Source organism: Endozoicomonas sp. NE40, from assembly GCF_040549045.1.
Lineage (GTDB): Bacteria > Pseudomonadota > Gammaproteobacteria > Pseudomonadales > Endozoicomonadaceae > Endozoicomonas_A > Endozoicomonas_A lisbonensis.
This window is the reverse complement of the sequence record NZ_JBEWTB010000001.1, coordinates 173,014-230,684: the sequence shown is the minus strand read 5'-3', so window position 1 is coordinate 230,684 and position 57,671 is coordinate 173,014. Positions and strand designations below refer to the sequence as shown.

The following is a 57,671-nucleotide window of genomic DNA, read 5'->3' as shown; positions in this document are numbered from 1 at the left end:
CCTCGTCAGATAATTTGTTTTTTCTGGCCATTAAATACGACAAGCTTGGTTTGTTGAATCAGCTTTTTACAGGCATTAAAGTACAGACCCCGGAAAGGATACCAAAGCTGGCAGAGATGCGCTCAACCAACAATGACAGCCTTGCCGATGCCCTGATGAAGACATACCCCAATAAACTGGAAATCGGCGCCATGATCAATGATTACTCTCTGGTCAGGGATTTTAAAAAGCTCAAACATAAAAGCGGACTCGTCTATCAGCAACTGCTTGCATTAAAGGATTTCAATAAAACGTTACCTTTACCGATGCACTGACGGGCCAGCTCCTTTAGTTGAAAAAAGCGACTGCGACAGGGTATTTTTGCAGGCCTGACAGTCGTTTTCGTTGTCCCGGGCATCAACATTTATACCTCAAAGGCCATAGGGTTTTCCTTTATCAGATTGAAGCGAAAGGTAGAAGGCTCTCTGACAGTCTCCACATAAGCCCTCTTCGTTGATATACCGTACGTGGTCGCAAAAAGAGCACGGTAGCAGGGGTTGCCCTTCCGGAAAAAAGGGCAGATTTACTTGAACATTAGCGTTATTGCCGCGCACCCTTACCCCTAACCTTACTCTTAGTTCATCAAGCCTCTCCTGGTCCAGGCAGTCTTTTTTATCAAGATAAAAACCTTTTTCCGGTTGCCTTCTGTCGCTGTTGACCACAAGGTAATAACCCTGATGGTTTTCATAGATTGTAAACCTGAGTGATGGAATACTGCACGGTCTGGCATCGGGGGGAATGGTCAGATTGGGAAGCTCTTCCTGCTGTTTATCGATCTCATTGGTGCAGAGCGGGCAGCGACGCTGGAACTCGTACTCCAATTGTTCCAGTATCCGGTAGAAGTCATTTTCACAGTCACTGCAACAGGTATGCCCGCACAGTAAGAAATCAAGCCGATGGCGTGTTTTACATATCGGGCATCGGTTGAGCATGCTGTTGTCTGTTGGCGCAGAAGCAGCACTCTGCAGAGTATTCCCGCCGTGTAACAGACAGGAGGTGTATTGAAAGTGCTGGTAATAGTCTCCGGTGATGTCCTCTCGGCACAGCCAGCAAAAAGCGGTCTTGCAACGGCTGCAGATAACCTTGTTGCACGCCTCATCTTTGCTCACAACAAGCTGGCAGGTAGGACACCTCTTATAGTCCAGGGGATTTTCTTCAATCAGTTGGGTGAAGGCCAGAGTCTCGGGACATTCTCCGGTGTGGTAGTCCTGACGGCACTGTCGGCACAGCGAATGGTTACATTCCGGGCAAACAACCCGGGTTCCCGGAGCTTTTCTGGAATCCACCAAATGTCCGTTAGGGCAGGACATCAGGTAAGGCGATCGATTGGCGATCAGCTGGTTGGCTTTCAGGGTGATTTCCTGAAGTGCGCTGTTACCACTGAGAAGTTTAATCACGTCATCGGGAACCTGAGCAGTGCAACCCGGGCATTGCAGACCTTTTTCGGTGAGGAGATAGGCATCATCAGAGGTATACGCAATTCGAATGTGTTGTGAAAGGCATTGCAGGCAGAAAGCGCAGCCAGCCTCTTCACAGCCAGGAAGCTGATAACATTCAGCCTCGGTAAAGCAGATATTGCACTCTGCACTGACCGCTTTGTGACGGTTTAATTGGTCAATGGATACGCTTCTCTCTTTCAGGTGCTTACTGATTCTGGTCAGGATATTAAGACTATGAACCTGGGCAGGCGTTACGCCTCCCTCCTGCGCCAACTGGAGTGTGTTGATGGCGTCTGACAACGTTCGGACAAGGTTCAGTGGCTGGGTACAGACAGGACAGGAGACGGTTTCCAGAGTTGGAACGACGATGGAGTCTGAAAATAATGCCAGCATTGCACTGAGCAGACTGGCTTCACAGACCCTGCTTTCACAACAGGGGAGAAAAACAGTGGCATCAAACGTACCTTCGTGAACAGCGCACTCGGTCCTGCCTTCCGAGCACTGCCGGTGACTTGAATGTGGGATTTGCAACAGGTGACCGGGAATGGCACAGCTGTCAAGGAAAGAGTGCATCGGTCCCGAACCGACTGCTCCTGCCAGTGCGTTGCTGTTCGTTGCAAAGCTGTTTGTTGGGAAGTTGCTCGTTGCCGAGGCTTCGGCCTGTTTAGGCAGGCAATCTTCATTGGCTCGGGTGAGTTCAGGAAAGAGTGACGGGTTGATTGAGTCAGCGGTTTCCCTGATCAGGTTAATCGCCTTCTGCTGGTTGGCTTTAACGGCGGCCTGCAAGGCGGTGAGCCATGGGAAGGCACGGTACCGGCCTTCGAGTAATGATTGTTTCTGCTCATTAGTTTCCATTGTGTTGACGATTCTGAGCATGTCGTCTGTGCTGCCTGTTTGTGAGGCATAGACAAAATGATCTATCTGCACCTGAAGGGTTTCTTCATGAAACTTCGGACGCTCTCTTGTACCGATAAACTCTCTGCTGGACTGGATGTTCAACATTCGCTGCTGCCAGCCTTGCCCGAGGACTCCCGGTATGGCGTCAGATACCTCTCTCTGACGGGTCTGTTGCTGACCGGCTGATGTGGGGGGCTGCAGATGGTGGCTGTCCGGAGGCGTTTGGTTATCCGGCTTTTTTTCGATAACCTGAATTGCCTGACGACCTATCGCTTTCTTAATTTGCCTGATTATGGACCATGGCACTATGCGGTGTTCTCTCTGGAACTGTGCCGGGGCAATACCTGCTGCCTGGTTCATGGGGTTACCCGTGGTCAGGCGATGGAAAATATCGGCCTTGATACTTTCATGGTAAAGACTGTGCCATTGTTCCAGCTCTTCCTGTGAGATGACGGAGGTCTGGCCCTCGTGGTCGCGAAACCAGTACTCCGTGCTGCCATCGGCTGTTTGTTTTTGTAATACATCACCGAAAATGAGTGCTAATAATGGGAGAAGGTGCCGGAAGCTCCCTTGTTTTGTATCAAGCCATTCACGTTTCAGTGGAACCCGCAGGAGTGCCGGCTCATTCAGTCGGGTCTGATCGGCAATCCCCAGAGTCAGGTTATTGGGGTTGAGCAGGTCATTGTCATTTTCCAGTGGGGATAAAAGTGGCCACTGGATAATGTCGAATTGATTCATTTCATTCCAGTACAACCAGTAGAGCCTGTAGTCCACCGGGTTGTGAATAAGAAACAGCGGCTGTTTCTGTTCGGCTAAATAAACTTCGCGAACTGAGTAGGATGGCTTGTTAAGGTCTGCCCTGTAGGGATGGGAAAATTCCGGGTCGGGACCACGGTTCTGGACAGTGATGGGGACGAAGGGGCCTGTACCTGAAACCCAGTGGTTCATCCAGAGTGGAAAAATGCCACTGGCGGGTAAAGGGGAATGCCGTGTCACTTCGTGTGTTACAGGCTGTGGGTGTTCAGAAAAAGCATCTGAGTTTATAACGAACAGAGTGCTGCAGGCAGACTTTTCACACAAACTCACCTGACAAACAGATTCTGGTGGCGTGATAACGGCTGGCGCTCTGCTGTTGTCAGGCCAGTGCCAGGGGCTGGGAAGATGAAGGCGCAAAGCGGATGCCTTCGTTTTTCCGGCTGAAAATACAACGACCTGAGCCCGGTCTGGCAGCGTGGGTGACTGGATGGCCAGCGCTGTTGCACAGGGTTCTGCCCCTGAAACCTGTGGATCGCCGTAAGCAGCCGGTTGAAAAAAAAAGACAAGAGTCATCAACCAGATCGACAGGAGAAAGCAACTTTTTTTCATTCTGTTATTTATACTCCGGCACTTAAACAGAAACTGCTTAGTGGGTCCATTCGATCAGACAGTAAAGTTGATGACGTTCAGGCTTGCAATGTGGTTGAAGCTTTTGTGGTTGAAGCTTCAATAGGCAAAGAACGCTCCGACCCTGCGACAGATTCCCCCGAAGCAGGAATAGCCAGCACCATCAGAGCTTTCTGAGTCGCCGGTATCGTTTCTACCAGCCTGTATGCCTGCATCCGGTGCCGGTGATTCAGGAGCCGGTTCCGGATAGGGCATGATGACGGTAAACTGCACAGGAAATGGATTGGTAATATTCACCAGCCAATGGTTAACAGGGCCATCAGAATGATTCGGCACGTTACCGATGAGTGGATATCGGCGATCGGCGTCTAGAGCCGGAAAAATGAAAGTAAATGCATCCCGGACAGAAGCTTGCCTGCCAGACCCGTCTCGTGCACCACCTGACTGATAAGTGCCACTTTCTGCCAACTGTGAGTAATTAGGCATTTCCAACGAAATAATGATAAGGGCTATCAGGAAATTTCTTTTTGTCCGGTCAGTTATCCTATGGCGTGTTACTTCATTAATGGAATCCTGGGGTATACTCTGAGGTTGTGCCCCATCAAGCGACACCAATATTTTTTCATTTCCATTAATGACCACCTGATTCATGGTGACGGTATGTTGCGGACTATTCTCACCGGATTTTTGATACTGAAAAGTATCAGGCAGTGAACCAAAGGGGGTTTTTATATCCTGGGCGCACAATGGTTTAGTCCACAGAAAAAAAAGTATAAGCAGAGCGGTGGAGAATGAGATGTGTTTCATATTGACCCTGAAAGTTTGTTAAAAAGGAAGGGATTCAGTGTAGTTAAACAATCAGGAAACAAAGGGCTTCAGTTTGACTCTCAACCTACAGTTCGGAACGAGACAAAAGGTGTGCAATGGGTCACTATTTTGATGGATTGATGTCCTGGTCAATCTGCTCAATTAATTTGATGTTGAATCGCTCGCAGGTCTGCAGCAGGTCTGGAATGAGCTTGTCCAAACCCTCATTGGTTTCGGAAAGTTCCTTATGCGTTTCCTTAAGAGCCTTAATTTCAGAGGTCAGACGCTGGTTCTCGGCAGTAGTGTCTGCAAGTTCCTGTTGAAGATCATTAAACTCTTGTTTCTTCCTTTCTCTGTAGCATCGGGCGTCTTCTTTCTTAAACTCTTTTCTTTCCTCAGCTGATCGTTTCTGTCTTTTTGCACGCTTTCTCTTGGTCACAGGAACTTCGGGCTTGTTGTCATCACCCACACCAGACCCAACAGGCTCAGGTTCCTGTTGTGATCGGTTTATTGCAGGCGCTGCACCGGTTTCACGTACTAAATGTATTTCACATGAGGTTGCGTTCGGGTTTTCAATGACTTTGAGCAGTTTCTCACTGGCTTCGAGTAGTTTTTGATTGGCTGTGGAAAGCTGCTCGGCACTTTTCCGGAGCTTAGTATATTCAGCACTCAGACGCTGGTACTCGGCATTAGCTTTATCAAGATCTTGGTTAAGATTAAGCCAGTCTTGTTTGTTCCTGTCCCTTATGCGTTGGGCGCATTTTTGCTTTGATATTCTTCTTCTATTAGCTGCGTCTTCCATTTCAGCCTTTGTTTTGACAGCCTTGCCTCTGCCCCTGCCCCTCCTGACTTTGGGCTGGCTGTCATCACTCTCTGAAGAAGAGCTGACAAGGCAAGGTCGCTTCTCGACACGACGCCCCGCGCTGTCGGTACCAGCTGATGTGCCAGGCATGCTGTCAGCTGTTGGTTCTTTACTGGAGCCAAAGGCAAATGGACGATCTGGTTGTATATTCATTGCCGTTAACCCTGTCCTTTCTGGTCGTTGTTCATAGAGTTTCTAGACTCAATAAAACAAAAAACGTTCTTTATTGGTTAGCAGAACTAACGGCATTGTTCATTAAGACAAAAAAACCACTCAGTGCTCAACAGAGTGGTTTTTTCGGGTATTCGGAAGATCATGTTGATGAAGTGGATATGACGCTCTTTGTTTTATGCAACAAAATAGGATTATCGTGTTGATTATAGGTTGAAAAATAGTAGGCATAGCACAAAACAACTCCACTATACCTACTATTATTCTGCATTTTAGATTTTAGAACACATTAGCCAGCAGGAGGGTTACGGAACCAGAACCCACTGCTTCTTATTAGTATCACTGCAACCACTAAATGACACACGGTCTCCTTCAGCTACGTCGTCGTTATTGTCTCCGCTAATGGTCATGCAGTTCCCTGCTGACTTGGGCTTGATGGTGGAATAGCCATACCGGTACTGATCTTCATGCACTCTAAAGAGCTGGTTGTCACCTAAATGACAATCCCATGTTACGAGTCCACCAGTATTGAAATTCACATCCAGACACTGATCGGGAGTGTTAACGGGACGAATAGAAACGTAGTTAATGCCATCAACTACGCCTTCATCGACCGTTAACCATTCCTGGTAGTCATCGGTGTTCAGGCATTTGCCCATTTTCATACTGTCATTGTTTGCGACGTCGCCTTCTTCACGGTCAACCCGCATGCAGGTGCTCAGGTCAGCTTTGGATCGAATATGATAGGTAGACTCCGGCACAGTGACAGGCTCGTCACCTACTTTGTTACCGAATATATCAATTTCTGCCAGACTGGCCCACCGGCTACCCTCCTCAAATGGGGACTCCGCTACAAAACGGAAATAGCGTGCTTTCTCCATTTCAAAATGAATGGTTTTGGCTTTCTTATCACGTCCTACGTAATTTCCCGGGTAACTGAATGAGCCATCCTTTTCTGATGAACCAACAATCATTTTCCAGGTTTCACCGTCTTCACTGACGTAAAAACTGTACGTTCCAATAAGACCGCGAAGTCTGTCCGCGCCATTCTGTCGTGGGTGGAAGCGAGCTCCTACCACTTCATAGGTGTCACCCATATCGATATCGACGGTATGGGGGTAAGTGTCATAACCAGCGGAGTGCCTTGTCTCCCACAGAGAGTCTGTTCTGCCACTGAAGAGATTGCTGGCACCGCCATCCCCCCTCTGAATCTCTTCACTGCTGACCGCCATGACAGACCAGTTGTCTCTGGGAACAGCAGAAGCTTCACCAACTACCAGAGGCGCTCCGCCAATCGTGTCCATGCGCTCAAGAAATTCATCGAATGTGCTGTCATCTTCATGAGCGCCAAACCAGTTTCTTTCTGCAGTGACAGTCCGGGGCGTAACCATCAGTTTCTCGAGTTGCTGGTCAGGCCATTTATAGGCAGTATCAGCCCAGAGGCTGAGCTTTACGCCTGTCATGTCAGGGCTGGCTGAACCTTCCAAGGTATAAATCTTGGGAGGGTTTGGCATGGTATTAGGAAAACCGGGCGTCAGGTAAAGGTAAGGAGTACCTGTTAAAGTGGTGTTGTATCCTTTCTCAGTGTAATAGTCCAGAGCGTTTCCGATCCAGGCGTCAATACGGATGTCATTATCGGCATCGAATGAGATTGGTGATCGTTCGTACCAGTTCCACTTTTGGGTTTGTTTACCCAAACCCTTTATAACGTCGTTAGCTTCGTTAATAAACTCGACCAGTGGATCACCGATTTCTCTTAGATGGTCTGAGTCCGCAACATAGCTAGCAAGTTCAGCACAGCTTGTAAGATTGCCCCATTCCGGTACTTCATCCGTACCTATATGGAAGTACGGGCCGCTAAACCAGGGAGCAAATTCCTCGATAAGCCCGAACATAAATTCCCTGCCGGATCTTGGACTGTTTGCTGATTTACCTGTGTAATCCAAATTCCAGCGAGGGCCGTGTTCACCTTCCCAGCCTCTACCGGTGACGACGCTCATACTTGGGCATTCAAAGGCAGCATCTTTCCTGAAGTCCGACAACATCTTACCATGTCCCGGAATATCGATTTCCGGTACGATCACAAACATGGTTCAGTTTGGCGACGGCTTCCAGTTCTGCAATATCCTCTCTGGTATAAGCCCTCAGTGCTGCCAGACCTTCCAGCTCAGGGTTGTCACTGTCTAAACGAAAGGCGTTCCACTCGGTGAGATGGAGGTGCAAGCGATTCATTTTCATCCAGCCCATCTGGCGGATCACATCTTTCAGTGAGTCCACCTCCCAGTATTTTCTTCCGGCATCAACCATGATGCCCCTTTCCGTTAAACTGGGATAATCGGTGACTTCACCTCTGGCAATACGGCTTTTCTCATCATCTTGCTGCAGCAGTTGCAAAATGGTTTGGGTACCGTAGAAGAGACCAGTATTTGTATTAGCTTCAATTTCAACCGTATCGCCGACCTTAAGTTTATACCCTTCCGGTCCGAGTTCATCGTTTTCATTGCCTAATAATGTCAGGCTAATATCACCATTTCGCAGAGTATCTGACGTTTCAATAGTGAGGTTTAAACCAGTGACGGCCAGAATGGTTTCCTGAAACTTTTCGGCTGTATCTGAAATGTTGGTTGTAATACCTGCCAACGTTGATTCTGTATTGCCAGGGTTAATAACAATTCTGGAATTAGCAGTTACTTGATAGCTACCCTCGGTTGCTTCCCAGTTCCTGACCGTTGGAATGGTTTCAAATTCAAGTGTTACTGATGGAGGAGGTACGACAGTATTATCAGAACTATCGTTACTATTGCAGCCATACAATACAGGCAATGCCAATGCGCAACACACAGCCAGTTTATTAAGTTTCATTGTTTACTCTGTTTGAATGTTTACTGTTTTAATTTAATGCCCTCTCCGTAAAGCCCGGAGAGGGGAGGGAGGCAATAATATGAAGAGACGGTTTTCAGAGTGAGCTTACAGGAAGCCCAGGTACGCACCGGTAATGCCCAGCACCACAATACCGCCAATGACTTTCAAAGGTGACACGCCGCGCTTGATGAACGAGAACACGCCCAGAGTGAAGACCAGAGGCAGGAGCTTCGGCATAATCGGGTCAAAAAGATCCTGCTGCAGGGCAACGGTTGCCTGACCCACTTCAAGAACCAGTGTCGTGTTCAGGTTGACAAAGGTAGCAATCAAACCACCTACAACGGTCAGACCTACAATGGTTGCAGCGTGAGACAGCTTCTGGGTATGTTCCTTTAATGCGCTGATCGCTTTCGTACCGGCGCTGTAACCGTAATGAGCCAAACCAAAGCGCAAGCCAAAGTGAACCGCGTTAAATAGCACCAGGAAAAGCACAGGTCCTGCCAGACTGCCTTCCATTGCCAGCGATATGCCCAGTGCGGCACAGATAGGCAACAGGGTCAGCCAGAACAACGCATCACCGATCCCCCCCATTGGCCCCATGGTAGCCACTTTAATAGCCCGGATAACAGACAGGCGCTCCTTGCTTTTCTCCATGGCCAGCACGATTCCCATGATAAACGTCACCAGGAAAGGGTGCGTGTTATAGAACTCCATGTGGAGCTTCATGGAACGGCTCAGGTCTTCGTCATTTTTATGAATCTTACGCAGGGATGGAATCAGACCGTACAGCCAACCCGCCGCCTGCATACGCTCATAGTTAAAGGATGCCTGCAAAGCCAGTGAGCGCCACGCCATTCTGGTAATATCTTTACGTGTCAGTTCCGCTGCCGGAGCCTGGTCTTCATACTCATCGGCTACAACGGTACTAGTGGCCTCTGCCTTGGCCAGCATGCGCTCTGCCTTGGCGTCCATTTCAAGTGTACTTTCAAATGCCATCGTTAACGCCTCCGGCTTGCTGTGGAACCTGTGCAGCTACTCTGCTGCTCTGGAAATAATCCGCCAGTGCGATCGCGATACCTACAAGCGCAATAGCGATAACAGGCAGTTCAAGGTAAGCAGCGGCAAGGAAACCGACGATGAAATAAGGAATGTAGCTTTGCTTGAACATGATTTTCATGAGCATGGAGAAACCGATAGCTGGCATTAATCCGCCCGCTACACCCAGACCACTCATTAACCATTCAGGCGCAACTTCAACGACCGTTTGCGCTTGTTCAGCACCAAAGAAGATAGGCAGGAAGGCAAGAATGAAATAGAAGCTGAACAAAATGCTCATGCCCATATAGTTAACCCGGTCAATTCCCTTCCAGTCTGCTTTAGCTGCCATCTCGTCGCAGCGATGCATGACAGGCGAAAAGGCGGTGAACAGCAAGGTGATCAAACCCTGTACCGCAACAGCGAATGGTACAGCAATACCAATAGCAGCCTGTGGTTCAGCCTGTGTCAGAATGGCGAAAGCAACGCCAATAATGCCACCGATAACAACATTAGGTGGCTGGGCGCCAGCTAGAGGTGCCATACCCATCCAAACCAGTTCGAGCGATGCACCCGTGATAAGGCCTGTCTGCACATCTCCAAGAATAAAGCCAACAATAGGTCCTGTAATTAATGGCCGGTGCATATGGGTCAGGCCGTTGAATAAATCGACCCCCGCTATGCCCGCCAGTAATGCAATCATTAATGCTTCAAATAGCATTGTTTCACCCCGGTTGTGTTAATAGCCAAAAACCATCTGAGAACCTCTTTTATTAACCTGATGGCAAGAGGTCTTCTTTTGATTAGTAATCTCAATTCAGGAAAGCGGCAAAACTGAAATTACCACTCCCGTCATTCCAGCAAAGGCAGGAATCTGACACGGCTGTGACTCCCTGCCTTCGACGCTGTGTTTTTACCTGCGTCTTGCCTTAGAAGGCGTAAGACGCTCCGAAAACAAAGCCGAAGTTGTCATCGTTGTTTTTGCCCGCTGCATCCTTGCCACCATCTTCGTGACGGACTTCAAAGAATGGATCTATACCCGTATCAGCAATATTGAATCGGGTAACTCGCCACTCGGTATTGAATGCATCATCCTTTCTGCCTACCGAATTTCGCTTAAGCTGGTCAACATAAATGGTATTGAGTTTGAATTGATAGTCACTGGCATTAAAACCGACAGCGGTATCGTAACGGTTCTGTACATGACCAACGTCGCTGTTGGTTGAGTAATGCGCTCTTGCCCGGTGACTGACAAATAAGCCATTGTCAAAGTTATAACCGACTTTAATCAGGGGGCGGTTCTGACCACCAGTTCCTTTTCTGTCACCAGAGCTGCCATCTAAAGATAAGCTGTGATAGCCAACGGCCAGCCAGAGGTTATCGTTATTGTAAAGCATCTGCTCAATACCCAGGGTCGTATCAGTAACACTGCGTACGCCACCTGTCTGATCACCTGCAACTTCTACCAAAACAGTAGTACCAGTCTCAAAAGTATGTCCCAGCTCGAACGTGTACTCTGTACTCCTTTCTGTATTATGCCGAAGGTTGCCTGTGATATAAGAGCTTGCAGAAGCTGACGATACGACAGCCATCCCCAGAATTGCTGTTGCCAGAAGTTTTTTTTGCATCATGTACTTACCCCTTTTAATGTTATTTTTTTGATCAAAAGATCAAACGTTATTGCCACACACTACTGACTTAATCTCAGGTGGACTCAAAACCGATGGGATGCAACCATTTCTTACCACCTTTCTTTTTGTGACAAATATTAACTTCTTCTTTCGAATAGTAAATAGAAAGCTTTCATTTTCTTTTCATTTTTTGACATAAATCAAATATTCACAATCACAAGTAGTCCTGCAGCCGTTTCCGGATCGCCTCCATACAATCAGAGAAAGAGCCACAAGGCTTACCCGCTCAACTTATCGGACTTATTTAACGGGAAGAGGGCAATATCTATCCCTGATTGCAGGAAGCGGCGTTATTGTCTTTACAGCTTTGTAGAGTCCCTTCAAAATACCCGATATAAAATCTTTCGCCTTTCGATAAGAAAGATACAAAAAGGTATTGAAAGGTATTCGAAAGGCGTATATCGTAAAAACGCAACTGTGCAGAGGCACAGTTGCAAGAGAGGTTTGAATGAGCACTGTTGAGCGGCGTGAAGCCATTGTTCGTCTGGTGTCTGATAAAGGGCAGGCTCGTGTTGAGGATCTGGCGGATCATTTTAAGGTGTCCACTGTCACCATACGTAATGACCTGAATTATCTCGATAACAAGGGCGTTTTGCTTCGCTCCCATGGGGGAGCCATGTCAACGGGCGGTTTAACAAAGGAAGTATCCTTTCAGGATAAGGGAGGCGTCAATGCTTCAAGGAAAGCAGCTATTGGGGAAGCCGCAGCCCGTTTGGTCAACGATGGCGAGTCCATCATTCTGGATTCCGGAACGACCACTCCGTACGTTGCCAAAAATTTACTGGACAGAAAGCATCTGGTCATCATGACCAATGGCCTTAATGTGGCAGTAGAACTGGCAAAGTCACACGATATCGAAATTATGATGACTGGCGGCACCTTGCGAAAGAAGTCTTACTCCTTCTATGGCGCACAGGCTGAAGATGCCTTACGTAACTTCCGGTTTGATAAATTATTTCTCGGAGTCGATGGGTTCGATCTTGTCGCAGGCCTGACGACTCACTTTGACCGGGAGGCGAGTCTTAATCGTGTGATGTGTGATATTTCCAGTGAAATCATATTGGTCGCGGACTCCAGTAAATTTGGTAAAAAGGGTTATCACTTGATTCGCTCTTTTGGTGCTTTCAATACACTGGTCACCGATAAGGGTATTCCGGCTGATTATCTGGCAGGGCTGCAGCGTCAGGGGGTCAGGGTCATTATTGCTGATGAGTAGTCAGTAATAATGACCCTGAAGAATACGTAGCCTCCCGGCAAAGCCTGTATTTAATCACCAAACATTTTATGTGGTTACAGAACAACCGCTTTATTTAGTGAAAAAATCGTAACAAGTTCCAGGGAGATTACTGTGGAAAGTTTGACTGAGATCATAAAAGCAAACAAGCAGGGGCAGAAATGTGGCGTCTACTCAGTATGCTCCGCTAACCGTCTTGTTCTTGAGGCAGCTATTCTTCAGGCAAAAAAAGACAACACTGCATTATTAATCGAAGCAACTTCCAATCAGGTCAATCAGTACGGTGGTTATACAGGAATGCTTCCTGAAAACTTTCGGGATTATGTTTTTGATATCGCCGCAGATTTAGATTTCCCCCGGGAGCTAATCTGGCTTGGGGGTGACCACCTGGGACCAAACTGCTGGCAAAGCGAACCCGCTGACCAGGCCATGGATAAATCACGGGCACTCATCAGAGCCTATGTTGCAGCCGGTTTTACCAAAATTCATCTTGATGCCAGCATGAGCTGCGCTGATGATCCGGTTCCCTTGTCGGATGAAATGGTGGCCCGTCGCGCCGCTGATTTATGTACAGTTGCAGAACAAACCGCTATAGAGTGCTTCGGTCAAAGTCAGCTGGTGTATGTAATAGGAACCGAGGTACCTGTTCCGGGAGGAGAGGCTGAAGATATAAAGACTATCCATGTAACTACTCCGGAAAGAGCCTCCCATACTCTGGATTGCCACAGAAATATTTTTAATGACAGCGGCCTGCAACAGGTCTGGGACCGGGTCGTTGGGCTGGTTGTTCAGCCGGGGGTTGAGTTTGATCATACCACCGTTATTGATTATGAAAGAACGAAAGCAAAACCGCTCAGCCAGTTTATAAAAGATGTTCCGGGCATCGCTTTTGAAGCCCACTCAACGGATTACCAGGCACCTGAAGCTTATGCTGATCTTGTTGAAGACCACTTTGCCATCCTGAAAGTCGGCCCTCAGCTCACTTTTGCCATGCGTGAAGCCATTTATTCTCTGGCTCATATTGAAGACTTATTGATTCCTGAATCTGAGCGTTCGCATATTTGTTCAGTGATGGAAGATGAAATGCTGACTCATCCCGAAAACTGGGAAAAATATTACAGCGGCAATGAAGACGACCTTCGTATGTTCCGCATCTTTAGTTACAGCGACCGTATCCGTTATTACTGGGGTTCTGAATCCGTTGAAGCTGCACTGAATAAACTACTGGGGAATCTGGACAATAAAGAAATCCCCATGCCGGTTATCAGTCAGTATCTTCCTGATCAATATCAGGCCATAAGGAAAGGGGAGATTCATAATAACCCAAGGTCACTGATTCATCACCGAATTATGCAGGTAACCAGCAATTACGCCAAGGCGTGCTGATTGACTCTTAACGGCTATATAAGCCTTATTCATTTTACGATTAATCTTTGCATTAACAGGCAGGACGCTTTTGTTCTGGCAAACAAAATAGTAACTGAGAAAATAATGAGTACCTATCTGACCTTTGATGAGAGTTATCTTCGGGATATTTACGGCGAACATACAGCAAAAGAAATTACACACCAGCCAGCGATGTGGCGTCAGGCTTTTAACAATATAGAAACGATCAGGGGTGAAATCGATGCTTTTTTAGCCCCGGTAATGAAGAAAGACAATGTCAGAGTGGTTCTGACGGGGGCAGGTACGTCAGCCTTTGCTGGTAAAACACTTGCACCACATCTGACTAAAGTGACCGGACGCCGTTTTGACGCTGTGAGCACGACTGACATTGTCGCTGCACCGGGTGAATATCTCGGTGAACAGGTGCCAACTCTGGTGATTTCTTTCGCACGATCCGGCAACAGCCCTGAAAGCGTGGCAACAGTGGATCTTGCCGATCAGGTCTTAAACGACTGTTATCACCTTGTACTGACCTGTAATCCAGAAGGACAGCTGGCTAAGGCGGCTCAAACTAAAAAAAATATGTTTTGCTTGCTTATGCCTGAGGGTACTAATGATAAAAGCTTTGCTATGACCAGCAGCTTTACTTCCATGATGCTCAGCGCCCTCTGTATTTTTGATCCATCCGAAGGGCTGGCCAACAGTGTGGAAAGCATTTGCACCAATACAGAGCAATTAATCGCTGAAAAAGCAGCAGAAATGAAGGCACTTGCGGCCAAAGCCTGTGAAAGGGTGGTGTTTTTGGGAAGTGGCAGCTTTCAAGGGTTGGCGCAGGAATCCGCTCTTAAACTGCTGGAGCTGACTGCCGGGAAAGTGGTCGCAATACACGACTCACCTCTGGGCTTCCGCCACGGGCCAAAGTCTGTCGTCAATGACAAGACCATTATTTTCAATTTTATGTCCAATGATCGCTATACGCGGCAGTACGACCAGGATCTGCTCGCAGAAATAAGGCAGGATAATCAGGCAATGCACATTGTTGCGCTGTCCGACGGCGCCGACGAGCAAGTCATGTCAGGAAATGTGATCTGCACAGAAACACAAGCTGGAAATGAAAATGTTTGGCTTTCATTTCCTTTCATTGCTCTAGCTCAAACTTTCTCATTCTTTAAATCCGTACAATTGAATATAACACCGGATAACCCTTGCCCTACCGGAGAAGTTAATCGTGTCGTGCAAGGCGTCACTATCCACCCTTACAACAAAAAATAACTGTTTAACAATTTGAGTCAGGAGAAAGAGATGAGTAACCCAAACATTGTACTGGTTCGTATTGATAACCGTTTATTACATGGTCAGGTTGCAGTCACCTGGAGCCATCACGCAGGCGGCAACCTGATTCTGGTGGCTAATGACGACGCGTCCAGCGATGAAGTTCGTCAGAACCTGATGGATATGGCGGCTCCGAGCACCATGGCAACCCGCTACTTTTCCATTCAAAAAACCATCGACGTGATTCACAAAGCCAGTCCTGCCCAAAAAATTGTTCTGGTGGTTGAAACCCCTCAGGATGTACTGCAGCTGGTGAAAGGCGGTGTGCCTCTGACTCAGGTTAATGTAGGCAACATGCACTTCAGCGATGGTAAAAATCAGGTTCATAAAACAGTCTCTGTTGACCAGAGTGATATTGAATCCTTCAGAAGCCTGAATGAAATGGGCGTTCAATGCACGATTCAGCGTGTTCCGACAGAAGACCCTATCGACATTATGAGTGTTATTTAACTGATCAAAGCACCTGAGAAAAGCCATTAAAACTTTGGATTTATTATGATTGGAATTGTGGTCACCGGGCATCTTAATTTTGCCACCGGCTTTCAGTCTGCTCTGTCTGCTATCTCCGGCGATGAGCGACAAATTGAGTATGTCGATTTTCTTGAGTCTTATTCAACATCAGATCTTGAACAGAAATTGCGGGAAGCGTCTGACCGAGTGGATACCGGCGACGGTGTACTGTTTTTATCAGACATTCCCGGCGGCTCTCCGTTTCAGCGTGCAGCGCAGGTAGCTGCTGATATGAGCCATGCTGATGTGATTGCAGGTACGAACCTGGTCATGGCAGCAGAAGCGTGCATGGAAAGAGATGACCTTGAATTGAATGCTCTGGTAGAACAGGTACTGGAAGTTGGCGTTATGAGCATCAAAAGCGTTCGCTCTCAACAAAAAAGCGACAAACATTCCGATTCTGCCACTGGTGACGGTATCTAATGAAAGCGATCCCGGTCTCAGGTGATTACTGCCTGAAAGCTCGCCAGGTTTTTACTGCCGACGGCATGAAAGACAACGCTTATGTCCATATCAGTAATGGTCATATTGAATCAATCGGCTTTGAGCTTGATCCCCGTTATCAACTGATTGACCTGGGTGACAGAAAGTTACTTCCCGGACTGATAGATCTGCACATTCACGGTCAGTCCGGCGCGGATGCCATGGATGCAACGCCGGAATCACTGGCAACTATTGCCAGAGACCTCCCAAAAAATGGAGTGACCGGCTTTCTGGCAACCACGGTAACGGCTCCGTGGGAAAAGATTCTGGCAGCCCTGGCCAACATACGGGAATGTATGGGACAGGATACCAATCAGAAAGGTGCTGAATTGCTTGGAAGCTATCTGGAGGGTCCGTTTTTCACTCCGAAACACAAGGGCGCGCATCCAGAGCAGCATTTTCTGTCACCTTCCGCTCAACGGATTGATGAGTTAATCGAGGTGGCAGGCGACTCATTAAAAGTCGCAGCGCTGGCTCCTGAAAGTGAAGGTGCTGTAACAGCCACTGAGCGACTGAAAGCCAATCATGTGAGAGTCGCTCTGGGGCACAGTGACGCCACGTTCGAACAGGCAACAGCCTGTATTGACGCAGGTGCCAGCATAGCAGTCCACCTCTATAACGGCATGAGTGGTTTGCATCATCGTGAACCCGGGTGCGTGGGGGCCTTCCTTGCCAGTGACTCTGTCACGACTGAAATGATTGCAGATGGTGTCCATGTTCACCCGGCAGCTTTGAAACTGAGCTGGAAATGCAAGGGAACGGACAAGTCTGTCCTGATTACTGACTGCATGTGTGCAGGTGGCCTGCCAGATGGTGAATACCAGTTGGGAGAGCTTCCGGTAACCGTGATCGACGGTGTTGCCAGAACCCGTTGTGGTTCATTGGCAGGCAGTACGCTGCCAATGAATAAAGCTATTCGCAATATGGTGGCACTGGCCGGAGTGCCGGAGGCCGATGCGATAAAAATGGCCACAGAAGTACCAGCAAAACTGCTTGGAATAGACAACAGAGTTGGTGTTATTGCCCCGGGAAGGGAAGCCAGCCTGATTGTTACAGACAACGATTACAACGTAGAGCTGACACTGATGAAAGGTCAGCCAATCTATCCTGAACAGAGAGAGTCAAAGTAATGGCATTGGTTTCTACCCGACAAATGCTTCTGGATGCACAAGCTGGCGGATACGCAGTACCGGCTTTTAATATCCACAATCTTGAAACCGTACGTGTTGTTGTTGAAACAGCAGCAGAAATGCGTTCTCCGGTTATTCTGGCAGGAACGCCAGGCACAATCAGCTATGCCGGAGCAAAGTACATCGTTGATATTGCTGAAGCTGCCAGTCAGTTGCACGATATTCCCATCGCTCTGCATCTGGATCACCACGAATCCTTTGAGTCCATTAAGGCACTCATCGACCTTGGTGTTAAGTCGGTCATGATTGACGGCTCCCATCACGACTTTGAAGAAAACATTCGCATTGTCAGTGAAGTGGTTAAATATGCCCATGCCCGCGATGTCACAGTGGAGGCAGAACTGGGGCGTTTAGGTGGTCAGGAAGACGATTTGATTGTCGATGAAAAAGATGCACTGTATACCAACCCGGCCCAGGCTGCAGAATTCATAGAGCGTACCGGCATTGACTCACTGGCTGTCGCCATTGGTACCGCTCATGGCATGTACAAGTCCGAACCTAAACTCGACTTTGAACGTCTTGCGGAAATTCGGGAACAAACGACAGCCCCCCTGGTTCTACACGGCGCATCGGGCATTGATCGTGAAGATATCCGAAAAACCATTGAGCTGGGGGTGACAAAGGTCAACGTAGCCACTGAGTTAAAAATCGCTTTTTCAGATAAAGTAAAAGAGCATTTCATTGATAACCCGGAAGCTAACGACCCAAGAAAATACATGGAACCGGGCAAAGAGGCGATGGCTAACCTAATAAGGGAAAAAATTGATATCTGCAACAGTGCTAACCGGGTTTAGCGGAAAACGTTCCTAAACCGGAATGGTTGCAGATAGACTGATAATGGCAAACAGCTCCGTTGCTCACATAGCGGAATAATGTTTTGCGATATACGGAGTTGTTGTTTGTCATTTTTAAATATGCCGGGGATCGCTGTAGTCAGGAAGGATGAGTCAGAATACGATTACCATGTTCAAGCAGAAACCACTGAGCTGATGAGTGCCTGTCCACATTGTCACAGCACTCAAATTAGACGGTTTGGCACTAAAATCAACACGGTAATCCGGATACCCGTTTTTTCATACTGTCTTTCAATCAGCCCTTTTTTCAGTGTACGGAGCCAGGCGTTATTCCAACCCTACCAGCGTTGAAGCCTGCAGCCCCGCCGCTATTGCCATCACCGTCGTCCGTGTCAGATTTCTTTCTGGTTTCACGGAAGTCCTCACAGAGGTTAACTCCATTGCGTCTCATGATCAGGGCAATCCATGCTTTCAATACCGCGTTACTGGATGAGTACTGTTCATCCCCCATCCCCAGAAAGAAGCTTGCCATGGCATTCTCCCTGAGTTCTTTGCCTCCGGGCCTCATTCCTATCAGCTTTTCCCGTTCCTGATCCTGGGTCCCGGACTTATAGGTATAGTTGGTGAGAATGGCGGCCGCATTTGGATGCTGGTTTTGTATAAGGTTGATATTCTCAATTGCGCCGTTCCTGCTTTTAGGGTTGTCCGCAGGCCCCGTCAGGGAAGATATCAGCAAAAGCTGGTCTATTCCTTCTTCATCCGGAAACACAATGGCTGCGGGCAAATTCAGGTTTCCCCTAAAGCCTTCGACATGGCTGACCCCGGGTATCTCTGTGACAGTGACAGGCTGGGGGGCTGGAGGCCCGTTTCTTCCTTCACCGTGGTTAATAGAAATAAATGCGTCGGTAATTATATTGTTCCGCGTGCGCCCCCGGTCATCAGAACGCTGAGGATGTGCCATAACATCATCAAGGCTGGTTCGAACATCACCCTGCTGTGAAGCACTGACCAGCCGGGCAGTAACACCTTGCTGAGCGTTTAAGCTGTCCAGAATCGCTTTTAGCTCATCTGCCGCCGTCCGGATTATGTTCAATACATCGGAACGGTTTTCAACGGTATTTCGCGCAAGAATATCTGCCCTGGAATTAAAGTCAGGGCTCAGCCTTCGACGCTCGTCCTGTAACCGTTCTGAGTTCAGTTTTGCAAAATCACTGCTTAAGGGGCTGTATAATTCCTTGAAAAATCTTCCGGACGCCTCAGTCAGACGACCACTTTCATCATAGAAATGACGGGCAATGTGACGGTCACCAAAAAAGCGATCATAAACGGTTTCAGGGGTTTCTCCCTGCTTCACGTCCTCCAGGAATTCAGGACTGAAATTAATGTGGCTGATCTCCTCGTAAACCTTTGTGTACTTTTCTTCAGACTCTGCCCTGGTCATAATATATTGATGCCGTTTTCGCATATCCTCCCGGGTTAACATGGAGTTAAAGGTGGGGTATCCCGAGCCTCCGACAGTGGTAACCCGATACTCACGCCCTGCCACACGGTAGGCGGTATGAGTAATAGGGTACGCGAAGTAATTGTTAAGCGTCTCACCAACCCCGGTATACGGCACCTGTTCAGTTCTTGGTGACTGAAGAAGTACCGGCTGCCCCTCATCATTGAGAGTCGGTATGAACTGGGATGATTCAATAACAGACACATCATCCGGTTGACCGGACGCTCCGGGAGATGCAATGGGGTAAAACGGTTGGGTATAACCGGGTATAGGTTGCCAGGGTTCATCCCCCGGATAAGCCTGACCTGAAAAAAAAGGCAGGAGGGTCGCCCCTATGACAGGCAGTGACACTCTGCTGACGACCACTGTCCAATCAAAAAATTTACACATGCTTATCGTTTCCTTATTTCTTGTAACCACTTAAACAGGCAACGCTGAAATGAGTTCTCAGATAAAAACTCCACTTTAATTTAGTGCATTTTTTGAGTGATAACAGGAACGCTGTTATTGCTGTAAAGGAACTACTCCCGCCCCCCATGGTCTTAAAGGAATTGAAAGGAAACCAAGGTATGGATACCAGACATGATAAACTCCACTCCACTATCGTCACAGCTATCGTCACAGCCTGCGACACCCGAAGTACGCACAGTAAACCCTGCAAAGAAGTCTGATGAACCCGTAGCGGTTGAACATACACCCTTCCTTACCTGGAAACGGGATCACCGTAGCAGGCCACTGCCTGACTACAGGGTTAAGGTGCTGGATGAGCCGGTCGCCGATCCGTTGCAGGTCAAGCCAGAGCTGCCCATTGTTCTTGAAAGCCCTCCACTGCCAGAGATGGCAGGCATTCCGGATGCTTTAAAGGCGCCCTTTACCAAAAACCTGATCTCGCTGGTTGAGCAACTCAAGCAGGAGCAGTATGAGAAAGGCATTGAACAATGCAAAAAGCTTCGGAAGTTTGCCGAGTGCAAGCAACATCTTGATACACCGGAAATCATGCAATTCCTTGATTCGCTCTACGTTCTGTTCAGCCTGAGTCTGGGAAAGAAGGAAGTCATTGACCAGCTGCACACTGCCGATCCGGACACCTTTATTCGCTGGCATCTGGATATCGCAGCCAGTGCCGCCCCCGGCTCTGACAACAAAGCTAAAGCCGCCATCAACTCTGACACTGCAGCGAAAGCCAAAGCCGACACCGATCCTGCCCCCCTGAAACCGCCGAAGGAGCTGGAGCTGTATTGTCTGCGCAGGGCGGCGGATGCTGGCAGCCAGACAGCCAGACAGCATCTGGTGCTGCAATTGCTGTTTGGTCAGGAAGACCAGAAGCCTGATGTTTATCTTCCCGAAGAAGCGCTTCGTTATATCAAAGCCATGGCGACTGAACAGGGTGAACCACCGCAGCCTCTGGTCATGGGACATCATGGTGCCGTTATTCGTAAACTGGTGAAACTGGCGACCAATCCCACGACGGAAGATCGTGAAGCCCTGACCAAAGAGCTGGCCGAAGACAGCGACCCCAACATTCAGGCTCTGGCTGTTGCCCTGTACCTGAAGCCTCTGTTTGGCGCCACAGACATTGACCGCGCACTAGCAGAAGCAAACACGTTGAACTCTGCCCCTGACAGCCACCCTCATCTTCGTTACTGGCAGGCTTTGGCCCAACTTAAAAAAGGGGAACCCGCGCTGGTGGAACAGGCGGAAGCCAGTCTGGAAAAACTGGTCAGGCAGAATTACCCGGCTGCCATAAGGGTGGCGACTGAGCATTATATGCGGGTCGGAAACATTTTTAAGGTCGACACCTTTGTGGTAGGCACCAAAGACAATGGTGTACCGGTCGAATACTGTCCCGACCTTGCCCATACACTGGCCACGGCCTGCGAGTATCTGGAAACAGAAGTAAAAACGGTGCCTTTAGGTTGGTCAACCCCGGGGGAAAAGAAAGAAATGCGGCAGAACTATAAAAACATCGCCATCAGCCACTGCTGCCCGGAAGCCCGTCTTGCCAGTCTTGCCAGTCTTACCATGGACATACCGAAGAAGAACAGACCAAAACCCTCGAGAGATGAGCCCGTTGAAAAAACCTGCTTGCCTGAGCATGCCAGAGACTTACTGCATCAGTGCCGTTTTTCTGAAGACCCGGAGACACTGGTGTTTATTTATCTGGATCAGTTACAGCAAACCGGTAAAAGCGATGAGAAGCTGCTCGATCTGGCCATGGCCATGGACCCCGTCAGAACCTGTTGCCGTATGCTGGCACTGAAGGTCTACTCTGAAAAATGGTCGTACCAGGCCCTGACGACAAAGTTATACAGCCTGATTAATGATGTGGCCGATCTGCCTGAAGACTGGCAACAGAAACCGTCTCAGAAAGCGCTCTATTACGGACTGACAGGACCCCATCACACTCTTACTCCGGACTGTGAAAAGTACTTCAGGCTTGCCTCACAGCTGGCTTATGGCTACCAGAGCCTGACACCGGATGAAACGGGTATTTATGACGACCTGAAAGAACGTTATGCCAAATTCCTTATGCATCAGGGCAAGCCTGAAGCGGCGAAAAGAATGTTTTCCAGCTATGAGAAGACTAATAAAAGCCTCGCAAGGGGTTACGATGCATCCACCAAGGTGCCTGAAGATTACTCCGTTTTTCAAAAAGACTTACCCGCCTGCTACTGGGATTTAACGACCTTTGAAACAAAGTCAGACAGCACCCCGGTAGCGTCTTTTAAATACCAGAAACTGCTTGATCTGCAGCAGACGATAGCCAGTCATCCCGACCCTGCGCTTCATCAGGCATGGTCTGAAACCTGCCGCTATTTTCTGGATAGTTCGGGCAAACATCTGACCAATGAACAAATTATGGACCTGAGTCAGCGAATGATCCGATGTCAGCAACAGGTTGATTCACTGACAGCCTCTATGCTGAATCAGTCCAGACAGATGATAGAAGCCAGGGCAGAGCAACTCGCATTGACTCAGGGCAGCTCCGAACCACTGGAAAGGATCAGGAACCAATGGGGTCAGGTGACCTTCCCTGGGGTGCCCCGTAAAAACCTGGCCGCCGCTGACTCAGGACAGTCGAGTCAACGGCGACTGCCGGAAAGGCGACCGAACAGCCAGGTAATGGAACATCACCTTGAAGCACCACTGCGGGCAGCAGAGACGGCTGAAGAACGACTGGAGCTTCTGCAGCAATTGCTGGCCAAAGGGACATTCAATACGCCGGTCATTACCACCCTCGCCCTTGAGGCAATAGAAACCCTTCCTCCTGAAAGGCATGAAGAAGCGCTTGAGTGTTTATCGCAGCTGGCAAAGAGACTGACAGACGACGTGCTACGTCTGGCGAATCGCTTTCGCCAATCGCTCTGTGAGCATATCCAGGCTCTGCATGTAATACTGTATGACCCACCTGAGAGACGTCATTGTGAAGCGCTTGCGTTGCGATTGGAAGATATGAAAATCTGCGCAGGGGCTGTAAACCTGAGACAGTTATCGGAGGTACTTCACCCCGCCGCTCTTTATCGGGAAAGAGGCCTGCATAACCAGGTGATCGCAGCTTCAGAACCCTTTGCGGAACAGTTGGATCGTATGCTTTCCAGCATCGACGAACCCAAAGCCTTTGTGGACTATGCCAGGTACCTGGCCGGTAAGACACTCAGCCATGAGGAAACCAGAGCGCTTCAGGAACTCCCCGAAAAAGTACGGGAGCAGCAAAAACCTCTGGCAAAATTGTTATCGGATTATGTGCTGGGCAAACGGTGCAAAGGCCATATTTTAAGAACCGCCGCTAACACGAAAATTTTCCTGGACTTTAGAGTGGATCCTCTGTCTATTGGCCTGGAAGCTGGCATTATTTCCGCCCGGGAAGTGCGGCAAAATGCCAGGTGGTTTGACAGTAACTCAGTCTATAGCAATGTGCTTTATGCCCTCTCGGCGAACACCATTGAAGAGCTTAAAGATTACCACGGTAAGCTGGAGACCTCGACCAGAATGAACTCCAAGGACTGCAAGAAGATGTGCCGTGACAAGTACTTTGTAGCACTTGGGTTTAAAAGCCTGAAAATGGGTGATTTCAAACTCGCTTATAACTGTTTCAAAAATGGTCAATGCGACTACGGTATGGCTATGCTGGCATGGAAGCACAGCAAGGGGTCACTGACTGATAAGACAGGTCGTCAGATAGCCAAACAGCTTGATCGGGCGGCTGGGAATGCCAATACCGAGGCTCAGTGTCGTTTGATCGACTGGATGCTTGGGAATGAGCAGGTCGTGCAACCGCTGCTGAAAAAACGCGCCTGCCGTTTCCTGTTTTCCCCCGTCGTTGTACCGTCCGTTGAACGGGAGTTTTATCAGGGTGTGGTTGAGTACCTGGGGATGGCTGACGATTTCGTTCACAACGCGAATCAAACGGCAGGTTTAACAAAAATCCGGGCAGCCCTGGATTCAGAGTCCCCCATACCGGCTTTACGACTGGTTCAGCTGACCGCAAACGGTAAGCTCTCACAGGAAAAAATCGGCAGAGACAGCCTGCTGCTGTTTGCCCAGAAGTTGAACCGTTATAAGGGCAACCTGCCGCAGGAATTAAAGCTGGCCGAGCCCACAAAAACATGGGAACAACTGGCAGACAGACTGGAAGCGCATTCCGGGACCACCACAGAAGCCGACAGCGCTGATTTATTAGCCGCCGCGCAAACACTGAGGCGCGCCGTTGAACCCGCCAAAGCCATCGTCCCGATGCGAGCCAAAGTTAAGAAAACAGCAGCTTCCCGTAAAAAGGCGTCTGAGGCTCTGCAGAAACAGCAACTGAAGCAACAACGTGAAAAAGAACAACTTGAAAAAGAACAACTTGAAAAAGAACAACGGGCTGAAAAAGAACAGACACTACTGAAAGACCTGACCAGCCAGCTTCAGGATGTAATGGCTGAGCCACAAGCCGTGCTTTCCATTTTGAATGAACTCAAAGAGGTTCAGGGTGCCCGCTTCCCGGAAGTGGCTGACCACTTATTGCCCCGGTTGGCCAGTTATCTGCCCGTGTCGGCGGACAATAATGATTTAACCGTGGCCTTTTTCAGAAATATTCAGGCAAAAGAGGGCATCGACGAGGTCATCAATGAACTGCTGGACAGCTTTAAGTTCCGATTCGAGATCAGAGAATCGAGTCTTGCCGCCAGCGCCCCCCAGAGCATAACGGAAGAGAAAGAAACCCTGTTGCGGCTATTGCCTGATAACCTGAAGGTTACTGAAGCCAACAGGGAAGCCATGGGCATTTTTACGGGTGCCTTTGCACCGGATTTTCCGGAAAAACTGCAGCGCATTCTGAAGTTGCCCCACAATGCAGCCTTTCTCCAGCGCACGCTTCTGGAGCATTCCGAGCTGACACCGGACTCACACCCTGCACTCTACCGTTCTTACAACTTTAATCGTGCCGGGGTCGATGAACAGGCAAGACTGACCCAGTCGAAAACGAATGATGAACTTCTGGAAACCCTGTTTTGCGATTTATCATCGTTTACTGCCAGCGATATTGAACGCTATTTGTTAAAGCACCCTCACCTGCCCGCTGAAGCCAAAATCAAGCACTTCCAGCGACTGGAACTGCCAGTCAGGCAGAAGCTGCTGGCTACGGTCGATACGAAGGTGATCAGTGAGGGAACCTGCCAGATAGCCGCCAACCCGAGACGCAAGCTGAAACAGGGCCAGTTGCGGACAAAAGCCCAACAAATTATCGACGGTAAAGAAAGCCCGACAATCACGGACATACTGTCTGTTTACATGGGTTTAAAAGGTTACCTTGACGTTCCGCTCGCGCAACGACTGCATCCGGACATGGAGAGGCTTGCTGGCCAACACCTGCAGACACCCCCGGAGCAGTGGGATGGAAGTATGGACAGGCTCTGTGCCATGGCAATAAAACATATTCTGTCTGATGGACAGGCGGAATCACCGTTCAAAGTAACAAATTAAAAAAGGAGTTTGCCTTATGATACCGGCCGCAATGGAAAACAGAACAGATTATCGAGCGTTTGAAGATCCGAATCAGGATCAGGTTCAGGAGGCTCGTTCTTCCGACAATGCAGATGTTTTCGGCAGAGACTGTTCTGTACCCATCTGCCCTGAGAGGCAAATACAACCTCGCATAACAACACCCACCCCTGCTCCCTCATTGCTCGGACGGTGCATAAAAGCGGTCAGAATCCCTTTAAATGCTCTGGGTCAGGGACTCATGTCAGGAATGGCGACTGGTTTATTTACTATGGCGATTGCTGGTTTGAGCGTTGTAGTGGGTAAACCTTTTGGTCACGAGGGCATTAATTTTGCGGCGTCTTATCCGCTTAATCCTCTCCATGTCGGCTTTAAAGTCGGAGTTCTTACGGGCGCGGTTTCTAATGTCATAGCGGAAATCGCGGATTTGCCCGATCACTATTTACATCAGGCTTTTCGTGATACCGCGTTTACTCATGTTTTCCGTGGGATTGTTTACGGCTCTCTCGGTGCCTTTGCGCTTGGTTACCCTGTCGTTGCTTCCAGTGCGCTGGGTGTTGGTGTCGGCATGTATTACGGTTTGAACCGGAATCATAATTTCGTATAAGGGAAGCAGCAGGTAAAAACATACCGCCGTTATTCCTGCGAAAGCGGGAGTGACAGTGGAGTTCTTGCCATGCCGGTATTTTTGGCTAGCCTTTTTCGGGATAGAAATGAATACTGGAAAACAGATGTCAAAGTTAACAGAAGCCAGATCTGTTCATATCGCTCTTGCCACACTGTTATTTGCTTCTCAAATCACACATTCTCAGGCTGGCTCCGCTTTGGGCATTGGTACCTTCATACCATCGATATTCAGAGACTCCCAAAGTCAATTGTTACTGAAACAAATAAATTGTGACCAGAATGACTGCATTACATCTCCTTCGCATCCTTCGTACCACATTAACAATAAACACTGGCACATAATCAGTGCCCCTCCTGAAGCCGCTGGCGTGACAACCCAGAAACCTCAGCTGACTAAAAGTCGATTACCTTTTCTGGATGGCTTTTTATGGATTGTTACCGGATTGGATAACCAGCAGTATCTGTACTCTGAGATGACAAGCAACCCCGAAGGGCAAGCCAGAGAACTCATCCCTATAAAAAACTGCCCGATGCTATACCGGGCAGATGAAGATACAGTCGGTTCTGTTACCTTGTGTGATGATACCCAAACACTCGACACCCTGTTAGCTGCACGCTATTGCGGATATTTTTCTGTCTTGTTCAGATTAAATGAAGACGGTGTGATGATGGTCACAGTACATACCATTGACGGGGAAACCTTTACCCTGACAATCGACGAGTACAGAAACTGGCACTCCATTTTTCATGAGGCGTTGAAAAGCAGCCTGATCACGGGGCCGGTTGATTATGTGCGCTCCCCGGCACCCGCCTCTCGTTCAATAACACCCTCAATGACTGAAAAGGTTTTACTGCCTGAGAACAGCCAACCAAAGCGAGGCGGTGAAGCACCTGAAGACCCGGCTTTTTTTTCAAAGTCAAAAAAATCAAATAAGAAAAAAAGCAGGCAGGTCGATGACTCCGGTCGGTCGATGACCGCAGTGGGAGAAGCATTTGCCCGGTTTCTTCACAGATCGGGCGATGAACCGGAAACGTCATCACAACAAAGCAGGCCGCCGGAAAATCATGGACAGGCTGAATCAGGGGAACAATCACCTGCGGCCAGAGTGGAAATTGATAACCTGGATACAGTGACTGAGTTTGTCAGGCATGGAGAGCCAACCGTTATCGCGTTTGATCTCGACGACACCTTAATTACACAGGACGTGGTCAATGAAGAACCACAACAGGTACAGCTGCACTCAAATCTGGCTGAACTGGTAAAGAGGATAAGAAGACAGGCGGGGGGCAAGAATGCCAGGGTGATCATTCTTACACAAAACAGTGAAGAAAGATTTAACGACAAGGTTAAAACAACTGATTTAAACCTTGATTTGTTTGACGATGTTGTGAGAACCGGACAAACACCGCAAAAAAGCGACTATAAGACCGACGAAGATTACAAAAGAGCAATAGCCGGGGCTGAAGAAATTAACTCCCCCCCTGACAAGGGAAAAGGAATTCGTTACTTTCTTGAGAAAACCCGACACCCTGCCAGGCACTTGATATTGGTCGATGATAATGAGACTCATCTTGATAATTTTGCCCGAGAGTGCCTACAGCTCAATATTCGTTGTACCACGATTCAATTTAACGGGGCCCGGAGCATCAACATTCGTTATAACCAATATCTTTCAAAGATGTTTAATTAAGTGGAAACCAGTACATCATTGCAACGATGTGAGAGTGTAATGCGTAACCCACAAAAACAAATGATAAAATCTGGCGCTCTTTTTTATCTTTGTCTTATTTTGCTTGCATTCCCTAAACCTGCTTTGCCCGATACAGTCAGCCGCTATAAAAATCGGTGGATACAGTACATTGAGCCAGCCATGGCGGGCGTTTACTTTCTGTCTCAGTACCTCAAACTACCTGACAATAATGTTGATTTATCATCTTCAAATTTATCTGGTTGGCCTACACCTGAAGATGAGCATTCTGTCGATACACCGGGTGAAAAAGCCAGGGCAATGATGGACAAATATTTACCCTCGTTTGACGTTCTTATAGATATTGATAACGGCTACATTGTCATCATCATTGTTGAAACTGATGAATCTGGAAAACCGGTTAAAATGCACAAAATAAAAACCGGGCTTCACTACCTGGCCTCAGAATCATTAGAACAACTGAAGAGTCAAACCGCTTTAAAATCAGCTCAGATAACAGCCCGTTATGCTCAGCTACTTAAGCTGACCAGAGAATCTGAACGGCTATCACCCGAAGGTAATAAACACTTAAAGCAGTTATCTGAACTTAATTTTTTACCTCTCACATTCCAAACAGATTCTGCTTTACCCCCTTTATCAGCGCATTTTGAAAACGATTTGGCACAGCCTCCCATAGCTCAGGAGTCAGTACAACAGGATGGCAGTACAACCCAAATACCCGAACACAATAATGAGGTGACAAGAAATCAGCTTATTCGACTCGTCAATTTACTCGACGAAATTTTTTACACAGGGTTCATCACAGAACATATCAGTAGCGAAGAACGGTTTCAGCCATTATTGCAGGTACTGCCTGATCGGTTCACAGAACTCCTGAACAACAGTTCTGATACCTTACTGGTTTTGCCGGGTGAACAGCTCAGAGACTTTCTTCGCATGGCGGCAGCAGTGGCTTCCAGTGATTATGACATTTCACAAACAGCAGGACTGACTTACTATTTTGATCTGCTAATGCAAGTTTTCTATGAAGGTGCCTTCGAACCAATAGAGGGGGCAAAGTATGTGACTAGCCGGGAGGAGCTTTTCAAAAGACTACTTGACCTCAAACAAATTAGTTGGCAAACGGCCAGGGAGCCTGATCCAGAGCTTCGGGGCTGGGGTGAGAGTGCAGAAGTAATGTCCCTATTAACCGAATCAGCTGCTGTCACATGTGGTTATCAGCCTGTATCTTCTCCTTATGAACCTGAACCTGTGCCTGCTGTTGAAAACGGTCACGCATCAAATAGAGAACCTTTGCAAAACCTTCGAAACATATTCATTCCTGCTTATCGAGAGATTAATTGGGAGTCTCAGAGCTTTTGCATTGAGCTTTCTGATTTCAGACTGGGGGATCTGGAAAGATCGTTATCAATACTCAGCGATTTAAGTTCAGGGTTCTATCGTTCCATAGATGGTTGTTTATTGCATGTTAATCGCGACTCTGATGATGCGGTTTACTCTCTTCATATGAGGGCAGGCGTTGTATTTAACTTTTCATCACCGGATCAGCTGCTTGCCCACTACCAGAAAAACTACGGCTTGAGTATTTCTCTTTATCCCCTTTTGTATTCTCCCGTGTATTTAAACGGCATCGTGCTTACGACCACTGAAAGTGAAGCCCTGAAATTGTTTGGCCTTAGCTTGCAACAGCTATACCAGCCCAACGCGAAGAAAACGATTAAACAAAAATACTATAAAAAAGCCAAACTCTGTCACCCGGATAAACACGGAACAAAAAGAGCATTTCAGGCTCTGGAAAGTGCTAAAGAAACTCTTTTTGCACTGGTGGAAACTATAGAGCGGATGGAAAGTCCCGAAGAGTGACTGCTGTTAAAACGCAAACATCAGGTCATGGTGGTGTTTGGTCTATCCCGAGGCTGCGGGAGGAAACAGGCGGTGGATCATAAGAAGCTGTTCCGGTGACTGGGTATTTATTTGCGGACAGCGCCTTGCCCGTCATAGGGATACCGCCTACTTTTATGGTCAATCAACCCCCTGTCCGAGAGGATTGAATGAAAAAAAATAGTCGTACTGCGGGACACTTTCTTTTCTTAGTGGCTTTTTTCTTACATTCCATTTCCTCTCAAGGTGATACCGGGAAAGGTACTTATAAAATCATGGATGAAGATCGCATTATCACCAGCCAGGCGCTGATTTTCACCTGTAATAAAGACGAGTTGCATTACGAATATAAACATGTGCCACGAGTGCCGATGAATGAATACAGTATTTTACACCCGGTAAAAACCATTCTTTCGCCTGCGGGTGAGGTGATGACAGGCTTTGACCTGAGACATGGGAATATTTTCTCCCATACCCCCCCCTTTAAGCTGAAGTTAGAAGCAGCCTATGACGACGACGCACCAGAACCGGTCTGGTCTGATAAACAGTCGCTCATTATAAAACGTATGGGAGAGGTCATTGAAAACAGCTTCAGGCATAATCTCCGAGGGATTATGGCAACAACGTCCCGGAGTAACAAATGCTATGAAGCGGAAAGGATTTATCAGACGTCGGCCTTGTATCATATTTTCTTTGATGTCTATGAACCGTTAAGTAGTATTGAGGAAAGTAAAGCGGTTCCTATCCTGACAGAAGACGATTTATTTCCCAATAGCGGAAGTGAACATAAGCTTGGGCAAATCTGGACCATACGTCACCGGAACACCGAATCGCAGCGTCATTTTATTATTTTCTACTTTGACCGGGGTATCTATGGACTCATTGACTATACCGGCCTGAAGTTTCTCGATCTCAATGGTTTCATGATTCTGTTTGAGAACAGCCAGTCACTGGGATACCAGTGGCAGATGCTTCGATTAACGCCATTACCGTCGTCTCAACCATTTAATCGAGACTTTAACGTCTTGAGTCTGTTTCTCAATATGGGATTTGTAGCGACTACCTATGCTTTAACGTCCGCTTTTTTCTATGGGCTGGACAAGTATTTCTTTTCAAACTTCAACACTGACGATGCCCCCGTGATAAAAAAGAAGAAAAAAAGAGACCGACCCTCCAGGTCCGGTAGATCCGGTAATAAGGTTCAAGCGAACCCTCCGAAAAAACCTAAAGGGAAGGACCGCTGCAAAGAGGTTTGTAAAGACAAAACAACGGTTGAAACTGAACAGCAGAAGCTTGAAAGGCAAAAGCGAATAGCAAAACAGGAACAGGAGCAAAAGCAGAGACTAATAGAGGCGCAATACTGGGAACAAGTGCAAAGACGGTTATCGAAGCAAAAATCAGCACAAGAGCGAGATAAACAGCAACAAGAGAGAGATAACCAGGAAAGAGAACGTCAAAAGGCGCTGGAGAAGAAGCGACAAGAGGAACAGGAACAGACTCAGCAACAGATTCAGGAGCGTGAGCAGCGAGTGTCGCAGGAACAGGCACAGGCACTGCTGAGAGATTTAGCTGAAGCATTCAGAAATGGGGCTGAACAGTCTGACATAGAGCACTTATTACTGGAACAACGGAAATATGGCTGGCATTTATCGGATTTAATCCACGTCATCATGAATGAAGACAGAAAGTTTCGCATACGGTTCAAGTTACGCACCCTGTTCAAGGACGGAGTTTTGAATCACGAGTTAACCCCTTTTGAACAGGATTTAAAGCAAAAGCTCCAGTCATAAAGTCAGCAAAGCAACCATTCTGGAACCTGATCAATCGATTGACCAGAAAGACAATTTATATTTCGCTTCGATGAGAATATTGAACTACCTTGTTTTCATTAAACGATCCTGAGCAGTGAGGCTGGATTCAAGCAGTAGCTATATTCAAGCAGTATCAATCCGGTGAGCCGACAACCATGTTGACAAACACCGGCACTGGCAAGGAGAGCTATAAATCGGAGGTAGGTATGAAGCCCGGGCAGTTCAGGACAGGGGAGGTATGCAATAATCCATACCCCAATACAAAAATATTGGAGCAGAACGGGCTGTATTTCAGACATATTTCACGTTTGTGCCTGCAGCCTTTTACCCGTCTGCTGTCTGGGTTATGTCTGCTGTTTGGTGTTCTACAAAGCCCTGATGTATCTGCCATTGAAGATAGCAGCAATAATGACCATTGGCTGTTCGCTCTGTTCTCTTTCGATAAAGGAAGCATTGACACCGAAGTATTAATGACTGCGTTAAGGTCATACGATCATGATGTATTTGAATTTCTCTATACCTCCGGATTTTTAACAGAGAGAATCAATAAGAAAATCCGTGTTGAGCGGAATAAAATAGCCTGTGTAATTGCCAGACAGTCCCCTGACGACGGACAGGCTAAAGAGTCCGATGGAGGCATAGGCGTCTGCTTTACGCCCTTCACTGAAAGTAGTTTATCCATTAAAAAACAACAGGGCCACGAAACAGAAGCTAGTTCTGAAGCTAGTTTTGAATACAGTGTTTTAGGTCAGATGGTTCGCTCCATGTGTTGGGATAAGCATGATGACTATTTTGGGCAGACCTTTCGTTATCCGGATGACTGTCAGCAAAGAAATAACAACGACGGTCCCGCAAAACCACCATCGACCCATTCATATCCTGAGGCAGTGGACGTAGTACACAGTTTCGCCAGTGCCCGACACGCTTTTTCAGCTTTAGGCGCCTCGGAACTGACCGATTACTCTCTTCTGCTTAAGGAGACAGACTTGCCTCAGCCGGACATGGCCAACAGGTTGAAGTACGATGATGGTCAGAGTGTCAGGCGAATTCTGATGCCACCACAAGTGGTTTCCGTCTATCCATCACAAAGGACTGCCCCTACCACTGCCAACGGAAGTTCTCGGACCAGAGTTCAACATGGTCAGACCCTGACGCAGATTAGAGACACTTTGAGAAGTGGCAGTGGCGCAACAGCCCCTGTTTTGTCAGGGGCGGTGCCTCCACGTTATTGGAATCAGCACACTGCACAGGGCGCTACCGCTGCACAGCCTCCTGCTGCACAGGCTCCTGATGCAAATGTACGGGGAGCACTGCCAGAGATAAATGACGAGTATGTTGATCGCTTTACAGATCAGGTTGATGCTTTTTTAGGAGGGGATTGGAATGAAGACACTGCCATCAGACACTTGAATGAGTTGGAGCGTATCAGTAATTTCAGTCGTGAAGAGGAAGAAAATGGAAGACCAGGCATTGATTTTATGATGCAAGCCTGGGTCAGGCATTTAATCGAACAAATTCAGAGCCGGGGATTTGAGCGTCATAGCGCCAGCATCAATCAGGTGCACGGAAGTGCTCAGAGGCAGCTCTTCGAGGGGAATGCGGACCTGGCACAGCTAAACCAGATTGAGCAGGCTCTATCAGGTGTTACATCACAGGTCCAGCGTTACGCCAGTGCAAATCACCAAAGCCATCAGGCGGATTGGGAGCTGGAGGTTAAAAAACAGAAAACGTCACAGCAAGCGCAAATATCCCGCATGAGAGTGACAGAGATACTGGATAATTCTGAAGATGAAAATTATCTGTATCAGCAGATCACCCCTCCAACGATCAGAGCGTTGAATTTCCGACTGAATGAGCTGCTGGATGAAACGAGTGGAACCATGAGCCCGAACAGGCAGGAAATAGTTCTCAGGGATTTTCGTGGGTTGGCAAGAATCAGCCAGCTGGTTCACGAACACAGGGAACGATTTCATGCTCTGAAAAAAATAACACAGCCTGCGTCACAGCAGGAACTTGACGATTTCAGAGCCTGTGCGGATCAACTGCCACGCTATATTCGCCAGCTTGAGCATGAAATAAACCCGGCAGAATTCTCTCTTAACCAGCAAAGACTGGAAGAACTTAAACGGCTTAACTTAGACCAGCAGCTGGATGCGGCTGTTGCCAGTAGTATGAGCGAAGACGACTATCAGGCCATCATCAGGGTTCTGTCAGGAGAGAGTTTAACGCCTGAGCAGCGGCAGCGGGCGAGTTTTTCTACGACACTGGGCGATCGTCCCCTGACTTACCGGGGGCATAGCAGAACGTACGTTGTTTATGAGAGTGAAACCGCTACCAGTATCCGTCAGAATCAGCCCGATGGAACAACACTGGAGCTGGCCCATGGTTCGTATGAATTTGTCCGCCGTATCATAACGCTTGCCGGTGGGCTTCAGAAGGTCACCAGACAGCATGTCATACAGGTGCTTCGCGAAGGTGACTACGACAGGGGAAAAAGATGAAATTCGCTAAAAAATTCTTTTTGGCAATAACGCTGGCAGCAGCAACCTTTTCCGTAACCTCAAAGGGCTATTGCCGCGACTATTTAATTCTTCAGACTGCCACGGATAAAAAAACTGTTCACGTGGTAGGCAGTTTTAGAGTAAGTGATCGTTCCCGGACAGCTACCGCCGTCCTGCTTCATGAAACAGGTCACCAGCTTATTGCAGTGCAGCTTTATCGAGCGTCTCAAGGAAGAATCGGTGTGAATGCCCGTAGTTTCGGACAGCTCTTTACCCTTGATTACAGCCGTAGTTCAGAAGAGGATTTTGAACCACTTGCTTCACTGATAATGGATGCCGTCAGGGAGCGGGCAGGCACTTCGTTTGAATGGTTAGTGAATCCGCAGAGAGGAGATGATGGAGTTGTTTCGTTTACCTTACCCGCTTTAGGAGAGTTGCCTGTAGAACGAGATAATCAAGACAGGTTGAGTTCAGTTGATGGTATCAGTGTGTATCCCATGGCTGTTAGTACCTCACAAGGCGTTACTTTCTCAGGTAAAAAAACCAGCTTGTCCAGTCAGGGGATTCATTTAAGAAGGGGTATCTCTACAAATGAGCTGGCTCTTACCCCTTTTCGAGCAACGAAAGAGAATGCTGTCAGGGTGCTTCACCTCATCCTGGTGGCTCTCATCCAACGCGATGTCGAACAGGGTGTGGTATTACCCCGGGAAAACGGTTCAAGAGGCATCAAAACAGAACCATTGATCAATCTTGCAATCTATAACAATGTAACGAAATCCGGCAAAATAAAATCACCGGGACGCATTTATACATTTGAAAATTTTATAACAGACAAACCTGATGCCTATTTTTCTGTTTTTAAAGAACCAGAACAGGATCCTGACTCAGAGAACGCCCCTCCCCCGGATGATTTCTGGCCCAACTTTAATTTTGATAACTGGATTGGCAAACAGAATGGTAACTGGGGAAATGGTGGCTGGGGAGACGATGGCTCAGGGGCAGCTGGCGCAGTGCCCTTTTAATTGTTCAACTGGGTATTGAAGGCTATATTGCAAGCTGGGTTATTGGGTACTTAACGTTATAAATTGATTTTTTAGTTGGAGTCGTATTGTGCTCAGGTGTTGTGTCTTAATTATTTTGATATTAAATCCGGTTGCTTTATTAGCTATTACTATTGAAATAACGGACAACCCTAAAGCTTATAACATCACAGAAGGTAATGGATGGCGATATATTACAGTTTACCCAGTACGAATTATGGACACGATCTATGACAGTCTTCCTCATTCTTTCAATGAGGAAGAATTAATTGAGCCAGGGCATAATGACAGGCAAATACAGTTCAGTGTTCCCTCCTTCAGGCAGAGTAGTCGAACATCTTTAAGACCTTCTCCTGAACTTCAGGATAACATTTTTCAACTATTAACAGCTCGGCCTGAAACAGTCATTCAAGAATTAACAGATCCCTCTGAAACAGTCATTCAAGAAAACAGCAGTCCTTCGACAGAAAGTAAAATAACGTGCTTTCAGTTGTTTTATTATTTGCAAACAGGACAGCGTGACCTGAGAGAATTAGAGTTTGATGTAGAATCAGAGAACAGTCAGCCAGAGCACATTGACTTGGGAAGCTGGGTGCTTCTGATTGATGGTAAGAAACCTGTTCATGTGATGCTCCATTTAGCGAATGGCATTTACATGAGTAAATTTGGGCAGAGTAACATTGTTTTTCACAACCTTGATACTGCATTAGGTCTTTATGGCAGAACGTTGAAGATAAGAAAAATCAATAAGCTCCATTGGTTTTATAAAGGAATGGACAGATTTAATAATCCACCTCCCCCCCCTCCCGGAGCAGGAGCCTGTGGTGCCTGTTCTTTCGGAGAGCCCCGGCAACAGTCCGCTTTTTAAATAGCAGAAACACCTCAGGAAGCCATTCGCGCTTTCGATAGGAACTCTCTGGCGCGAAAAGGTACGTAGCCCGTAACCGTGACAAATTGGCATCAAGAAATATTTTGCTATTTTGATAGCCGTGTAACCAATGCCTACACTGAGTCGGTAAACAATCTGATAAAGGTACTGCACAAAGTTGGAAGGGGTTACAGCTTTGAAGCTCTCAGAGCAAAAATCCTGTTTCCTGAAGGCTTGCATAAAGCTAAGCGCCCAAAATTTGATAAGCGGAAGTCTCGAAAAGTATCCAGAAAGACTGATACTGATTGTATGTATTTCATGTACTCTTTGCCTTACAGGCAGGAAGAGGAAATATACTCAGGAGTCAGCATATCAACACTGACTGAGAAATTAGAGACTGATGAATTTTAACTAAAATCAACACGATAATCCGGATACCCGTTTTTTCATACTGTCTTTCAATCAGCCCTTTTTTCAGTGTACGGAGCCAGGCGTTATTCCAGCCCTACCAGCGTTGAAGCCTGTAGCCCCACCACTGTTGCCATCACCGTCGTCCGTGTCAGGTTTCTTTCTGGTTTCACGGAAGTCCTTACAGAGGTTAACACCATGGCGCCTCATGATCAGGGCAATCCATGCTTTCAATACCACGTTACTGGATGAGTACAGTTCATCCCCCATCCCCAGATAGAAGCTTGCCATGGCATTCTCCCTGAGTTCTTTGCCTCCGGGCCTCATTCTCATCAGCGCTGTCCGTTCCTTATCCTGAGTACCGGACTTATAGGTGTAATTGGTGAGAATGGCGGCCGTATTTGGATGCTGGTTTTGTATAAGGTTGATATTCTTAATTGCGCGATCCCTGCTTTTCGTGTTGTCCGCAGGTTCCGTCAGGGAAGATATCAGCAAAAGCTGGTCGATTCCTTGTTCATTCGGAAACACAATGGCTGCGGGCAGGTTCAGGTTTCTAGAAAAGCCTGCGACAGGCTCTACCCCGGTTATCTCTGTGACAGTGACAGGCCGGGGGGCTGGAGGCCCGTTTCTTCCTTCACCGTGGTTAATAGAAATAAATGCGTCAGTAATGATACTGTCCCACGTGTCCCCGTCGTCACCAAAGCACCAGAGATTTGTGATAACATCATCAAGGCTGGTTCGAACAACACCATGCTGTGAAGCACTGACCAGCCAGGCAGTAACACCTCCCTGAGCGTTTAAGCTGTCCATAATCGCGTTTAGCTCATCTGCCGTCGTCTGGGTTATGTTCAATACATCGGAACGGTTTTCAACGGTATTTCGCGCAAGAATATCTGCCCTGGAAATAAAGTCAGGGCCCAACCATTGAGGCTCGTCCCGTAACCATCTTGAGCTCTGTTTTGGCAAAGCATCGCTTAAGGGTCTGTATAAATCACGCCAAAATCTTTCGGTATCCTCAGTCAGACGACCACTGTCATCATAAAAATGACGGGCAATGCCACGGTCACCAAAAAAGCGATCATAAACGGTTTCAGGGGTTTCTCCCTGCTTCAAGCCCTCGGCGAATCCGCTACTGACACTGAAACTGCTGAAGTGGTGGCTGACAGTATTATAGACGTCTATGTACTCTTGTTCAGATTCTGCCCTTTCCATAATATATTGATGCCGCTTTCTCATATCCTGCCGGGTTAACATGAAGTTAAACCTGGGGTATCCCGAGCCTCCGACAGTGGTGACCCGGTAATCACGCCCTCTCACACTGTAGGCGGTATGAGTAATAGGGTACGTGAAGTAATTGTTAAGCGTCTCACCAACCCCGGTATACGGCACCTGTTCAGTTCTTTGTGACTGAAGAAGCACCGGCTGCCCCTCATCATTGAGAGTCGGTATTAACTGGGATGATTCAATAACAGACACATCATCCGGTTTACCGGACGCTCCGGGAAATGCAATGGGGTAAAACGGTTGGGTATAACCCGGTATAGGTTGCCAGGGTTTATCCCCCGGATAAGCCTGACCTGAAAAAAAAGGCAGGAGTGTCGCCCCCATGACAGGCAGTGACGCTCTGCTGACGACCACTGTCCAATCAAAAAATTTACACATGCTTATCGTTTCCTTATTTCTTATAACCACTTAAAAAGGCAACGCTGAAATGAGTTCTCAGATAAAAACTCCACTTTAATTTAATGCATTTTTTGAGTGCTCCAGTTTAGAGAATTACATGTACCATCGTGCTTTTTGAAGCTCTCTAATACTGTCACTTAACTGGAGTTCCAGAACCAGCAAGGCATATGCACTACAAAGCCTCAAGAGAGCAAACTTAAATGGTACTTATGTACATGTAATTCTCTAATGTGGAGTTTTGAGTGATAACAGGAACGCTGTTATTGCCGGCCACCATTGGATCGATTGCTGTTAAAAGGCTTTGAGTGTAGTTCCCTTTCTACGACGAGCCATTGATCACATCCTGACCATAGTTCCGAGCCTGAGAGCAGGATTTATGGAAATGTCCATCCGGTCGTTGATCAGGTGACGACAAGCACCTTCAATCACGCCGCTAGCGATGGGAAACGTCAGGATATTAAGGTGGCAGGGTGTTGTCTATGAGCAGATGATGCAATGGGCAGTCATCCGCGCTACCTGTAAGCCTGCAAGGAACTACTCACCCCTGCCACGGTCTTAAAGTCATTAAAAGGAAACCAAGGTATGGACACCAGAAATGATCAACCCAACTCCTATATCACCGCAGCTTCCTGCACCCGAAGTACGCGCAACAAGCCCTGAAAGGGCTTCTGATGAGCCAGCACCGGTTCGTTATATACCGCCTCGTCCCTGGCCACAGGATCATTGTGTCGTACCGCTTCGTGGTTACACGGTTCAGGCTCTGGATAAATCGGTCAATCTGTTGCAGGTGAAGCCAGCGCTGCCCATTTTCTGTGATATGCCTCCACTGCCGGAGATGGCAGGCGTTCCGGATGCTTTAAAAGCACCCTTTACCAGGAAACTGAGCCCGCTGGTTGAGCAACTCAAGTCGGGACAGTTTGAAGAAGGCATAGAAAAGTGCAAGGAAGTCCGGGAGTTTGCGTCGAAAATCAAGAGTTTTAATACTCCTGAAATCATGGGGTTTCTTGATTCGCTCTACGTTCTGTTCAGCCTGAACCTGGGAAAGAAGGAAGCCATCCACCAGTTGCCCGCTAACTGTCCGGAAAACTTCATTTACTGGCATCTGGATATCGCAGCCAATGCCGCCACCGGCTCTGACACCCTGAAACAGTCGAAGGAACTGGAGCTGTACTGTTTCCGCAGGGCGGCGGACGCAGGCAGCCGGACCGCCAGACAGCATCTGGTGCTGCAATTGCTGTTTGGTCAGGAAAGCCAGACGCCTGATGTTTATCTTCCCGAAGAAGCGCTGCGCTCTGTCAAGGCCATGGCGGCTAACAAGGGTAAACCAGAACCCCGGATAATGGGGCATCATGATGCCGTTATTCATAAGCTGGTGACACTGGCGATCAACCCGACGGCGGAAGATCGTGAAACCCTGGCCAGAGAGCTGGCTGAAGACAGCGACCACGCCATTCAGGCACTGGCTGTTGCCCTGTATCTGGAGCCTTTATTTGGTGCCGTAGACATTGACCGCGCACTGGCAGCAGCGAACCCGCTGAACGCTGCCCCTGACAGTCCCCCTTGCCTGCGTTACTGGCAAGCTAAGGCTCAGCTTAAAAAAAATGAGCCAGCGCTGGTGAAACAGGCGGAAGCCAGCCTGGATACGCTGGCCAGACAGGGTTGTCCGGCTGCCATACAGCTGGCGGCTGAGCATTATATGCAGGTTGATAACTCTTTTAAGGTCGAAAACCTTCTGTCTGACGTTACAAAGTCCTATAAAGCACAGATCGAATACTGCCCCGACCTTGCCCATACACTGATTACCGCCTGCCAGTTCCCACGAAAACCCGTAAGAAAGACGCCTGCAAAGTGGTTAACACCGGACAATAAAGATAAAGTGATTCAGGACTGCCAAAAAATCGCCATCAGCCACTGCAACCCTGAAGCCCGTGCCGCCAAACTGGCCAAACTGGCCAAACAGACCAAAAAACAGGATAGATTAAAATCTTTGGGTGCCAGCCCTGATAAAAAAACCGAGCTGCCAAAGCAGGCCAGCGACTTATTGCAACAGTTCCGTTTTTCCGAAGACCCGCAGATGCTGGTGTTTATTTATCTGGAACAATTAATGCGAACCGGTGAAGGCGATGAGCTGCTGCTCGATATCGCCATGGCAGCGGACCCCGTCAGAACCTGTTGCCGTTTGCTGGCACTGGAAACCTACTCAGGAAAATGGTCGTACCAGACCCTGACGACAAAATTATTCAGCCTGATTAATGATGTGGCCGACCTGCCTGACGACTGGCAGCAGAAAAAGTGTCAGAAGGCACTCTATTTAGGACTGATAAAATCCCACAACGATCACACTCCGGACAGTGAAAAATACTTCAGGCTGGCCTCCCAGCTGGGTCATGGCTATAAAAAAACGACACCCGACAAAACGGGTATTTATAACGACCTGAAAAGAGATTATGCCCACTTTCTTATACAACAGGGCAAGCCTGAAGAGGCTGAAAAAATGTTCCTCCTGTATCAGAAGGCCGAAAGAAAAAGAGGGACGCCAGACCCTGAACCCGATACAGTGCCTGACGATTACTCCGTTTTCCAAAAAGGCTTACCCGACGGCTACTGGCAACTGGCCACCTTTGCAGTCAAGTCAGGCAGTGCGGCAGAAACGTCTGCCAAATACCAGTCTCTGCTCGACCTGCACCAGAAAATGGCCAGTGACCCCAACCCTGCGATTCATCAGAAATGGTTTGAAACCTGTAAGGAGTTTCTGAGGTTTTCGGGCAAGCATCTGACGACCGAACAAGTTCTGTGCCTGAGTCAGCGGATGGTAGAAGCGCAGAAACAGGTTAAGGCACAGTCAGCCTCTTTGCTGCACCGGTCCAGACAACTGATCGAGGCAAAGGCAGAGCAACTCGCATTGACTCAGGGCAGCTCCGAACCACTGGAAACGATCAGGAACCAATGGAGCCAGGTGACCTTCCCTGAAGCTATCCGTCCAGACGCAGCCGCCGCTGACTCTCACCATGCGGCTCAACGGATACGACTACCGCAAGAGACATGGAACAGCCATGCACTGGAACATCACCTTGAAGCGCCACTGCTGGCAGCAGAGACGGCCGAAGAACGGCTGGAACTTCTGCAACAGCTGCTGGCAAAGGGGCAATTCAATACGCCTGTGATTACGGCTCTCGCCCTTGAAACGATAGAAACCCTTCCTCCTGAAAGGCATGAAGAAGCGCTTGAGTGTTTATTACAGCTGGCAAAAAGGCTGACAGCCGACGTGACCACCCTGAAGGACTACCTTCATACATCGTCCTGTGAACACGTCCAGTCTCTGCATGTCATGCTGCCTGAAAGACCCGCCAATAGTGGTCGTGAAGCGCTTGAGTTGCTACTGGAGGAGATGAAGACCAGTACGGGTGCTGAAAATCTCAAGCCGTTGGCGCAGGCATTGCGCCTCTGCGTGACTCACCAGGAAACAGACTTGTATGATCAGGTGATCATGGCTTCAGAACCCTTTCCGGAACAGTTGAAGAGTATGGTTACCAGCATCAGTGAACCGGACTGCTTTCTGCGCTATGCCCGGCATCTGACCCGTAAAACACTCAGTGATGAGGAAACCAGGGCTCTTCAGGAGCTCCCCGATAACGTCAGGTTCGGTAAAAAGGCTCAGGCAACGCTGCTCTCTGATTATGTACAGGGCAAAGGGAGCAGGACTCAGATTTTAAACGCTGTCGCTAACACTAAAATTTTCGAGGATTACCGGGTGGACCTGCTGGCCATGGGCCTGGAGGCCGGTATTATTTCCGCAGAGGATGTGCGGCAAAACGCCGGGCTGTTTGCCGAAGGCTCAGACTGCAGGACTATTCTTTATGCCCTCTCTGCCACCACCACGGATGAGCTGAAAGATTACTATGACAAGCTCAATGCCTCGACCCTACTGAACAAGGAATGCAATGACCGCTACTTTGCAGCCCTTGGTTTCAAAAGCCTGAAAATGGGTGACTTCAGGCTTGCTTATGACTGTTTTAAAAGTGGCAAATGCAACTACGGTATGGCCATGCTGGCATGGAAGTACGGCATGGGTTCACAGACAGGTGAGACAGATGGTCAGGCAGATAGCCAGATAGCCAGCCAGCTCGAACTGGCGGCTTCTGCTGCCAATACCGATGCCCAGTGTCGTTTGATTGACAGGATACTGGAGAGTGATCAGGCCGTGTCACCGCTGCTGAGAAAACGCGCCTGTCGTTACCTGTTTTCCCCCGTGGTTGTGCCGTCCAGTGAACGGCTGTTTTACCAGGGTGTGGTTGAGCATCTTGGGATCGCTGACGCTTCCGGTGAACAGGCGGATGAAACGGCGGGTTTAGCAAAAATCCACGAAGCCCTGGATTCAGACTCCCCCATACCGGCTTTACGACTGGTTCAGCTGACGGAAAACGGTACGCTTCCACAGGCAACAACCGGCACCAACGGTTTGCTACTGTTCGCCCGGAAGCTGAACCTTTATACGGGCAACCTGCCGCAGGAATTAAAGCTGGCCGAGCCGGTAGAGAGCTGGAAACATCTGGCAGACAGACTGGAAGATTATTCCCGAACCATCGCAGAAGCCGACAGTGACGCTTTATTAACCGCCGCGCAAACACTGAGAGACGCCGTTGAACCACCCAAAACCATCGCCCTGATGCCTGCCGGAGTGCGGAAAACAGCGCCTTCCCGTAAAAAGGTGCCTACGGCTCAGGAGGAACAGCAACTGAAACTGCAACGTGAAAAAGAACAACGGGCTGAAAAAGAGCAGAAAATACTGGACGACCTTACCAGCCGGCTTCAGGACGTAATGGCTGAGCCGCAAGCCGTAATTGCTCTTTTGTCTGAGCTTAAAAAAGTGCAGGGTTCCCGCTTCCCGGAAGTGGCTGACCACTTATTGCCCCGGTTGATCAACTGTCTGCCCGTATCGGCAGACAATAATGATTTAATCGTGGCCTTTTTCAGAAATATTCGGGCAAAAGAGGGTATTGACGAGATCATCAATGAGCTGCTGGAGAGCTTCCGGTTCAGATTCGAAATCAGAGAATCCAGTCTTGCAGCCAACGACCCCGGAAGCATGACGGAAGAGAAAGAAACCCTGTTGCGGTTATTACCGGATGACCTGAAGGTGTCTGAAGCCAACCGGGAAGCCCTGTGCATTTTTGCGGGTACTTTTGCACCGGATTTTCCAGAAAAACTTCAGCGCATTCTGAAATTGCCACACAATGTCGCCTTCCTGCAGCGCATTCTTCTGGAGCATCCTGAGCTGACACCGGACAGCCACCATTCGCTCTATTGTTCTTACAGCCTGAATCGTGCCGGGGTCGATGATCAGGACAGGTTTAGCCAGTCGAAAACGAACGAAGAGCTTCTGGACACCCTGTTTTGCGATTTATCATCCTTTACGGCCAGCGAGGTTGAACGCTTCCTGTTGAAGCATCCCGACCTGCCCGCTGAAGCAAAAATAACGTACTTCAGGCAACTGGGCCTGTCAGTAAAGCAGGGGCTGCTGGCAACGGTTGATCCGAAGGTTATCTGTGAGGGGGTCTGTCAAATGGCCGCCAACCCGAGGCGAGAGCTGAAACGGGAAGAGTGGCAGGAAAAAGCCCGGGAAATTATCGCGGGTAAAAGCCCGAAAATCACGGACATACTTTCTGTTTACATGATTTTAAAGGGTTATAAGGACATTCAGCTCGCTGAGCAGCTGCATCCGGAAATGCAGAGGCTGTCTGATCATTATCTTCAGACTCCCCCGGAGCATTGGGACGGAAGCATCGACAGGCTCTATGCGATCGCCATAAAACTCCTGCTGGCTGGACAATAAGCCGATGTGGGCCTTGCCTGCTAAAGCAATTTTGCAGGAGAGCCACGTTCACCAGTCCTTCGGCACAAGCACCAGTCTGAAGCTCTTGAAATAACTCTCTTTACCGCTTGAATCATGTTCGCTCTCGCTCTGGCTACCCAGAAAACAACCATAGTGACCACCCAGAAGACGTGGGTAGCGTTCAGAAGAGCCTTCTTTCTGAACAAAGTCATAGAGATAGCTGAACATATCAAACAGCCCAAATGCATTGGCGGGTGCCAGAGTGCCTGCTGCCAGACCTTTTTTTGCTTTGTACTGTTCCAGATCCAGATCACCAAGGGTTTCACCGTTAAACCCAAGGGCATCAGAGCCGGTATAAAACGTTGTTCTGGTTCCCGCTGCCGCCGCAAACTGCCACTCCGGTCGGGTTGGTAAACGACACTTCCAGCCTGTCTCTTTCAGCTTGTCATTAAGGGCATTGGCAAATTTGCTGCAATCCTTAAAACTTTTGTGTGTCACGGGGTCATCAGGATTAACGGATTCGTTCAGCCCTTGCCGGTAAAATTGCGCCCACTGCCTTTCTGTCACCTGAAACTCAGCCATGTAGAAAGGTTTGACGACCGAGGTTCCTGAGGGCTTATAGGGAATCAGCTGGAAGCGCATATTCAGCCCCGTCAGTTTCACCGTCTGGCTATAGCCCTGGTCAGTCACCAGTTTTCTCTGTGACTCATACGCCTCCCTGCTACCAGCTGCCAGGTGTTCACGACAGAAGCCGTTTTTAAAATGCTGCAAAGCATCATCCGGCACGACGTTGATGGACGATGTACCCTGTAATGAATCCATCAGGCCGTTGTAGACCTCAGGCTGAGCCGGCGTCCGCCCGCCAAAATTAACCTGTGTCAGTTCTGCCATCTCCGGCTTCCAGGTGGTCAGGTCAGCTGGATGAAACCTGCGCAGATCCGAATAGCCACAGGCTCTGGACAGCAGGGTCATCATGTGGACTGCCCCCCGGAAAAAATCCCGGAGCCTTCGGTCAGCAACCCGATTCGAGCTATTATCACTGGCTATAATTTTTGGCGTCAGGTCCGAACGTTGTGTCGCGATACCCGCATCGCAGCTGCCCGAATTGCAATCCCTCGCACCAATGCAGCCAATCGCCTGCAATACACTGTTGGACAGTGCGATCGCATCCGCCCCCAGGGCCAGCGCCTTGGTAAAGTCGGCAGGCGTGCGCAAGCCTCCGGTTATGATCAGCGTTACCCCGTAAGGGTCACCCTTGAACAGACCTTTGCTGTCCAGATAACGCCTTGCCCTGGCCAGGGCCGGTATGGTGGGTACCGAAATATTGTTACGGAATATTTCCGGGGCCGAACCGGTACTGCCTCCTCGTCCATCCAGAATGATATAGTCAGCACCGGCATCCAGGGCGAACTGAATATCCTCTTCAATATGGTTCGCGCTGAGTTTGAAGCCAATAGGAATATCGCCGCACTGATCCTTTATCAGCTGGCCCAGTGCCTTAAAATCTGCGGGTGTGGAATAAAACGGAAAGCGGGAAGGGGAGATAATATCCTGTTCGGCTTTAACACCACGGATTCTGGCAATGTCCTTTGTAATTTTACTGGAAGGCAGATGCCCCCCGGTGCCTGTTTTGGCGGCTTGCCCTCCTTTAAAATGTACGGCTTTGATCGTCTCTTTATGCCGTTGGAAATAGTCTCTGGCACTCGCCTCAAATTCATCCCTGCTGCTAAAGGCACTTTTCCCTTCCGGTTTCTTCGGCCCATTCAAGGCACTGCTGAGCTCAAAAAGATACCGGTTGCACTGTTCTACTGCGACTTCTTTTATAATTTCATTGTCGTTTTTTTCTTCAGTGATCAACCCGCCTTCACCGGAGCAAACCCCTGTACCCGCCAGGTCAGCGCCCAATGCCAGAACAAGCTTGGCATTTTTTGATAACGAGCCATAGCTCATATCAGACACCAGCAGGGGGATGTCCAGACCCAGGCTTTTTTCAGCCCTGGGACCAATCACCACCCCGGTGGTCACGGGGTCGCTGTCAAGCAGTGGGGTTCTGGCCAATTGAGCCGTTAACAGCTGCAAATCATCCCATAACGGCAAGGTGTGTTTGGAAACCCCCATCGCCACCGACTTACCATGCACCGGGTGTTTGCCCTCGCTGGCTTTCAGCGATTTTGCCAGTTGTATAAGGTCTTTAATTTCGTCCTGTTTATCTTCGATAACAGGTGCCGGCATCGATCCGGGCGTATCACATCCGTTTGAATTACTCATGTTACTTTCCCTGTAAATAAGCTTTGATAATGTTGATTGCACTGGGTGGCAGGGAGCCAGAAGGCGGCATGATGATCGCAGGGTTATCTTCTTGTATGCGTCGCATCACAATAGCGGCGTTTTCTTTATAATCAGCTTCTGTCATCAGCTTGCGCCATTCGGTATTGCCATCATGACAGTAACTGCAATTGGCCTTCAAATAATTCAGCGGCTCCTCTTTTATTTTCTCAAGGGTCCAGTGATCTTCCCATTTGCATCGCTCCTTTGGCTCTTTATCCTTGCTGGTTGAACACTCTTTTACACGCTGGATGGCCAGGAGGTACGCTTTTTCTGATAAGTCTTCAAGAACGGCGTTTTTTATCTCTTTAGAGTCCTTGCCCTGATTTTTCGCGGGCAGGACAGCGGTTTTAATCTTCTCATCATGGAAACCTGCTTCCTTAGATTTCTCTGATAAATTACTCCAGTAAAGCCTGGACCGGAAATGATAATCCGCTTGCGGAACGGTCTGGCCAAGCCGAAAGGCGCTTTGCATAAACCGTTCACCGTAGCGACCATCGCCTATCGCATGACACAACGTACAGGGCTCAGCCTGTTTCTCGGCCAGACGTTTGGGCTCATGCCACTTTTCAAGCGTTGCGCCGACAAATTCCCCCAGGTATTCGTCCTGGGAAGTTTTATACTTTGAACTCAGGTCCTTAATGTGCTCCTGCAACCTACTGTCCGTGAAAGGCGAAATAACGGAATACAACATACCGGGCTGGCGTTCAGGCATGACCTTTTTGCATTTATAATCGCCCGGAAGCGCTTGACGATTCTTATACAGGAAATGATTACACTCTCTCACCGTGGCAAAGCTGTGTTCCGGCTTTAACGAGCACTTTTCAGTGTCCTCATCCGCCAGGCAAACCTGTTCTGTAAACGGGTATCGAACAAAAGGCCCCTGAGAGTGACAACTGGTACAGCCCCCTGGCGGCATAGACCAGTGACTCACCGCCCTTTTATCAAAATCCCGGCCTTTCGGAGGGGGGATATCTTTACCAACGATGATGTCAATGTCTGTTTTCTTTTTACTTTTGTCTTTATTATCTTCCTCCTCAGTTTCCACACTGAATCGAAGCGTTGCCTGACCGGCAAAGTAGCAGGTTTTGCCTGTATTCCGGTTGTACCCAATCAGACCCAGTTCGTTGTAAAGAAACTCGTCAGCCATGAACTTGCTGTTTTTACGGCATATATAGACCCAGTCCACCTGATCCCCGTTAGACAACTCGTTGCGTACATGCCCGATTCTGTCCCCCGGTACACAACCCACATTTTTCATATCCCGAAATATACCGCTGGGTTTATCGCAGGTGGTAATGGATGAAGCCAGGTTATCCGGGCCGAACGTCACCTGATTTTCACCATCCCTAACCCGGGGAATACTATCTGGTATGTTATCCAGAGTCAGCCGGGTGACCTTGCCGTCCGATGTTGTTCTCTGCATCAATATGGGCTGAGCATTGCGACAATCGATGGTTTCTTTCGGAAAAGCCCCCAGTTCCGCCTCGCAGATTTCAAAATATTTTTGATTAATATCGATCTGAGCTTTTGAAGGCACCAGTGTTTGTATGAAGGCAGGCTGCCCCTGTCCTTTATAGGAATACTTGTCGGGCAGATCGCTCTCTTTCGTTTTTGGATCATAAAGAGCACTGTCGTCTGCCAAAACCATCTGGCAAAACAGCCCGCTCAACAGTGTCAGCCAGGCTGGAAACATTCTGTATTTCATCCTCAATCCCTGAAGAAAGTTATTCAAAACAGCTTAAAGTACAGGGGCAGACTTAATCAATTTCTGGCTCTGGCCAATTTTTCGAACGCATCATTCCCTGCCACTCCTGACGCATTAACTCTTTGAATTCGGTGAACCCCATATCGCTGACCGGATCAAAATGGCCAATATTGCCTTCCGTATCAAGAAAGTCGAAATACTCATAGTGCGTGTCATTATCTTTGCCGTAGGCGTAGCACTGGATCGTCATACAGGTTTTATCTTCCGCACTGTCATTAATCAATTGATGCGTTTGATTGATTTCAGGCGTGATCCAGGTAGTCTGCCCCGGTAAAAATGTTTTTTGAGCAAACGGTTTTTTGTGATGCTCTGACAACATCGAAAATAATTTTACGGTAATTTCCCCGTGCAGGACTTTTATAATGGCATTTGCGCCCGCATGATTATGGATGGGTGAGTAGTGCTGGTGCGGCCATATTTCCAGTACAAACGGCACACCCGGACTCCACCCCTGATTTTGACCCAGAGTAATCCTTATATAAGTCCCGTTGGTATCGTCGGACTCCCCAAACTCATCTTTTTTCTTTAGCAGTGTTTGGTAGCACCAGCCATTTTCATTACGAATGCTGTTTTCTATTGCGTCAGTAAAATCCGGAAAGTCCGGCGTATTCAGGGTAAAGTGATGACCCGCAACATTGGCGTACAGTTTCTGACAGGCCGCAGAGAGATTCTCAACCACGGTGGTCCGGCTCCACGCTGCGTCCATCATGGAATACTGGTCATTGGCAACAACCAGTAATGCCGGATCAATCGTCACCGGGTCGCGCCAGATGTTGGAATGGTCTTTGTTTATTTCTGTGTCTTCAATCCGGACTTTGTTCAAGCTCTGCATCCAGAACCTGGATGGTTTTTCTGAATCTTTTTCGTCCTCTTTTTCTGAATCATCTTCAAAGGTGTAGTGCGCCAGCTCTGTCAGCTTTCGCATTTCACCTTTGCCATAATTAACGGTTCTGTTCTGACCAAAGATACTGAACCAGTACACCGCTTCCTTATCCTGGTCGAGCCCGATCACGGTGCCTGTTTTTTCTGCTACCATTTTGCTGTCTGAGCCAGAGACTTCAAAAAATGAAACACAGCCGGGGTGTACATGAATCTGGACTTCCTGACTAATGTCAGGCTTATCGGAATAAAAAATAACCTTGAAAGGCTTATCATTGTTCTTTATCTGAACAGAGACGGTGCCCTGTCCCTCTATTGGCAGGTTTTCAGAAGAGGGCGTATCAAAACCAACTTTTAAGGCGGCGTTGCGTAACGCGTTCGGCATGGTCGTTTCGGGCATGCGGGAATCCTTTGTAGTGATCAGAAAAAATGGCCAGATAAATAGCCAGGTAAATAGCTACATTAATAGCTACATTAATAGCTACATTAATAGCTACGTAAATCGTCAGGTAATCAACATCAGATCATTTACTTCGGGAAACGCGGGAATTTGTTTAGGGGTATTTATACCCACTTTTCTTCTTTAAGTTATGCAATGCTTACGACAACACCGACTAAGTCACAGAGTATTGAACGACTGCTTTGATACACGTAGCGAGACACCTCGACAGAACCTCATGAAGTTTTATAGATCCCTGGTTCTTTTTTATGCTTGCCCGTCATATGAACACTGCCTACTTTTATGGGCGAGCCATTAGTATCCATACGCTCCAGTTGTTTACAACTCCAGGTACACCCGTCTGGTTGGGGGCTGACCTGAATACTTTCCTTACATTATTTGTCAATCAAACCCTTATCCAGAGAGGATTGGATGAAAAAAAACATTCGTACAACGGGACGCTTTCTTTTCTTAATGGCTTTATTCTTACATTCCATTTCCTCTAACGGTGATACAGGGGAAGGTACTTATGTCATCACGGATGCAGACCGCATTATCAATAGCCAGGCGCTGATTTTCAGGTGCGATAAAGAACGCCTTTACTACGACGAATATGCGCCACGGGTGCCGATGGACGAATACAATATTCAACACCCTGTAAAAACCATCCTTTCCCCTGCGGGGGAAGTGATGACAGGCTTTGATCTAAGAAATGGAAATGTTTTCTCACATACACCACCCTTTAGGCTAAATTCAGAAGCTGGCACCGATAACGACTCATCAGAACCGGTCTGGTCGGAGAAACAGCAATTAATTATAAAACGGATGGGAGAGGTCATTGAAAACAGCTTCAGGCATAATCTTGAAGGTATTCTGGCAACATCGTACTTAAAAAATAAATGCTATGAGGCGTATATGATTTACATGTATCCTTTATTGCATCATATTTTCCTTGATGTCTTTAAACCCTCAGGTAGTAGAGAGGAAAGAAAAGCCGTTAACATCCTTACAGCAGACGATTTGTTGCCCAGTAATGAAAGTGAACATACCCTTGGGCAAATCTGGGATATACGACACCGGAACCCCTATCCGCGGCTTCATTTTCTTATATTCTATTTTGACCGGGATCTATATGGTCTCATTGATTATACCGGCCTGAAGTTTCTCGATCTCAATGGTTTTAAGACAGTGTTTGAGCACAGTCAGTCACTGGGATACCAGTGGAAGATGATTCGGTTAACGCCATTACCGCCGCCTGAAGCAATTCCTCCAGCTTATAACCTCTTAAATATAATATCAGGTTTGGAAACGGTGGCGATGCCCGCTCTTCTTTTATCCGGATTTGCCTATATTCTGAAAAAGTTGCTCTATTCAGGCTTCGACACTGACGATGCCCCGGTGATTAAGAAAAAGAAGAAAAAAAGAGACCGCCCCGGCAGTACGAATCAAGCAAATCCTCCGCAGAAGCCTGAAGCGAAGAACCGCTGCGATGAGGTTTGTAAAGACAGAGCTCCTGTTTGTCAAACTGACCATCAGAAACGTAAAAGCAGACAAGAGAGAGTAGAGCAACAGGCAGTAGAGCAAAAGCAGAGACGGGAAGAGGCAAACGCCCGGGAAGAAGAAAACAGACGGTTATGGGAGCAAAAACGGGTACAAGAACTAGAAAAGGAGCAAGAAGAGAAAGAGAATCGGGAGAAGGAGCGTCAAAAGAAGCTGGAGGAGGAACGGCAAAAGGAACGGGAAGAGGCTCAACGACAGGTTCAGGAGCGGGAGCAGCGAGTGTCGGAGGAAGAAGCCCGGGTACTTCTGAGCAATATAGATGAAGCATTAAGCAATGAGACTGCACAGCCTGATATAGAGCGCTTATTGATTGAACGATTAAGGTCTGGGTGGCAATCAGCTGATTTGATCCACGTCATCATTAATGAAGACAAAAAATTTCGTCTGAGGTTCAAGTTACACAAACTATTCAAGAACGGAGTTTTGGATAACAAGTTAAACCCTTTTCATGAGGGTTTCGAAAAAGCGCTTCAATCACAAAGTCAGAAATAGCAGTAGTTTTTCAGGTACATCTCACATTCACTTCCTGCCATCCGTCCTTTTTAGTGAACGGATGGCAGGAAGCCTTAATGACAGTTGGGGGATCGTATTGATGAAAGCGTTATTTCTAAAAACTGTTTATTCGTATTTGTTTCTATCCGTTAATCGATAGGCGTGGAAAGTTGCAGGGGCGTAGCTACTCTGGGTTTAAAAGGTTTTTTAACACCTTTTAAGTCTGGTCTTTATAGCGACTGAAAACAGTCAACCAGGCTTTCATTCAACAGGGAGTGTTTCACTATGTGTACTGATTTTTCCATATCAACAAAAGATAACGAAGTGGTCGTCGGCCGTTCCATGGAACTGGGCATTGAACTGGATTCAGAGTTGTTTTTTCGCTCGCCGGGCTTTGAATACAACCAGAATCCGGGGCAAGAGGTCATCGCACATCTGGAAGCCGCGCCGGACATTACTTTAAGAACAGACCTGCCTGACCTTAACAGCATGTATTCATGGAAGGGACTGTATGGTTTTACCGCACTGAACGCCTTCCATAGCGACATTGTAGCGACCAACGGTATGAATACCCATGGATTAACCACAGGCACAATGGTTCTGGCACAAAGCCAGTACCAGCCTTTCGAACAGTCAGACGGGAAAAAACGTGCCAACAACGCACTGTTTTATCCATACCTCACCACCTGGATTTTATCCCGTTGCAGAAGCTGTCAGGAGGTGATTGATGGTCTTGAGGTGAATCAGCTATCCCCCACGCTGACCCGGGGAAACCATAACCCTGACAGGCTCCGGGTGGTTGATCCGTTTGAGCAGATACAGTCCGCTTTCCGGTTTCACTTTCCGGTACAGGATGTCGAAGGCAATGCCATCGTACTGGAATTTGTGGACGGGCAGTTACACATTTCCGACCTGAACCCCATCGGTACCCTGACCAATGATCCGCTGATTGGCTGGCAGCAGGAAAACGTCATCAGCAACTACGTCAATCTCTCTCCGGTTAATGCCCAGAACCCGAAGTCTCACAAAGGCTTCCGCGGCCATCGTTTTACCTGCGAGACCGTTTCCCAGGGTACCGGTCTACAGGGTCTTCCCGGTAGCCCAACCCCCGTGGACCGTTTTGTCAGGACATCTATGATGACCAACTTCTCAACACCCGTTGACTCAAAGGAGCAGGCTTCGACACTGGCTTTTCACGTACTCAACACTGTGGATATTCCCAAAGGCACTACCCGCAATTCAGCGGAACCGATAGATGGTCAGACCAGCATTCCGGAAGACTATACCCAGTGGGTCACAGTGTCGGACCTGAGCCAGAAGATGTTTTACGTGCGTATGTACACGTCTCCACTCGTCTACTCCGTGGACTTGAAAGCGCTGGAAAAGGAACACCGGCTGGAGGACCTGAACACCCACTTCAAGTTGCCGGTTGAAGGTACGGCTATTCCTATAACGAACGAGATTCAGTAGAGAATTTTGCATTCGTTCTCATTTTTGTCATGTTCAAAAGAATAGTGTCATGCATCCCGGTGAGCTTCCGATAAAGGAAGTTCACCGGAACACAATCTCAATCAGGACGAGAGGTTTTAGCAAACATCATGAAGAATGTGATTTCAATAGTGCTCGTTCCGTTACTGCTATCAGGTTGCTTTTCTGATTCATCAAAATCCCCGGCCTCACTGTCCAGATCTCAACAACCCGCTTCTTACACGCAGGCGTATGGAACAGCGGTGACACCGGCTACAAATCCATTTGAAGGTAACTATCAGCTTGTCCAGTCCAACGACATTGCAATGGTCTGGACAGCCCCGGCTGCAGGCGGAAAAACACCGATTGATACTGCCAGAGAATTTCCACAGTCTTTACAGCTTGCGGCTGCCACCTACAGTGCCAAAACAGATAACAGCGAATCGGAAGCGTTTATTTCGCTGGATCAGAAAGCACAGGCGCTGCCAGCCAGCTTTCAGCTGAATACATTTTATAATCAGTCCGCATTTTCCTTTAATCTGGACGTTGTCGCCGGAGATATTAACGGCGATGGGCGCTCCGATCTTGTTATCGCCAGCTATAACGCCAAAGAAGGCAAGGTTATTATCCATGCGGGCGTGGGTGAAACATCCGAAATTCTTAAAAGCCTTTCCAATGTAAAAGAAAACGACACTGAACCACGAATGGCCATCAGCATGGCGATCGCGGATTACGACGATGATGAAAAAGATGAAGTGATGCTGGTCTGGGTGGATACCCATTTAAACATTCAGTATATCGACTTCGAAGATAATAAGCCCCGGCTGGGAACCATCTATCAAGGCGATGCCTTCAAAAATAACAACTTCTACCCCCAGGTGGCATCCACAGCAGGGAATTACAGTGGAGACGGCGTGCAGCTGGCTGTTGCATGGAGCAAAGACGCTGGCTCTTCTTCTAAAACGACGCCACTGGTTCTGCAAATATTTCACGTCGGTGAAAATGGCGTACTGGAAGAAAAGACCCGCGTCGACAAGGTTGGCAATCTTGCCATTGGTCGCCCGGCCTATCAGTCAGATAAACCCTATGTCGCTGGCCAGATCGATCTGGCCAGTGGCGATTTGAATGGCAATCAGGCTGATGAAGTGATTGTTGCATGGAGCAGGGCCTCGGATAGTCATAATATCCGCAACCAGTCGTCAATACCGACGGTGACTCCGGAATTGACGGTTTATTCCATCACGCCGGATTTACTGAGTCACAGTCAACTTGGAAGCCTTCAGGCCAAGGAAGAATGGGATTATACCTATACCAGTGTTGCTGTGAGTGACTTTAACCTGGACCTTGTTAACGAGGTGGTGGTTGGTACAGCGGGTACTCTGGCAAACGGTGAATCAAAACTGGCGTTTAATATCTACAGCTACGATTTGTCTGCATCACAGTTGCTTGCCAATGGTGGTTATCAGTCCAAAGACTTTATTGCTTCTGAAAGGACAAACTGGCCAGACGGCTCATTCTGGAGCTTGCTTGATGTACAGGTAGGCGATCTGAATGGCGACCTGACCAGTGAGATCGTTGCAGCCTGGAGACCATCCGATCAGACTTGTGTCACTTGTGCATCACTGGGTGTTTTTTCAGTTGCCACGGATCTCAAAAAAATCACTGAAACCAAAGCCCGTACGAATAAACAACAGATTCTTGGCTACTCCTCCGGCCCGAATAAATGGATCGGAGGCCATCTGTCGGTAGCGCTTGGCGACTTTTCCGGTAACAGTGTCCGGGTTGGCCCTCCAAAAAAATTCAGGCGGAATGCGACCCGACAGATTCTTGCCCTGATTAATGAGCCACCAAAGCATGAAGACTGGTGGATGAACGACGAAGGTAAGGTAACAGACACCCTGAATGTTAATAACAACCGTGACAGCTATGTTCTTTATCAGAATAAGCTGAGTACAAGCACCAACATGCAGCTTGATATCTCCAGAGACTGGTCCTATTCAGATAAGACATCGCTATCCTTGGGGAAAAAGAAACTGGCGATGCTGAAATCCAGTATCGAAAAAACCTATGGCAATAACTTCACTAAAAAATTTGGCTCTATTCAGTCGTTAGAGTTTGGTTCAAACGCCTACGCCGAAATGGATGATTATGTCGTCCTGCTGGAACTTGGCTACACCGTGTGGGAATACCCAACCTATACAGGTCCTGATAGCGTTCCGGATAAACCGGAAGGAACGATAATGGTTGTTTTTCCGGACAGGCCCGATAATTCCGGTGTGATCCGCTATATCCCCGGCAACCAGCCCGGGTCTTATTACAAGCCCAACCATGAAACGGCCAACCTGCTTTCCTACTCGTCCAAAAATCCTGTTGATGTCATCACAAAAGACAACGAAGGCATTAATCAAAGCTATGTTCTGCTTAATCAGAACGAGTTTACCCTCGGGCCTGCCGGGAAAGCAGACGAATACGTTTCCTGGGAAGAGGTTAAAACCAAAACGACATCGGTTGAGCAGTCTCAGGAAATCACCAGAAAGCAGGGTTTTAACGGAAGCTTTACCAAATTCATCAGCTTCGGACTGGATATCGAGACACAGTCGAAATATACCGAAAAACAGCTTTCGACATTAGATTTGAGTTATCAGGACTCCACCAGTATTCACATATACCTGTCGTCTTTTCCGGACAGGGACTATTCATTCTCTGTAACCCCCTGGGTTTACTGGTCACAACTGGGCTATCTCGTTGTTGACTATAAGGTGGATATACCCGACACCCGTGAAAAGCGCGGCTGGTATAAAACCTATGGTGAACTGCCTGACCCGGCTTTTGCCCTGCCCATGCGATCAAAAGACCTGACCGACCCTTATCGTCAGTATTCACGGGAAATTGGTTTTGATCTGGATGAGTCGGGTAAACCAGTCGCCATTGAGGCTCAGATACACAACTACAGTCTGCTGGATAACAGTATCAAGGTGGCTGTCCGTTGCTACGATGGCGATCCCGCCACCGGTGGCAAACAGATCGACAAAGATGTAACTGTTCAGCTGGCAGGCAAGCAGACAACAAAAACCGCACGATTAACCTGGTCGCCGGACGATTCAGAGACGGCCTATAAAATCTACTGCGTTATTGATCCGGACAATACCTTAAAGGAGATTCATGAGTGGAATAATACGGCATGGGCTAACTGGCCTATGAATGAAGTGAATGAGTGAAAAGAAGACTAAATGAACCGTTAACTGTTATGAGGGAGATAGCAATGGAAGCGAAGTCTAAAGTTTTTTATGGAAATGATATGAAAAAGGTAAACAAAGATGCGACATCATTTGCCTCAAAAATGGGTCCTCAAAGCGTAATCAACATAGCGCTTTCAGCACAGGAAGTGCAAGTAGGAACTCGGAAGAGAATGGATATTCGAACGGTTGTATATTATTGGGAATAACATCATCGATACTAATTTTAATATACGTCTTTAGGCGTTTATTAACGATACTTAATAAATTCTGATTAGTGTGACGTAGTTACTATTTTAAACCGATTTTCGGTAAATATTTTTCCACGCTGGCAGATAACCCATACCCAACCCAATGAAATCCTTTTTTCTGGCATAAGCCATCTGGCATTAACAGGGATGTCATAGTCCTCAGACAATAATTGAAAACCGTAACGCAGGCAGTTATTTCATTGAATCAAAAGATTAGGACGATCTATGAGCAAGAAAACCTCCGGCGATAACACGAAAAGCAGCAGTCAGCAGGACAGTCAACAGCGATGTCCTTATTCCGGCACTTCTTCCGGCGCCTCTTCCGCTACACATTCCCAACCCGGCTACGCCAGTACAGAATCCAACACCTACTGGAACAACGTTCTCCCGCCCCTGTTACGCCAGGGCAAAGGCAGAGACAATCAGGACGTTTTATACAACCTCGGCCCACTGGCGCAACTGATCGGCACCTGGGTCAGCACACCGCAAAACGGCTACAACGTGATGCCCCTGCCGGAAGCGACGGCAAAGAACGGCTTTATTCTAAAAAACTTTCCTTATTATGAAGAGATCACCTTCAGTGCCATTGCCGATAAAGTACCTAACCGTGGTGGTAAATTTCAGCAGAACTCTTACACACTGTTTTATGAGCAACGGGTTTTCTTTTCACAAGGGCCAGAGAAAGATCAGCTGGTTCATGCCGAAAACGGTTCCTGGCTGCATTTAAAAACCGGCCCGCAACTGGTTGGCCCGGTGGGGATTTCCCCCATTCCCAGCCCGCCAGCGCCCGAACCCATTCCGCCACAGAACCCTGCCGGTTCCATTGTGAAACAGGTGTCTGTACCCCATGGCAACAGCATTCTGGCAACCGGCGGTTTTGAGATCATTCCCGGTCGTCCCAATATCGAAGCCGTATCAACCCTGCCCAGCAAAGACGGCAAAGCATTGCCCGCAGACTTCTATATTCCCTACGGGCCGGATGTCGTCAATAACCCCAACGTCAATCCCAATGCAGTTCTCAACGCGACTCTGGCTTTAACACCGGAGCCTGTAGTGCAAACCACGGTGATTAAAGTCGACAGCCATCACAACGGATCGGTGGCGAACATCCCTTTTGAAACCCGGGTCATCAATGTCGAACGTTTCTCCAACACGATGTGGCTGGAGTTTCTGGAGACCGGTGAAGTGCAGATGCAATATCTCCAGAATATTACGCTGCAGTTTCCCCAGCCTGACGGCAGCCTGATTCAGTTTCCACACATTGTTGCCAATACATTAAGGCGCATTGTCTGAAA

General features: G+C 48.1%; 37 protein-coding genes (1 of these 37 running past the window's edge). 24 read left to right on the top strand and 13 right to left on the bottom strand.

The features are described 5' to 3' along the window. On the top strand, positions 1-314 hold the 3' portion of the coding sequence (locus V5J35_RS00785) for a hypothetical protein (protein ID WP_354011563.1). The gene continues 442 nt to the left of window position 1, outside the view; 314 of the gene's 756 nt are visible here — the last part of the coding sequence; its start codon lies beyond the left edge, outside the window; its stop codon occupies positions 312-314. A 96-nt stretch (positions 315-410) separates the two neighbouring features. On the opposite strand, the gene V5J35_RS00780 is transcribed toward V5J35_RS00785, so the two are convergent. The 3 genes from V5J35_RS00780 to V5J35_RS00770 all read right to left on the bottom strand — a co-directional run bounded on the left by V5J35_RS00780 (position 411) and on the right by V5J35_RS00770 (position 5,367). Further along, positions 411-3,740 (bottom strand): IBR domain-containing protein, encoded by a 3,330-nt coding sequence (locus V5J35_RS00780; protein ID WP_354011562.1) that lies wholly within the window; start codon positions 3,738-3,740, stop codon positions 411-413. Positions 3,741-3,857: 117 nt separating this feature from the next. After that, positions 3,858-4,565, bottom strand: coding sequence for a hypothetical protein (locus V5J35_RS00775; protein ID WP_354011561.1), 708 nt, complete (start codon positions 4,563-4,565; stop codon positions 3,858-3,860). A gap of 124 nt (positions 4,566-4,689) precedes the next feature. Further along, complete coding sequence (locus V5J35_RS00770) at positions 4,690-5,367, bottom strand: bZIP transcription factor (RefSeq protein ID WP_354011560.1); 678 nt, start codon at positions 5,365-5,367, stop codon at positions 4,690-4,692. Positions 5,368-5,555: 188 nt separating this feature from the next. On the opposite strand from V5J35_RS00770, the gene V5J35_RS00765 reads away from it, so the two are divergent. After that, on the top strand, positions 5,556-5,804 hold the full coding sequence (locus tag V5J35_RS00765; RefSeq protein ID WP_354011559.1) for a hypothetical protein: 249 nt from the start codon (positions 5,556-5,558) through the stop codon (positions 5,802-5,804). A gap of 99 nt (positions 5,805-5,903) precedes the next feature. Here the strand turns inward: V5J35_RS00765 and V5J35_RS00760 are convergent, their stop codons facing one another. From V5J35_RS00760 to V5J35_RS00740, 5 genes are all read right to left on the bottom strand, one after another. Next, a complete protein-coding gene (locus V5J35_RS00760) occupies positions 5,904-7,682 on the bottom strand; it encodes a discoidin domain-containing protein (RefSeq protein ID WP_354016229.1) in 1,779 nt (592 codons plus the stop codon). After that, positions 7,645-8,460, bottom strand: a complete 816-nt coding sequence (locus tag V5J35_RS00755; RefSeq protein WP_354016228.1) for a glycoside hydrolase family 20 zincin-like fold domain-containing protein — start codon at positions 8,458-8,460, stop codon at positions 7,645-7,647. Before V5J35_RS00755 ends, V5J35_RS00760 begins: the two co-directional genes overlap by 38 nt. A 105-nt stretch (positions 8,461-8,565) precedes the next feature. Continuing rightward, entirely contained in the window at positions 8,566-9,456 is an 891-nt protein-coding gene (locus tag V5J35_RS00750) for a PTS system mannose/fructose/sorbose family transporter subunit IID (RefSeq protein WP_354011557.1), read from the bottom strand. After that, a complete protein-coding gene (gene agaW, locus V5J35_RS00745; protein ID WP_354011556.1) occupies positions 9,446-10,216 on the bottom strand; it encodes a PTS N-acetylgalactosamine transporter subunit IIC in 771 nt (256 codons plus the stop codon). Before agaW ends, V5J35_RS00750 begins: the two co-directional genes overlap by 11 nt. A gap of 208 nt (positions 10,217-10,424) precedes the next feature. Beyond that, the gene (locus tag V5J35_RS00740; protein WP_354011555.1) at positions 10,425-11,126 is read right to left on the bottom strand and encodes an oligogalacturonate-specific porin KdgM family protein; all 702 of its coding nucleotides are present in this window, start codon (positions 11,124-11,126) and stop codon (positions 10,425-10,427) included. A gap of 508 nt (positions 11,127-11,634) precedes the next feature. On the opposite strand from V5J35_RS00740, the gene agaR reads away from it, so the two are divergent. From agaR to V5J35_RS00705, 7 genes are all read left to right on the top strand, one after another. After that, positions 11,635-12,402 (top strand): transcriptional repressor AgaR, encoded by a 768-nt coding sequence (agaR, locus tag V5J35_RS00735; RefSeq protein ID WP_354011554.1) that lies wholly within the window; start codon positions 11,635-11,637, stop codon positions 12,400-12,402. Positions 12,403-12,534: 132 nt separating this feature from the next. Further along, positions 12,535-13,806: a D-tagatose-bisphosphate aldolase, class II, non-catalytic subunit gene (locus tag V5J35_RS00730; RefSeq protein ID WP_354011553.1), complete on the top strand. Its 1,272-nt coding sequence runs from the start codon at positions 12,535-12,537 to the stop codon at positions 13,804-13,806. A gap of 105 nt (positions 13,807-13,911) precedes the next feature. After that, on the top strand, positions 13,912-15,078 hold the full coding sequence (locus V5J35_RS00725) for an SIS domain-containing protein (protein WP_354011552.1): 1,167 nt from the start codon (positions 13,912-13,914) through the stop codon (positions 15,076-15,078). A 30-nt stretch (positions 15,079-15,108) separates the two neighbouring features. Further along, complete coding sequence (agaV, locus tag V5J35_RS00720; RefSeq protein ID WP_354011551.1) at positions 15,109-15,588, top strand: PTS N-acetylgalactosamine transporter subunit IIB; 480 nt, start codon at positions 15,109-15,111, stop codon at positions 15,586-15,588. Between the two features lie 45 nt (positions 15,589-15,633). Further along, the gene (gene agaF, locus V5J35_RS00715) at positions 15,634-16,071 is read left to right on the top strand and encodes a PTS galactosamine/N-acetylgalactosamine transporter subunit IIA (RefSeq protein WP_354011550.1); all 438 of its coding nucleotides are present in this window, start codon (positions 15,634-15,636) and stop codon (positions 16,069-16,071) included. Further along, the gene (nagA, locus tag V5J35_RS00710) at positions 16,071-17,261 is read left to right on the top strand and encodes an N-acetylglucosamine-6-phosphate deacetylase (RefSeq protein WP_354011549.1); all 1,191 of its coding nucleotides are present in this window, start codon (positions 16,071-16,073) and stop codon (positions 17,259-17,261) included. The genes agaF and nagA overlap by 1 nt, the downstream gene beginning before the upstream one ends. Next, a complete protein-coding gene (locus tag V5J35_RS00705; protein WP_354011548.1) occupies positions 17,261-18,115 on the top strand; it encodes a tagatose bisphosphate family class II aldolase in 855 nt (284 codons plus the stop codon). Before nagA ends, V5J35_RS00705 begins: the two co-directional genes overlap by 1 nt. A gap of 307 nt (positions 18,116-18,422) precedes the next feature. Here the strand turns inward: V5J35_RS00705 and V5J35_RS00700 are convergent, their stop codons facing one another. Further along, the gene (locus tag V5J35_RS00700) at positions 18,423-20,006 is read right to left on the bottom strand and encodes a hypothetical protein (RefSeq protein WP_354011547.1); all 1,584 of its coding nucleotides are present in this window, start codon (positions 20,004-20,006) and stop codon (positions 18,423-18,425) included. Between the two features lie 192 nt (positions 20,007-20,198). Between V5J35_RS00700 and V5J35_RS00695 the strand changes: the two genes are divergently transcribed. From V5J35_RS00695 to V5J35_RS00655, 9 genes are all read left to right on the top strand, one after another. After that, the gene (locus V5J35_RS00695; RefSeq protein WP_354011546.1) at positions 20,199-25,580 is read left to right on the top strand and encodes a hypothetical protein; all 5,382 of its coding nucleotides are present in this window, start codon (positions 20,199-20,201) and stop codon (positions 25,578-25,580) included. A gap of 16 nt (positions 25,581-25,596) precedes the next feature. Continuing rightward, the gene (locus V5J35_RS00690; RefSeq protein WP_354011545.1) at positions 25,597-26,205 is read left to right on the top strand and encodes a hypothetical protein; all 609 of its coding nucleotides are present in this window, start codon (positions 25,597-25,599) and stop codon (positions 26,203-26,205) included. A 124-nt stretch (positions 26,206-26,329) separates the two neighbouring features. Further along, complete coding sequence (locus tag V5J35_RS00685) at positions 26,330-27,916, top strand: DUF2608 domain-containing protein (RefSeq protein WP_354016227.1); 1,587 nt, start codon at positions 26,330-26,332, stop codon at positions 27,914-27,916. A 39-nt stretch (positions 27,917-27,955) separates the two neighbouring features. Further along, complete coding sequence (locus V5J35_RS00680; protein ID WP_354011543.1) at positions 27,956-29,797, top strand: J domain-containing protein; 1,842 nt, start codon at positions 27,956-27,958, stop codon at positions 29,795-29,797. A 293-nt stretch (positions 29,798-30,090) separates the two neighbouring features. Next, positions 30,091-31,605 (top strand): hypothetical protein, encoded by a 1,515-nt coding sequence (locus V5J35_RS00675; protein WP_354011542.1) that lies wholly within the window; start codon positions 30,091-30,093, stop codon positions 31,603-31,605. A gap of 176 nt (positions 31,606-31,781) precedes the next feature. Next, on the top strand, positions 31,782-34,127 hold the full coding sequence (locus V5J35_RS00670; RefSeq protein WP_354011541.1) for a hypothetical protein: 2,346 nt from the start codon (positions 31,782-31,784) through the stop codon (positions 34,125-34,127). Next, complete coding sequence (locus tag V5J35_RS00665; protein ID WP_354011540.1) at positions 34,124-35,149, top strand: hypothetical protein; 1,026 nt, start codon at positions 34,124-34,126, stop codon at positions 35,147-35,149. Before V5J35_RS00670 ends, V5J35_RS00665 begins: the two co-directional genes overlap by 4 nt. Before the next feature lie 115 nt (positions 35,150-35,264). Continuing rightward, complete coding sequence (locus tag V5J35_RS00660; RefSeq protein ID WP_354011539.1) at positions 35,265-36,035, top strand: hypothetical protein; 771 nt, start codon at positions 35,265-35,267, stop codon at positions 36,033-36,035. 78 nt (positions 36,036-36,113) lie between these two features. Beyond that, entirely contained in the window at positions 36,114-36,446 is a 333-nt protein-coding gene (locus tag V5J35_RS00655; protein ID WP_419095795.1) for a transposase, read from the top strand. A gap of 63 nt (positions 36,447-36,509) precedes the next feature. Here the strand turns inward: V5J35_RS00655 and V5J35_RS00650 are convergent, their stop codons facing one another. Then, positions 36,510-38,105, bottom strand: coding sequence for a hypothetical protein (locus tag V5J35_RS00650; RefSeq protein ID WP_354011538.1), 1,596 nt, complete (start codon positions 38,103-38,105; stop codon positions 36,510-36,512). Between the two features lie 616 nt (positions 38,106-38,721). Between V5J35_RS00650 and V5J35_RS00645 the strand changes: the two genes are divergently transcribed. Beyond that, positions 38,722-43,959 (top strand): hypothetical protein, encoded by a 5,238-nt coding sequence (locus V5J35_RS00645; protein WP_354011537.1) that lies wholly within the window; start codon positions 38,722-38,724, stop codon positions 43,957-43,959. Between the two features lie 48 nt (positions 43,960-44,007). On the opposite strand, the gene V5J35_RS00640 is transcribed toward V5J35_RS00645, so the two are convergent. From V5J35_RS00640 to V5J35_RS00630, 3 genes are read right to left on the bottom strand one after another with little or no spacing between them, the layout of a single operon-like run. Beyond that, a complete protein-coding gene (locus V5J35_RS00640) occupies positions 44,008-46,227 on the bottom strand; it encodes a glutamate synthase-related protein (protein ID WP_354011536.1) in 2,220 nt (739 codons plus the stop codon). 1 nt (position 46,228) lies between these two features. Next, positions 46,229-47,992, bottom strand: a complete 1,764-nt coding sequence (locus tag V5J35_RS00635; protein WP_354011535.1) for a hypothetical protein — start codon at positions 47,990-47,992, stop codon at positions 46,229-46,231. 52 nt (positions 47,993-48,044) lie between these two features. Then, positions 48,045-49,331 (bottom strand): cysteine dioxygenase, encoded by a 1,287-nt coding sequence (locus V5J35_RS00630; RefSeq protein WP_354011534.1) that lies wholly within the window; start codon positions 49,329-49,331, stop codon positions 48,045-48,047. Positions 49,332-49,802: 471 nt separating this feature from the next. On the opposite strand from V5J35_RS00630, the gene V5J35_RS00625 reads away from it, so the two are divergent. The 5 genes from V5J35_RS00625 (at position 49,803) to V5J35_RS00605 (ending at position 57,669) form a co-directional block, all read left to right on the top strand. Then, the gene (locus tag V5J35_RS00625; RefSeq protein ID WP_354011533.1) at positions 49,803-51,422 is read left to right on the top strand and encodes a hypothetical protein; all 1,620 of its coding nucleotides are present in this window, start codon (positions 49,803-49,805) and stop codon (positions 51,420-51,422) included. A 285-nt stretch (positions 51,423-51,707) separates the two neighbouring features. Continuing rightward, positions 51,708-52,892 (top strand): linear amide C-N hydrolase, encoded by a 1,185-nt coding sequence (locus V5J35_RS00620; RefSeq protein WP_354011532.1) that lies wholly within the window; start codon positions 51,708-51,710, stop codon positions 52,890-52,892. 260 nt (positions 52,893-53,152) lie between these two features. Further along, positions 53,153-56,107 (top strand): FG-GAP repeat protein, encoded by a 2,955-nt coding sequence (locus tag V5J35_RS00615; protein ID WP_354011531.1) that lies wholly within the window; start codon positions 53,153-53,155, stop codon positions 56,105-56,107. Between the two features lie 44 nt (positions 56,108-56,151). Next, positions 56,152-56,334 (top strand): hypothetical protein, encoded by a 183-nt coding sequence (locus tag V5J35_RS00610; RefSeq protein WP_354011530.1) that lies wholly within the window; start codon positions 56,152-56,154, stop codon positions 56,332-56,334. 267 nt (positions 56,335-56,601) lie between these two features. Then, complete coding sequence (locus V5J35_RS00605) at positions 56,602-57,669, top strand: heme-binding protein (RefSeq protein WP_354011529.1); 1,068 nt, start codon at positions 56,602-56,604, stop codon at positions 57,667-57,669. Positions 57,670-57,671 lie beyond the last annotated feature (2 nt).

What these genes read in the sequence shown, in the direction of transcription:
- V5J35_RS00780 (WP_354011562.1), bottom strand. Translation starts at nt 3,740, where the DNA reads ATGAAAAAAAGTTGCTTTCTCCTGTCGATCTGGTTGATGACTCTTGTC.
- V5J35_RS00775 (WP_354011561.1), bottom strand. Translation starts at nt 4,565, where the DNA reads ATGAAACACATCTCATTCTCCACCGCTCTGCTTATACTTTTTTTTCTG.
- V5J35_RS00770 (WP_354011560.1), bottom strand. Translation starts at nt 5,367, where the DNA reads ATGGAAGACGCAGCTAATAGAAGAAGAATATCAAAGCAAAAATGCGCC.
- V5J35_RS00765 (WP_354011559.1), top strand. Translation starts at nt 5,556, where the DNA reads ATGGACGATCTGGTTGTATATTCATTGCCGTTAACCCTGTCCTTTCTG.
- V5J35_RS00755 (WP_354016228.1), bottom strand. Translation starts at nt 8,460, where the DNA reads ATGAAACTTAATAAACTGGCTGTGTGTTGCGCATTGGCATTGCCTGTA.
- V5J35_RS00750 (WP_354011557.1), bottom strand. Translation starts at nt 9,456, where the DNA reads ATGGCATTTGAAAGTACACTTGAAATGGACGCCAAGGCAGAGCGCATG.
- agaW (WP_354011556.1), bottom strand. Translation starts at nt 10,216, where the DNA reads ATGCTATTTGAAGCATTAATGATTGCATTACTGGCGGGCATAGCGGGG.
- V5J35_RS00740 (WP_354011555.1), bottom strand. Translation starts at nt 11,126, where the DNA reads ATGATGCAAAAAAAACTTCTGGCAACAGCAATTCTGGGGATGGCTGTC.
- agaR (WP_354011554.1), top strand. Translation starts at nt 11,635, where the DNA reads ATGAGCACTGTTGAGCGGCGTGAAGCCATTGTTCGTCTGGTGTCTGAT.
- V5J35_RS00725 (WP_354011552.1), top strand. Translation starts at nt 13,912, where the DNA reads ATGAGTACCTATCTGACCTTTGATGAGAGTTATCTTCGGGATATTTAC.
- agaV (WP_354011551.1), top strand. Translation starts at nt 15,109, where the DNA reads ATGAGTAACCCAAACATTGTACTGGTTCGTATTGATAACCGTTTATTA.
- agaF (WP_354011550.1), top strand. Translation starts at nt 15,634, where the DNA reads ATGATTGGAATTGTGGTCACCGGGCATCTTAATTTTGCCACCGGCTTT.
- nagA (WP_354011549.1), top strand. Translation starts at nt 16,071, where the DNA reads ATGAAAGCGATCCCGGTCTCAGGTGATTACTGCCTGAAAGCTCGCCAG.
- V5J35_RS00705 (WP_354011548.1), top strand. Translation starts at nt 17,261, where the DNA reads ATGGCATTGGTTTCTACCCGACAAATGCTTCTGGATGCACAAGCTGGC.
- V5J35_RS00700 (WP_354011547.1), bottom strand. Translation starts at nt 20,006, where the DNA reads ATGTGTAAATTTTTTGATTGGACAGTGGTCGTCAGCAGAGTGTCACTG.
- V5J35_RS00695 (WP_354011546.1), top strand. Translation starts at nt 20,199, where the DNA reads ATGATAAACTCCACTCCACTATCGTCACAGCTATCGTCACAGCCTGCG.
- V5J35_RS00690 (WP_354011545.1), top strand. Translation starts at nt 25,597, where the DNA reads ATGATACCGGCCGCAATGGAAAACAGAACAGATTATCGAGCGTTTGAA.
- V5J35_RS00685 (WP_354016227.1), top strand. Translation starts at nt 26,330, where the DNA reads ATGTCAAAGTTAACAGAAGCCAGATCTGTTCATATCGCTCTTGCCACA.
- V5J35_RS00680 (WP_354011543.1), top strand. Translation starts at nt 27,956, where the DNA reads ATGCGTAACCCACAAAAACAAATGATAAAATCTGGCGCTCTTTTTTAT.
- V5J35_RS00675 (WP_354011542.1), top strand. Translation starts at nt 30,091, where the DNA reads ATGGATGAAGATCGCATTATCACCAGCCAGGCGCTGATTTTCACCTGT.
- V5J35_RS00670 (WP_354011541.1), top strand. Translation starts at nt 31,782, where the DNA reads ATGTTGACAAACACCGGCACTGGCAAGGAGAGCTATAAATCGGAGGTA.
- V5J35_RS00665 (WP_354011540.1), top strand. Translation starts at nt 34,124, where the DNA reads ATGAAATTCGCTAAAAAATTCTTTTTGGCAATAACGCTGGCAGCAGCA.
- V5J35_RS00650 (WP_354011538.1), bottom strand. Translation starts at nt 38,105, where the DNA reads ATGTGTAAATTTTTTGATTGGACAGTGGTCGTCAGCAGAGCGTCACTG.
- V5J35_RS00645 (WP_354011537.1), top strand. Translation starts at nt 38,722, where the DNA reads ATGATCAACCCAACTCCTATATCACCGCAGCTTCCTGCACCCGAAGTA.
- V5J35_RS00640 (WP_354011536.1), bottom strand. Translation starts at nt 46,227, where the DNA reads ATGAGTAATTCAAACGGATGTGATACGCCCGGATCGATGCCGGCACCT.
- V5J35_RS00635 (WP_354011535.1), bottom strand. Translation starts at nt 47,992, where the DNA reads ATGAAATACAGAATGTTTCCAGCCTGGCTGACACTGTTGAGCGGGCTG.
- V5J35_RS00630 (WP_354011534.1), bottom strand. Translation starts at nt 49,331, where the DNA reads ATGCCCGAAACGACCATGCCGAACGCGTTACGCAACGCCGCCTTAAAA.
- V5J35_RS00625 (WP_354011533.1), top strand. Translation starts at nt 49,803, where the DNA reads ATGAAAAAAAACATTCGTACAACGGGACGCTTTCTTTTCTTAATGGCT.
- V5J35_RS00620 (WP_354011532.1), top strand. Translation starts at nt 51,708, where the DNA reads ATGTGTACTGATTTTTCCATATCAACAAAAGATAACGAAGTGGTCGTC.
- V5J35_RS00610 (WP_354011530.1), top strand. Translation starts at nt 56,152, where the DNA reads ATGGAAGCGAAGTCTAAAGTTTTTTATGGAAATGATATGAAAAAGGTA.
- V5J35_RS00605 (WP_354011529.1), top strand. Translation starts at nt 56,602, where the DNA reads ATGAGCAAGAAAACCTCCGGCGATAACACGAAAAGCAGCAGTCAGCAG.